Source organism: Candidatus Margulisiibacteriota bacterium, assembly GCA_041658645.1.
Classification (GTDB): Bacteria; Margulisbacteria; WOR-1; order O2-12-FULL-45-9; family XYB2-FULL-48-7; genus JBAZZV01.
Window position 1 is genome coordinate 1 of sequence record JBAZZV010000011.1, and the last position, 53,137, is coordinate 53,137.

The window sequence follows — 53,137 nt, forward strand, 5'->3', positions numbered from 1 at the left end:
ATAGCATGATTTGTCATCCCCGTCAATTTGCGATAGAATAGCCCCCTGTGAAGACGAAAATACCGCGAAACGTCGTTTGGCTCGGTTTTGTCAGCCTCTTCAATGACCTTGCCTCCGAAATGATCTATCCGCTCATCCCGCTCTTCCTGACCTCGGTCCTCGGCGCCCCGATGGCGGTCATCGGCCTGATCGAAGGGGTGGCCGAAGCGACCGCCAGTCTATTGAAAGTCTTTTCCGGCTGGTTTTCCGACCTGGTCCAGCGGCGCAAGCCGCTGACTGTTTTCGGGTATTCTTTTTCCACCATCTCCAAACTGATCCTGGCGACCGCCCATATCTGGCCGACCGTCTTCTTTGCCCGGTTCATCGACCGCTTTGGCAAGGGGATCAGGGTCGCCGCGCGCGACGCGCTGATCGCCGATTCAACGGAGGCGGGGAGCCGGGGGGCGGTCTTCGGTTTCCACCGGTCGATGGATACGCTCGGCGCGGTCGGCGGGCCGCTGATCGCGGTCGGCTTAATGGCCCTCTTTGCCAATAACTATCGTCTCATTTTCCTGATCTCTTTTATCCCGGCGCTGATTGGCGTCCTGATCCTCCAGTTCTTTGTGACCGAAGTGATCAAACCAAAACCGGTCGAGAAGATCAAGATCGCCTGGGATGGTTTTGGCCCAAAATATAATCTGTTCCTTTTGGTCAGCGTCGTCTTTTCGCTCGGCAACAGTTCCGATGTCTTCCTGATCTTGCGCTCCAAGGACCTTGGCCTGTCGGTTATGATGGTCATGCTGGCTTATGTCGTTTACAACGTTTTTTACGCCGCTTTTTCCTATCCGGCCGGGATACTGGCCGATAAGATCGGCTTCAAGAAAGTCCTTTTAATGGGCTTCCTGATCTTTGCCCTGGTCTATTACGGTTTTGCCTCGACCAATAATCCTCATATGGTCTGGCTCTTATTTGCGGTTTATGGTTTCTATATCGCTTTTACCGAAGGGGTCAGTAAGGCCTATATTGCCAACCTGGCGCCAAAAGAGAAGGTCGGGACAGCGATCGGTCTCTATTATACGGTGACCGGCGTCTCGATCCTTTTTGCCAGTCTAATTGCCGGCGGGCTCTGGTCGGTTTTCGGCCCCTCGGCGACCTTCTATTTCGGGGCGATCATGGCGCTGCTTGCTTCCGGCTTATTTGTGGTATTATCATTCAAGAAGTAGAGGAGTTAATGTAATGGATAACCGTCGCGCCCTTTTTCTGGCCCTGCTGATCACCGCGATCATTTTTGGCGTTGAGCTAGTCGGGGGGTTGCTCTCCAACAGTTTGGCCCTTCTGTCCGACGCGGGACATATGTTGACCGATACTTTGGCGCTTGGCCTAGCCCTGCTGGCGGCCTTTTTTGCTGTCCGGCCGGCGACCAAAGAACGGACCTTCGGTTTTTACCGGTTGGAGATCCTCTCGGCCCTGTTCAACGGGGTGATCCTCTCGCTGATCTCCCTTTACATATTTTATGAGGCTTACATCCGTCTGCTCTCTCCGGTGGCGATTAAGAGCGATCTAATGTTAGCGGTAGCGATGATCGGACTCCTGGCTAATATCGGCGCCGCGGTCATCCTGGCCAAGTCTTCCCGGGATAACCTGAACGTGAAAGGGGCCTTTTTACACATTGTTTCCGACGCCGTTTCGTCGGTCGGGGTCATTGTCGGCGGCGTTTTGATCCATTTTCTCGGCTGGTATTATGTCGACCCCATTCTCGGCTTTGTGATCGGCGTGATGATCCTGCGCGGGGCGATCAGGCTGGTCTTTGAGTCGGTCAATATCCTCCTGGAAGCCGCCCCGGCGGGGATAGATCTACATGAAGTAGCCGCGACGATCAAAACGGTCAAGGGGGTTGAGGCTCTCCACGATCTGCATATTTGGACGATAACTTCGGGCCTGCACGCCATCTCGGCCCACGTCGTTGTGGCCGAAGCGGAAATAAAAAGGACGGCGGCGATCATCAGTGAGATCAACGCGCTGGTCAAGGCCAAATATCAGATCACCCACGCCACTTTCCAGACTGAATGTGACTCTTGCCCGGAGGGGTTGCTCTGTTATGTTGAGCCGGTAGAGAAGGAACATGGACACCACCACTGATATTATCAAAGTCGATAAGCTGACCAAAAAATTCAATGACCTGATCGCTGTTAACGGCATCTCGTTTTCGGTCAAATCGGGTGAGGTCTTTGGCTTCCTGGGGCCGAACGGGGCAGGGAAGACGACGACGATCAGCGTTCTCTGCACGCTGTTGCGGCCAACTTCCGGCACGGCGCATGTTGCCTGTTGCGATGTGACCAAAGAGCCGAACCGGGTCCGCCGCGAGATCGGCATCATCTTTCAGGACCCGTCACTCGACGATCGGTTGACCGCCGAGGATAACCTCCGCTTTCATGGTTTTTTATATAATATGGACAGAAAACGGATCAAGGAGCGGATCCCCGAAGTACTCAACCTGGTGGAGTTATATGACCGGCGGGGTGAATTCGTCCGCAAATTCTCCGGCGGGATGAAGCGGCGGCTGGAGATCGCCCGCGGTCTTCTCCATCAGCCCAAGCTGTTGTTTTTGGATGAGCCGACCCTGGGGCTCGATCCCCAGACCCGCTTACATATCTGGGAGTACATATTAAAGATGCGGCAGGAGAGCGGCCTCTCGATCTTTATGACGACCCACTACATGCAGGAAGCCGAGGTTTGCGACCGGATCGCGGTCATCGACCACGGCCAGATCGTCGACATCGACACGCCGGTTAACCTGAAAAGCAAATACGGCGAGAGCACGCTGGAAGGGGTTTTCCTCAAGATCACCGGGCGGGAGATCAGGGCGCAGGGGGGTGAGTCGTCCTGGTCGCAATGGATGAGGCGGACATGATCGGGGACTTTTGGGCGATCTACATCCTCTGGTTGCGCGATCTCAAGCGCTACTGGTATGACAAACCGCGGATCGTCGCTTCTTTGGGACAACCGTTATTGTTCCTTTTCGTTCTGGGGACCGCCTTGTCGCCTAATTTTCAGGGCCCGGCCAACATTAATTTCTCCGAGTTCATTTTCCCCGGTATCCTGGCGATGACCGTTCTTTTCACCTCGATCTTTTCGGCTATCTCGATCGTCTGGGACAGGGAATTCGGTTTCCTCAAGGAAGTCCTGGTCGCGCCGGTCTCGCGCTGGGCGATCGTGGTGGGGAAAGCACTGGGCGGTTCCACGGTGGCGGTCATCCAGGGGAGCATCATGCTGACCCTGGCCCCGTTGGTCGGGGTGGCCCTTACGCCGATCATCGTCCTAAAAACGGTCCTGGCCATGGCCCTGATCGCTTTTGCCGTTTCATCCCTCGGGATCGTTATTGCCGCCCGGATGAAGGAGATGGAAGGGTTCCAGATGGTCGTTAATTTCCTGATCATGCCGCTCTTCTTCCTCTCCGGGGCGCTTTTCCCGCTAGACCGGTTACCGGCCTGGTTAACCTTGCTGACGAGGATCGACCCCCTGACTTATGGCGTTGATCTCCTGCGCGGCTTTATGCTCGGGATAAATACCCTGCCGCTAACGCAGGACCTGCTTGTTATCCTTGGCTTCTGCCTGGTGATGATCGCGACCGCGGTCTTTGAGTTCAATCTAGCCGATTAATTGCTTGACAGTAATTAATAAAGTCGTATAATTCCTTTGATAGTTAAAGGGGGAAAAATGAAAAAAGTTGTTAGTTTTCTGATCGCTCTTTCCTTGTGCACTGGGTTCTTGAGCTTGTATGCGGCTGACGCGCTGACCAAGGACGAGGCGAACATTGTTTATAGCCTGGCCCAGAGGAAAAGCTACCGTCTTGGCCTGCGCGCCTCGATCATTTCTCCAACCGATAATATCCAGGTCAGCAAAGACGCGGCCTATGATCTCGGCCTGGAGTTTGACGCCAAACTGAATGAGAACCTCGATACCGGCCCGCGCTTCGGCCTGATCGGGAAAAAGCTGAATAACGGGACAAGCGTTAACGCCAATTATACCGCGATCAAGTTCGGCTATGGCGGCCGTATCTACACTATGTACTGGGGAGAATACGGCAGCTCGCACGGCTTCTTCAACCTCTACATTACCGGCCAGGTCGATTATTATGTGGTCAACAAGACCTCTGACATTACTTCGGGCGGCGCCCTGACCAACCCCTCGGCTTTTGCCGGGATTGGCGGGTATGGCGGGGTAGGCGTGGAATTGGCTTTTGGCCCGAACACTGGCGGCTTTATCGAGGCCGGGATGCAGCGGATCAGTGTCAAAGCGACCGCCGGCGAAGAGTTTCCGCTGGATGGCTATGTCATTGCCACCGGGGCGCGGCTGGCTTTCTTTTAAATAAAGAAAACAGCCAAAATAACCCCTTGACAGATAACCGGCATTTACTGTAAGATTAACACCTGTCTGCCTTGTGGGGATACGGCTTTAGTTTAGTCGAAGGCGACTTCCTGCCATTTATACTGGTTGGATTTTTATCACCCCCCTCTTTTTTCCGGTCAAACGGAGAAAGGGGGGAGTTTGTGTGTTTTGGGGTATTTAGCGATGAGAGAAATAATTACTATTGTTTGCGGCGAGTGTAAGAGAAAAAATTACACGTCGACAAAGAACAAGAAAAATACAAAAGAACGGGTAGAGCTCGCGAAGTATTGTCGCTGGTGCAAGAAACACACCAAGCACAAGGAGGAGAAGTAACGTGGGCCTGTCGGTTAATGGTAAACCACCGGTCTCCAAAACCGGGACTCCCCGTTCGAGCCGGGGCAGGCCCGTTCCTTTATGAAGGAAAAGATCCAGTCGTACCTGAAAGAGACCGTGTCCGAGATGAAGAAGGTGGTCTGGCCTGATCGCCGTTACGTGACCGTGGCGACCGTGATAATCCTGACCCTGGTCATCCTGACCGCCTTGTTCCTGATGCTGGTCGATTTTGTCTTTGCCGAGCTATTTAAAGTTCTGTTGAGATGAGTATGGAAGAAAACATTACGCCGGAAAACCAGGAAGACCAAGCGCCGCCGACGGGAGAGCCCGCGGAGGCTGCTGACGTTGCCCCGGTAGAGCCTCCGGCCGAACCGGTCGCCGGTCCAATTGAAGTTGAGCCGCCAGCCGCTCCCGAGGCTGCGGCCGCGGAGGCCAAGACGCCGGCCGCCAAGCCGGTAGCTGGCGAGAGAAAATGGTACGTTATCCAGACCTTCACCGGTCAGGAAGACAAGGCAAAAAAAGCTCTGGAGCAGACGATCATCGACGAAGGGTTGAAGGACCGGGTCTTCCAGGTGCTGGTCCCGGTCGAAGATGTGGTCGAGATCAAGGGCGGGAAAAGGGTCGAGCGGGTGAACAAGATGTTCCCCGGTTACGTTTTTCTCGACATGGTCTTAGACGATACCACTTGGTACATGATCCGGCAGACGAACGGCGTGGCGCGCTTCATCGGTTCCAAGGTCCAGCCGACGCCGGTCTCGGAAAAAGAGATGCAGAGGGTACTCAAACAGCTCGGGAAGCAAGAGCGGCTTGAGGTCTCCTTCGAGCGCGGGGAAGGGGTCAGGGTCATTTCCGGTCCGTTCCGGGGTTATACCGGGACGATCGACGAGATCAATTCGGAAAAGGGCAAGATGAAAGTGCTGATCAATATTTTCGGCCGGGACACGCCGGTCGAGGTCAATTTTGAGCACGCCCAGAAGATAAATTAGTCAGATGGCAAAAGAATTACACGTAAAAGTTAAATTGCAGATACCGGCCGGGAAAGCTAACCCGGCGCCGCCGATCGGCCCCGCTCTTGGCCAGCACGGCATCAACATCATGGAATTCTGTAAGCAGTATAATGCCGCGACCAAAGACAAGGGGGACTCCATTGTCCCGGTCGAGATCTCGGTCTACAAGGACCGCACCTTCACCTTTATTCTCAAGACGCCGCCTGTCGCCGACCTCCTGCGCAAAGCCGCCGGGGTGGAAAAGGGTTCCGGCGTGCCGAACAAGAACAAAGTTGGCAAGGTCTCCCCGGCCAAAGTGCGGGAGATCGCCGCGATCAAACTTCCTGACCTTAACGCCAACGACCTCGAAGCGGCGGCCAAGATCGTCGCCGGTACGGCCCGCAGCATGGGGATAGTGATCGAATGACACACGGCAAGAATTACTTGGCCAAAGCCAAATTGGTCAACCCCGAAAAGCTCCATACTCCGGCCGAAGCGATCGCTCTCCTCCCGGAGACCAAGCGCGCCAAGTTCGACGAAACGGTCGACCTGGCGGTCAAGCTCGGTGTTGATACCGTCAAGAATCCCTCGATCCGCGGCTCCGTGGCGCTGCCGGCCGGCAGCGGCAAAGCGAAAAAAGTCGCGGTCATTTGCCGGGCCGATCGGGCGGGAGATGCCCTGGCCGCCGGGGCGGTTGAGGCTGGCGCCGATGACCTGGTCGAGAAGATCCAGAAGGGTTTCCTCGGTTTTGACGTGCTGATCGCTTCGCCCGACATGATGGGGATGGTCGGCAAGCTCGGTAAAGTGCTTGGCCCGAAGGGTTTAATGCCAAATCCAAAAGTAGGGACTGTGACCGACGATATCAAGAAAGCGGTCAGCGAGTTCCGGGGCGGCAAGGTTGAGTTCAAGATGGACAAGAGCGGCGTCGTTGCCCTGGGGATCGGCAAGATCTCCTTTACGGCCGACGCGCTGCAGCAGAATTTTCGGGCGGTGATCGCGGCCCTCATTCACGCCAAGCCAAGCGGCGTCAAGGGCGTTTACCTGCAATCGGTCTCTCTGTCGACCACCATGGGGCCGGGGCTTAAGGTCAACCCGCGGGTCGCCCAGGATGAGGTCAGTTAAATGAGCGAGAAAGCGATCGCGGCCAAACAAGTAATAGTCGATGATTTGAAGGAGAAGATCGCGCGTTCCAGCGTGATCGCCGTGTCCGATTACCACGGTTATAGCGTCAAAGATCTCACCACCCTGCGCAAGAGGCTCCGCGCCGAGGGATCGGATTTTTGCGTTGCCAAGAACACCTTGATCGAGCGGGCGGTCAAAGAGTCCGGGTTCCCGGACCTGGTCGCCGGCCTGCGCGGGTCGACCGCCATTCTTTTTGGCTACCAGGAAGCGGTGGGGCCGCTCAAGATCCTCTTTAAGTTCATAAAAGAGGCCGAAAAAGGGGACGTCCGGGTCGGGGTCGTCGACAAGAATGTCTATGACCGCGGCAGTTTGGAGGCGATCTCTAAATTACCGTCGCGGGAACAGCTTATCGGCCAGGTCGTCGGCGGGTTTAAGTCGCCGCTGTTCGGTTTGGTGAACGTGTTGCAAGGGCCGATCAGAAAGTTGGCCTATGCTTTGGTTGCGATCAGAAAACAGAAAGGAGGCGAATAAGATGGCGAAAGTGGAAGAGATCATTACAGCAGTTGAGGGGATGTCGGTCCTCGAGTTGGCGGACCTCGTCAAGAAGCTTGAAGAGAAGTTTGGCGTGACCGCGGCGGCGCCGATGATGATGGCCGGAGCGATGGCGGGCGCGGCCGGTGGGGCGGAAGTGGCCGTCAAGGAAGATTTTGATGTCGTGTTGACCGCGACGGGCGACAAGAAGATCCAGGTCTTGAAAGTCCTGCGTGAACTGACCGGCCTCGGGTTGAAAGAAGCCAAGGACCTGGTCGACAACGCGCCGAAGACCGTCAAAGACAAACTGAAGAAGGAAGAGGCCGAGGAGATGAAGAAAAAACTCGAAGCTGAAGGAGCGAAAGTGGAGATCAAGTAATGGCTGTCAGGAAAAAAGTATTTACCGACCAGAAACGGGTGATGGAAGCTCCGGATCTTCTGGAGCTGCAGCGGGACTCGTTCAAATCGTTCCTCGAGGAAGGTTTTACCGAGGAACTTAAAGCGATCTCGCCGATCAAGGGTTTCCAGGGGAAACTGGAGCTCTCATTCACCGGCAAGCTATCGTTCGGCAAACCGAAATATCTGCCGCAGGAGTGCCTGATCCGCGAATCGACCTATGCCATGCCGGTCAAGGTGGAAACCCGCCTGCTGGTCAAGGAGAGCAAAGAGGTCAAGTCGCAGGAGGTCTTCATTGGCGACCTGCCGATGATGACCGAGCGCGGCACTTTCATCATTAATGGCGCGGAGCGGGTGATCGTTTCCCAGATGGTGCGCTCGCCGGGCGTCTACTACCGCGAGTCAAAGCGGAACGAGCGGACCGGCAAGATCAGCTACTATGCCACGGTCATTCCCGACCGGGGTGCCTGGCTGGAATTCGAGACCGATGCCGCCGGCGCGATCTTTGCCCGGATCAACCGGACCCGCAAGATCCCGATCGCCATGTTCCTCTCGGCCGTTGGCGCGACGGAAAAAGAGACCCTCGACTCGCTGGCCGAAGGTGAGTTCCGCCGCCGCTCGCTTAAGGAATGCCCGATCCTGCCGCACGATGAGGCGCTGATCGAACTCTACAAACGGCTCCGCCCGGGTGACCCGGTCACCCAGGAAGGGGCCCAGGTTTACCTGAACAACCTTTTCTTCAACCAGCGCCGCTATGATCTCGGCCGGGTCGGTCGTTACAAAATGAACCGGAAGCTGGGGATCAAAGTGGTGGAAGAAAAGCAGACCCTGACCAAGGAAGATCTGCTGGCCATGGTCCGCTACCTGGTCCTGATCCACACCGGCGAGGGCCTGTCGGACGATATCGATCACCTGGGTAACCGCCGCATCCGGGCCGTCGGCGAGCTGCTGCAACGCCAGATCAGGGTCGGTTTTGCCCGTCTGGAAAAATTGGTCAAGGAACAGATGATGATCAAAGGTAACGAACCGGTCACTCCCGGCCAGTTGATCAACATCCGTCCGCTACAGGCGGTCATTAAAGAATTTTTCGGCTCCAGCCAGCTGTCGCAGTTCATGGACCAGACCAACCCGCTGGCCGAGCTGACCCACAAGCGCCGCCTCTCGGCCCTCGGCCCGGGCGGGCTCAACCGCGAGCGCGCCGGCTTCGAAGTGCGCGACATCCATCCTTCCCATTACGGCCGGGTTTGCCCGATCGAGACGCCGGAAGGCCCGAATGCCGGCTTGATCGCCTCGCTGGCGACTTACGCCCGCGTTAATAAATATGGTTTTATCGAGACCCCGTACCGCCGGGTCGATAAAGGTCATGTCACCAGCCGGATCGATTTCCTGACCGCTGATATCGAGGACCTGCATAAGCTCGCCCCGTGCGACATCAAGCTCGACAAGAGCGGAAAGATCGTCGAGGACCAGGTGCCGGTCCGTTACAAGCGAGAATTCATCTTTGCCGCCCCCTCGGAAGTCGATTATATCGGCGTGGCGCCGGAACAGATCGTCGGTATCACTTCCGCTCTTATCCCTTTCTTGGAACACAATGACGCCAACCGCGCCCTGATGGGGGCTAACATGCAACGCCAGGCCGTGCCGTTGCTCGATCCCGAAGCGCCGATCGTCGGGACCGGCTGGGAGAAGAAAGTGGCGACCGATTCGCGCAGCCTGGTCACCGCCAAGAATTCGGGCAAGGTCCTTAAATCCGATGCCAGCGAGATAGTCATCCAGCGCTCCGGGACCAAGGATGTTTACCGTCTGATGAGTTTCGGCCGGAGCAACCAGGATACGATGCTTTACCAGCGTCCGCTTGTCCAGTCGGGGGAGAAGATTACGGCCGGCGATGTCATCGCCGACAGCGCGGCGACCGACGGCGGCGAACTGGCCCTCGGCAAGAACGTTATGGTCGCCATGATGCCGATGGAAGGTTATAACTATGAAGACGCCATTATCCTGTCGGAACGCCTGGTCAAGAAAGACCTCTTTACTTCCGTCCACATCCAGCGCTTGGAGATCGAGCTTCGGGCGACCAAGTTGGGGATGGAAGAGATCACTCGCGAGATCCCTAACGTTGGAGAGGACGCGCTAGCTCATCTCGATGACCGCGGTGTCGTCGTGGCCGGTTCTGAGGTGGAAGCGGGCGATATCCTGGTCGGCAAAGTAACCCCGAAAGGTGAGACCGAGCTGCCGGCCGAAGAAAAACTCCTCCGGGCGATCTTTGGCGACAAGGCGCGCGACATGAGAGACACTTCACTCCGCGTCCCGCCGGGCGAAGGGGGCAAGGTCATTGCCGTCCGCGTTTTCTCGCGGGAAAATGGTGACGAGCTCCCGCCGGGCGTGCATGAATTGATCAGGGTTTATCTGGCCCAGTTACGCAAGGTCAGCATCGGCGATAAAATGGCCGGGCGCCACGGCAACAAAGGGGTCATTGCCCGGATCATGCCGGAAGAAGATATGCCGTATCTGCCGGATGGCTCCCCGGTCGATGTTATCCTGAACCCGCTGGGCGTCCCTTCCCGCATGAATATCGGCCAGATCTTTGAACTGCTGCTCGGCCATGCCGGTTCGATCCTCAATAAGAAATATGAACTGCCGCCGTTCGATGAAATGATCGAAGAAGACGCCTCGATCAAACTGATCGAGAGGGAGTTAGAAGCCGCTGCCGCCAGTAAAGGGCTCAAGTGGCTGGACAAGACCGGCAAGGTTGAGCTCTATGACGGGCGGACCGGCCGGCCGTTCGGCCGCAAGGTCGCTGTTGGTTATATGTACATCATGAAGCTTATCCACCTGGTCGATGACAAGATGCACGCCCGCTCGACCGGGCCTTATTCCCTGATCACCCAGCAGCCGCTCGGCGGTAAGGCCCAGTTCGGCGGCCAACGCTTCGGTGAAATGGAGGTCTGGGCGCTGGAAGCCTACGGCGCGGCGCATACCCTGCACGAATTGTTGACCATCAAGTCAGACGACGTGGTCGGCCGTTCCAAGGTTTACGAATCGATCCTCAAGGGGAAGACCATGGGCCGGCTCGGCATTCCGGAGTCGTTCAAGGTCTTGATCAAAGAATTACGCGGCTTGGGGCTCGACCTCAAGACGATGACCGAAGATGGTAAAGAGGTCAATATTGATGATGAATCCCGGGTCGCCGGCCGTGAGGCGACACCGCAGATTTTTGGCCGATCAGGGGGAGGCAGAAGTGCCGATTAAGAAAACGGAAGAAAAAGAGTTCAGTTACGTTAAGATCGGTTTGGCTTCGCCGGAACAGGTCTTGGTCTGGTCGCATGGCGAGGTTGAAAAGCCGGAGACGATCAATTACCGGACCTTCAAGCCGGAACGGCGCGGCCTGTTCTGCGAAAAGATCTTCGGGCCGGTCAAGGATTGGGAGTGCCATTGCGGCAAATACCGCCGGGTCCGTTATCGGGGGATCGTCTGCGAGCGCTGCGGCGTTGAGGTCACGACCTCACGCGTCCGCCGCGAACGGATGGGCCATATCAAACTGGTCGAACCGGTCGCCCACATCTGGTTCCTGCGCGGCGTGCCGAGTTACATGAGCCTGTTGCTTGATGTTTCCGGCCGGGCGCTGGAAGAGGTCATTTATTACGACGCCTACATCGTGACCGAGGTGGCCGCCGACGTCAAACGGTTGAAGATCGGCACCATCCTGCGCGAAGCCGAATACCAGGAAGCCCAGGAGAAACACGGCAGTAAATTCAAGGCCGAGACGGGGGCCCGGGCGGTCAAAGAGCTGCTGGGGCGGATCGATATCGGCCAGCTCGCCCAGAAACTCCGCCGCGACCTGAAAGGGGCGACGGGGCAGAAGCGCCTCCGCCTGATCAAGCGGCTGCGCATCGCCGAATCTTTCCAGAAATCGAATAACCGTCCCGACTGGATGATCATGGACAATCTGCCGGTCATCCCGCCGGACCTTCGCCCGATGGTCCAGCTCGAAGGGGGGCGTTTCGCCACCTCCGACCTGAACGACCTGTATCGCCGGGTCCTCAACCGCAATAACCGCCTCAAGAAGATGATCAACATGGGGGCCCCGGAGATGATCATCCGCAATGAAAAACGGATGCTCCAGGAAGCGGTTGACGTCCTGATCGATAACGGCCGCCGCAAGCGGGCCGTGACCGGCTCCAGCGGCCGCCCGCTCAAGTCGCTGACCGACGGGATCGAAGGGAAGCAGGGTCGTTTCCGCCAGAACCTGCTCGGTAAACGGACCGATTATTCCGGCCGCTCCGTGATCGTGGTCGGCCCGCATCTCAAGCTCCATCAGTGCGGTCTCCCCAAGGAGATGGCTCTCGAGCTTTTCAAGCCGTTCGTTATCCGCAAGCTGGTCGACCGCGGCATTTCCCAGAACGTCAAGTCGGCCAAACGGCAGATCGAACAACAGGATGTCATCGTCTGGGATATCCTCGAAGAAGTGATCAAGGGCCATCCGGTCCTGCTCAACCGCGCGCCGACCCTCCATCGCCTTGGTATCCAGGCTTTCGAACCGATCCTGGTCGAAGGGAAAGCGATCCAGATCCACCCGCTGGTCTGCCCGGCGTTCAACGCCGACTTCGACGGTGACCAGATGGCGGTCCATGTGCCGCTTCTCCCCGAGGCGCAGGTCGAGGCGCGCATCCTGATGCTCGCTTCGAACAACATCCTGTCGCCGGCTTCCGGCCGGCCGCTCATTACCCCGACCCAGGACATGGTCCTCGGCACCTATTACATGACGGTCGACGATGACAACGCGCAGCCGGGCAAGGGGATGGTCTTCGCCAACGATTGGGACGCCATGATCGCCAACGACCTTGATGAGGTCCACCTGCACGCCAAGATCCGGGTCCGCCGGCACGGCGAGATCATCGAGACGACGGTCGGGCGGATCAAGTTCAACAACACGCTCAACCGGGTCCTCGAGCGCCGGGGCGTGACCGTTGAGTACCCGTATCTTAACCAGGTCCAGGGGAAGAAAGAGCTGGAAAAACTGGTCTCTGATTGTTTTGTCCGCTACGGCAGCGCTATTACCGCCGAGATCGCCGATGAGATCAAGCGGCTCGGCTTCAAATACGCCACCCTGGCCGGCGTCTCCATCTCTATTTCCGACCTGCAGGTCCCGGCCCGCAAGAAAGAGATCGTTGACCGGGCCAGTAACCAAGTCGCCAAGTTGGAGCAGCATTTCCGCGACGGATCGCTCTCGGCCAAAGAAAAGTTCATCCGCTCGCTCGACATCTGGGGCGGCGTGACCGAAGAGGTGACAGCGGAGCTCCTCAAGGAGATCGATAAGCTGAACTCAGTCTATATGATGGCCTTTTCCGGCGCCCGCGGCAACATCCAGCAGGTCCGCCAGCTCAACGGTATCCGCGGCCTGATGGCCGATCCGTTCGGCAACATCATCAATATACCGATCAAGACGAACTTCAAGGAAGGCTTGACCGTGACCGAGTATTTCATCTCCTCGTACGGCGCCCGCAAGGGGCTCGTCGATACCGCCCTGCGCACCGCCGATTCCGGGTATTTGACCCGCCGCCTGGTCGACGTTTCCCAGGACGTGATGATCACGGAAGAAGATTGCGGCGGCAAGGACGGCATTGAGCTGGCTACCGTGCGCGAAGGTTTTGAAGAGGTCATCTCCCTGGCCCAGCGCCTGGTCAATCGGACCCCGACCAAGAATATCGTCGACCCGCTCAGCGGCAAAACGCTGGCCAAAGCGGGCGAAATGATCACGCCGGAAGTCGCCAAACTGGTGGCCGAAGCAGGGGTGGAGAAAGTTGATGTCCGATCCCCCTTGACCTGCCAGACGAAGAAGGGGATATGCCAGAAGTGCTACGGCCTCGACCTCTCCAGCCTGAACCCGGTCAATATCGGTGAAGCGGTCGGCACTATCGCCGCCCAGTCGATCGGCGAGCCGGGCACCCAGCTGACCATGCGCACTTTCCACATCGGCGGGGTCGCGCTCCATAAGGCGGCCAAGACGTCGATCAAGGCCAAGCATACCGGGACGATCCATTTTGGCGAGGGGTTCGAGATCCGCGACATGGCCGATGAGTTCGGCGGCAAGCAAAAGTGGATCTCGCGCAGTTCGACCCTCTACATTAAGATCAAAGAGAAGAAAGAAGAGTATATCCTGCCGCTGGGGACCGTCCTCAAGGTCAAAGCGGGGGACAAGATCACCTCGGGGGATGCCCTGGCCGAATTCGATCCGACCTACGAGTATATCGTTTCCAGCTCGGTCGGCAAGTGCCGTTTCGTCGGGATGGAAGTTGTGACCCAGCGTAAAGAACGGGTCGCTAAAAAAGACGGCGAGATCTTTATTTATAACCCTAAGGTGAAGAAAGAGTACGAAGTCGCAAAAGACGCCCAGATCTTCGTTAAAGCCGGCGACAAGGTCAAGATCGGGGACGAACTGGCCACCGGGGTCATTTGTAAGACAGCCGGGATGGTCCTCGAGCAGAAAAAAGAGCTGGTCGTCGTGGCGCCGGGGGAAAGTTACCTGATCATTGCCGGCTCGCGTCTTTACGTTGAGGACGGGGCCGATGTTGAGAGTTATGATTTTGTCGCCCGGGTCGAATCGATCCGCCGCGACCCGAGTAAGACCCGCGACATCATTCAAGGTTTGCCGCGCGTCGAAGAACTGTTCGAGGCGCGCCATCCGAAAGATAAAGCTACCCTGGCGGAGATCGACGGCACCATTACCGTCAGCGAGCGCGAAGGGGCTCGTCTCGTGACCCTGCGCAATGCCAAGGATGAGCTGAAAGAGTACGAGGTTCCTTATGAGGTCCGACTGCGGGTTACTACCAACGATCGAGCGCACCGCGGCATGCAGCTGACCGAAGGGACGGTTGATCCTCACGACGTTCTGCGGATCCTGGGGGTCCGGTTAGCGCAGATCTTCCTGGTCGATGAGATCCAAAAGATCTATCGGGCGCAGGGCGTGACGATCGCCGATAAGCACATTGAAGTTATTATCCGCCAGATGACCCGCAAGGTCCGCGTCGTCATCTCGGGCGACACGATCCTCCTCCCGGGAGAATTGATAGACACGCGCCATCTGGACGAAGCCAACGAAAAGGTCAAGGGCGACAAGGCCGAAGCGACCGAGGTCTTGCTTGGCATCACCAAGGCGTCGCTCTCGACCGACAGCTTCTTCTCCGCCTGCTCGTTCCAGGAGACCGCCAGGATCCTGACCGAGGCGGCGATCAGAGGGCGGATCGATCCGATGTATGGCCTTAAGGAAAACGTCATTATCGGCCGGTTGATCCCGGCCGGGACAGGTTTTGCCGACTACCGCAACATTGAACTGGTGCCGACCGTTGGTACTGTGCCCAAAATGGAAGAAGGGCGGGAGGAAGAATAAATGCCGACTATTAACCAATTGATCAGGAAAGGACGCCAGCGCTCAAAATCGCGCACCAAAGCGCCGGCGCTGAAAGGTTGCCCGCTGCGCCGCGGGATCTGCGTCCGGGTCTACACGACCACCCCGAAGAAGCCTAATTCCGCTTTGCGTAAAGTAGCCCGTGTCCGGTTGACTACCGGGATCGAGGTTTCGGCTTATATCCCGGGGGTCGGACACAATCTGCAGGAGCATTCGGTCGTACTGGTCCGCGGCGGCCGCGTCAAGGACTTGCCTGGTGTCCGTTATCACATTGTCCGCGGCGCGTTCGATACCCAGGGGGTCGAGAACCGCCGCCAGAGCCGTTCCAAATACGGGGCCAAACGACCGAAAGCGGGAGGTAGCAAAGGTGCCTAGGTACGGTAAAGTCCCCAAGAGAAAGATCGCGGCTGACGTTGTTTATAACAGCGTCCTGGTCCAGCGTTTCGTCAACAAGATGTTCTGGGACGGGAAAAAGAGCAAGGCCGAGACCGTTTTCTACGGGGCCATGGAGCATATCAAAACCAAGCTTAATCAGGAGCCGTTGCCGATCTTCGAAAAGGCGATCGGCAATCTTTCGCCGCTGCTCGAAGTTAAACCGCGGCGCGTCGGCGGCGCCACTTATCAGGTCCCGGTCGAAGTGACCAGAGAACGGGCCCAGGCTATGGCCATGCAGTGGCTGCGTGAATCAGCCCGCGAACGCTCGGGCAAGTCGATGATCGAGAACCTGGCCGGCGAGATCATTGACGCGTCCAACAGCACGGGGACCGCGATCAAGAACAGGGAGAACCTCCACAAGACGGCGGAAGCCAATAAGGCTTTTGCCCACTTCAGGTGGTAAAGCGCTAATGACCAGAGAATGTCCGATCGAAAAATATAGGAATATGGGTTTTGCCGCGCATATCGATGCCGGCAAGACCACGACGACGGAGCGGGTGCTGTTCTACAGCGGCCGTCTTCACCGCATCGGCAATGTCGATGAGGGGAACACGGCTATGGACTGGATGGTGCAGGAAAAAGAGCGCGGCATTACCATCACTTCGGCCGCGACGACCACTTTCTGGAAGGACCACCGGATCAATATTATCGACACTCCCGGGCACGTCGACTTTACCGTCGAAGTGGAGCGGTCCATGCGGGTGCTGGACGGGGTGGTCGTGATCTTTTGCGCCGTGGGCGGCTGCCAGCCCCAGTCGGAGACCGTTTGGCGGCAGGCGACCCGTTACAAGGTGCCGCGGATGGCTTTCATCAACAAGATGGACCGGCTCGGCTCTGATTTCCTGCGCGTGGTCTTGCAGATGAAAGAGCGCCTGCAGACCAAGCCGGTCGTAATGCAATTGCCGATCGGTGCCGAGGATGCCTTCAAGGGAATGATCGACCTGGTCGAGATGGAAGCGATCATTTACGAGGACGAGCTCGGGATGAAATTCGGCCGCGGCCCGATCCCGGCCGAACTGCAGGAACAGGCCAAGCTCTACCACGACCTGCTGGTCGAAGCGGCCGCCGAGGCCGACGACGTCTTGCTGGAAAAATATATGACCAACCATACTTTAAGCAAAGAGGATATCAATGCCGGCATCCGCAAGCTGACGATCGACAGCCAGATCGTCCCGGTTTTCTGCGGTTCATCTTTCAAGAACCGCGGCGTCCAGCCGCTGCTCGACGGGATCGTCGCCTACCTGCCGTCGCCGCTCGACAAGAAACCGGTGGTCGGGGTCAACCCGAACAACGGCGGCGAAGAGACGCGCACCGCCTCCGACGACCAGCCTTTCTCGTCGCTGGCCTTCAAGATCATGACCGATCCGTTCGTCGGCCGGTTGACCTTTTTCCGGGTCTATTCCGGCGTCCTGGCGACCGGTTCCTATACCTACAATTCGGTCAAGGGGCGCAAAGAGCGCGTCGGCCGGTTGCTCCAGATGCACGCCAACAAGCGCGAGGAGATCTCCGAGATCTTTGCCGGAGATATCGGGGCGATCGTGGGCTTGAAAGATACGACCACGGGTGATACACTGTGTGACGAGAACAAGCCGATCATCCTCGAGTCGATCCAGTTCCCGGAACCGGTCATCTTCGTGGCCATCGAGCCGAAGAGCAGCGCGGACCAGGAAAAGCTCGGTACGGCTCTGTCTAAGCTGGCGGAAGAAGACCCGACGTTCAGGATCAAGGGCGATCCGGAAACTGGCCAAACCATCATCTCCGGCATGGGTGAACTCCACCTTGAGATCATTGTTGACCGCTTGCTGCGGGAATTCAAGGTTGAGGCCAACGTCGGTAAGCCCCAGGTCGCTTACAAAGAGACGATCAGGGGAGCGGCGGAACAGGAAGGGAAGTTCATCCGCCAGACCGGCGGCCGCGGGCAGTACGGGCACGTCTGGATCAAGATCGAACCGCTTGAGGTCGGTAAGGGTTTTGAATTTGTTAACGATATCGTTGGCGGCACAATTCCGCGTGAATACGTTCCGGCGGTCGAAGCTGGGATCAAAGAGGCGATGACGACCGGCGTGCTGGCCGGTTATCCGGTCCTCGATATCAAGGCGACCCTGTTCGATGGTTCCTACCATGACGTCGACTCGTCCGAGATCGCTTTTAAGATCGCCGGCTCCATGGCTTTTAAGGCCGCGGTCATGAAAGCGAAACCGGTCCTGCTGGAGCCGGTGATGAAGGTCGAGGCGGTCGTCCCCGAACAGTACATGGGCGACGTGATCGGCAACTTGAGCAGCCGGCGCGGCCACATCGAAGAGATGGAGTCGCACCAGGGGATCCAGACGATCAAGGCCAAGGTGCCGCTGGCCCAGATGTTCGGTTATTCCACCGACCTGCGCTCCATGTCCCAGGGTCGGGGGACCTATACGATGGAATTCTGCGAGTACCGCGAGGTACCGAAAAATATTGCCGAAGGGCTGATCGAAAAATCCGCTCCTTCCGGCAAGCAGGGGACGTAAATGGCAAAACAGCGGATCAGGATCAAATTAAAGAGTTTCGATCACCGGATACTGGACCAGTCCGCGCTCAAGATCGTGGACACCGCCAAGCGGGCGGGGGCCTTTGTCTCCGGGCCGGTCCCTCTGCCGACCAGAAAAGAAATATTCTGCGTCCTCCGTTCGCCGCATGTTGACAAGAAATCGCGGGAACATTTTGAGATGCGCACGCACAAAAGGTTGATCGATATCCTCGACCCGCCGCCGCAGACGGTCGAAGCGCTGATGCAGCTTGACCTGCCGGCCGGGGTGGATGTCGAGATCAAGATGGATTAAGCATGATCGGCATAAAAAAAGGAATGACCCAAATATTCGATGAGAGCGGCAACGCGATCGGCGTGACGGTCGTTGAGGCTGGGCCGTGCATCGTGACCCAGGTCAAGTCGCCAGCCAAGGAAGGCTACGCGGCGGTCCAGGTCAGTTTTGCCAAAAAGAAGCGCGAGATCAGGGTGGACAAAGCGGAAGATTATCAGGTCGGCCAGGAATTAAAGGCCGATCTTTTTGCCGCCGGTGACCTGATCCATGTGACCGGGGTCTCGATCGGCAAAGGTTTTCAGGGGACCATCAAGCGGTTCCATCACCATCGCGGACCGATGTCCCATGGTTCGAAATCACACCGCCTGACCGGTTCGATCGGTTCCGGCGCCACGCCGGGCCGGGTCTGGCCCGGCCGCCCGATGCCGGGACGGATGGGGAACGTTCAGGTCACTGTCCGCAAGGTCCGGGTCATTCAAGTCATCGCGGAGAAGAACCTGATCCTGATCGCCGGTTCGGTCCCGGGCAAGATCGGTAATTTAGTTTCGTTGAGGAAGGCAAAATAATGCCGCAGTTGACTCAAAAGGTCTTTAATGAAAAGTTAAACAGCGCGGTGGTCCACGAAGCGCTCCGCTGGTATCTGGCCAGCCGGCGCCGCGGGACCCACAGCGCTTTGACCCGGACCGAGGTTTCCGGCGGCGGTAAAAAGCCGTGGGCGCAGAAGGGAACCGGTCACGCTCGCGCCGGGAGCAATCGCTCACCGCTCTGGCGCCATGGCGGCGTGATCTTCCCGCCGAAGCCGCGCGACTACGGCTATGCCTTGCCCAAGCGGGTCAGGAAGCTGGCGTTGCGGGTCGTCCTGTCAGAGCTCAACCGCGAAGGGCGGATCTTAGCCCTGCCGACAGTCGCGGTGGCCGAGGCCAAGTCCCGGGCTGGGCTTAAGTTCCTGAAAGAGCAGGGGGTGAGCGGCCGGGCGATCGTCTTGCTCGGTAGCCCGGAGGCGACGACCGAACGGGCGTTGCGCAACCTGGCCGGCGTTTCCGTCATTACCTGTGACGACCTTAATATCCATGACCTGCTGCAGACCGAGTGGCTGGTCCTCGACGCGGCCGCGCTCAAAATTCTAGAGGCGAGGTTAAGCTAATGGAATTTGACAAGATCATCGTCGCCCAGCTGGTCACCGAAAAAAGTATTACCGGCCGGGCCAATTCTCGTTACGCCTTCCGGGTCAACCTGGGGGCGACCAAGATCGATGTCAAGCGGGCTGTCGAGCAGTATTTTAAGGTTAAAGTTTTGGACGTCAATACCTGCCATGTGCGGGGTAAGGCGAGGATGGGGAAGAAGATCGGCTGGACAGCCACCTGGAAAAAAGCCTATGTCACGCTAGCTCGCGGCCAGAAGATACAGGAGTTAGAAGCCTAAAATGGGTATCAAGCAGATGAAGCCCCGCAGCCCGGGGACAAGGTTCGCGATCGTCGATGATTACTCGGATATAACCAAGAGTTATCCGGAGAAGAAACTGCTGGCCAAACAGAAGCAGCAAGCGGGGCGCGACTGGCGCGGTTTCGTCTCGATGCGCCATCGCGGCGGCGGCAACAAGAAGCATTACCGGATAATTGATTTCCGGCGCGACAAGGATAATATGGCGGCCACGGTTATCGGGATCGAGTACGACCCGAACCGCAACTGCCGGATCGCCCTGGTCGAATATGAGGACAAGGAGCGGCGCTATATTTTGGCCCCGGTCGGCCTTCAAGACGGCGAAAAGATCATGTCCGGGGTGGAAGTCGATATTAAAGTTGGCAATGCCCTGCCGCTCCGCTCGATCCCGATCGGGACCACCGTCCATAACGTAGAGATGGAGCCGGGCCGGGGAGGGCAGCTCGCCCGTTCCGCCGGGGCCGCTCTGGTCCTGCTGTCCAAGGAATCGGGTTATGGCATTATCAAGCTGCCGTCCGGCGAGCAGCGGATGATCCATCTGAACTGCCGGGCGACCGTCGGCCAGGTCGGTAACCTGGACGCGAAAAACATGGTGCTCGGCAAAGCCGGGCGCAAGCGCCATCTCGGCCGGCGGCCGGAAGTGCGCGGGGTCGTTATGAACCCGTGCGACCATCCGCACGGCGGCGGCGAAGGCAAATCAGGCATTGGTCGCGAGCATCCGGTCACCCCTTGGGGTAAACCGACGCTCGGTTATAAGACCCGCAAACCGCGCCGGCGCAGTGACCGGTTTATTCTGACGAGGAGGAAGTAATGGGACGCTCGATCAAAAAGGGCCCGTATGTCGACGAAAAACTCCTGAAGAAGGTCCAGAAGATGACGCTGGCCAAAGAGAAAAAGGTGCTCAAGACCTGGGCGCGCAACTGTACGATCATCCCGGAAATGATCGGCTTCACGTTCGCCGTCCATAACGGAATTAAGCATATCCCGATCTTTGTCTCGGAGAACATGGTCGGCCACAAGCTGGGCGAGTTCTCCCATACCAGGAATTTCCGGAGCCATAGTTCGCCGACCAATAAAGCCACGACACTGACATGACAATAGTAAGAGCCAAAGCTAAATGGGTCAAGAGTTCCGACCGGAAACTGCAGCGGGTGCTGGAGCTGGTCCGCGGCAAAATGGCCGGGGAAGCGCTGACCCTGCTTCGTTTCATGCCCCAAAAAGGGGCGCGGATCATCGAGAAAGTCCTGAAGTCGGCCCTGGCTAACGCCAAACAGAACCACAAAATGGAATCGGCTAATCTGGTCGTCTGCGAAGCTTATGCCAATAAAGGGATCATCATGAAAAGGATGCAGCCGCGGGCGCGCGGCCGTGGTTTTCCGATCAAGAAACGGACCAGCCATGTGACGGTCGGCCTCAGCGCTCTGGAGGGAGTTTAATGGGACAAAAGATACATCCAAAAGGTTTGCGGCTCGGCATTATCGAAGAGTGGGATAGTTTTTGGTATTCCGGGAAGCAGGATTTTCCCCGGCTGCTGAAAGAGGACTATGACATCCGCAAACATTTAAAGAACATTCTCTTTCGCGCGGGGATAGCCAGGATCAAGATAACCCGCAAAGCGAACCAGATCCAGATCGACATTTATTCCGCCAAGCCCGGGCTGATCATCGGCCGGGGCGGCAAAGAGATCGCGGCCGTGCGGGAAGATCTGATGAAGAAGGTCGGTAAGCAGGTGCAGCTCGATGTCCACGAGGAGAAGAATCCCGATGCCAACGCCCTTTTGCTGGCCGAGAGCATCGCCGCCCAGCTCGAAAAGCGGATCTCTTTCCGCCGGGCGATGAAACAGGGTGTCTCCCGGGCGATGCGGGCCGGGGCCAAAGGGGTTAAATTGATGGTAGCCGGACGGTTAGGCGGTTCCGAGATCGCGCGGACCGAAAAATACCGCTTGGGCCGTGTGCCGCTGCATACCCTGCGGGCGCGGATCGATTACGGTTTCACCGAAGCGATGACCATGTACGGCAAGATCGGCGTCAAGTGCTGGATCTACAAAGGCGAAGTCCTGCCGACCGTTAAGGAAAAGGAGAAAAGTGGTACTAGTACCGGGCAAAACTAAGTTCAGGAAGCACCAACGGCGGCGGCTGCGCGGCCGGGCGACGTTGGGCGCGACCATTAATTTCGGCGAATACGGCCTGCAGTCGACCGAGGTCGGTTATTTATCAACCAACCAGATCGAATCGGCCCGCAAGACCATTGCCCACCATTTCAAGCGCGGCGGCAAGATCTGGCTGCGCGTTTTTGCCGACAAGATCGTTACGGCCAAAGCGGCCGAGACCAGAATGGGTGGCGGCAAGGGGGCCCCGGTCAGGTTTGAAGCTCCGGTCAAGCGCGGCCACATCATTTTCGAAGTGGCCGGTGTGACTGAACTTGAAGCGCGGGAAGCGCTCCGCCTGGCGGCTTATAAGTTGCCGTTAGCGACGCGGGTGGTAGTTAAGCAATGAGTACGGCACTGTTGGACTCAAAACAACTCCGGGAGCTGTCGGCGGGCGAGCTGCACAAGAAGCTCGACGAGACCCGGCGCGAACTGGTCGGCCTGCGGATCCAGCGGGCTAACCAGCAGCTCAAGAATTTGTTAAAGATCCGCGAGCTCCGGCGGATGGTCGCCCGGATCCTGACCATCGTCCGTGAGAAAGGAGACAAGTAAGTTGGAGAAGGGTAAAGTCAAGATCAAGCAAGGGGTCGTGATCAGCAATAAAATGCAAAAGACCGTCGTAGTGCAGGTCGGTCGGGTTTACCGGCATCCGCTCTACGAAAAAGTGATGAAAGCCTCCAGCAATTTCAAGGCGCATGACGAGAGGAACGAGTGCCAGATCGGCGATCTGGTCGAGATCATGGAAACCAGGCGTTTATCTAAAGATAAACGCTGGCGGGTCGTGAGGAGGATCAAAATTGATTCAGCCGCGTAGTATGCTTAATGTGGCCGACAATTCCGGGGCGCGCATCGTGATGTGCATCCGGGTACTCGGTGGTTCCAACCGGAAATACGCCGGGATCGGGGGCGAGATCATCGCGGTGGTCAAGGAAGCCTCGCCGAACATGACCGTTAAACGTTCCGAGGTTGTGCGCTGCGTCATTGTCCGGCTGCGCAAGCCGCTGCGCCGCCCGGACGGCAGTTATGTCATGTTCGACGATAACGCGGTCGTGGTCATCACGCCCGACAAGAACCCCCGCGGGACGCGCGTCTTCGGGCCGGTGGCCAGGGAACTGCGCGAAAAGGAATTCATGAAAATCGTTTCGCTCGCGCCGGAGGTCGTCTGATGAACATCAAGAAGGGTGATATTGTCATGCTCCTCTCCGGCAAGGATAAGGGTAAGAAGGGGAAGGTCATCGATGTCTGGCCGGACGATGGTAAGCTAGTGGTCGAAGGGCTCAACATTGCCAAACGGCACCAAAAGCCGACCCGCAACTTCCCGGGCGGGATCATTGAGAAGCCGATGGCCCTCCAGACCTCCAAGGTCATGCTGGTCTGCCCGCGCTGCAGCGAGCCGCACCGCCTCGGGGCCAAAACGGTCGGTGAGAAAAAGGTCAGGGTCTGCCGCGGCTGTTCCGAAATAGTGGATAAGGTGTAATTATTATGCTGAACATGAAAGAAAAATATTTAAAAGAAGTTGTCCCGAAGCTGGTCAAGGAGCGCCATTATAAGAACACCATGCAGGTGCCGCGCCTGGAAAAAGTCGTCATTAACCGCGGCGTCGGCGAAGCGCGTGACAATGCCAAGGCGATCGATGTTTCCGCGGCCGAGCTGGCGGAGATCGTCGGCCAGAAGCCGCTGGTGACGCACAGCAAAAAGGCGATCTCGGCTTTCAAGCTTCGGGGGAACATCCCGATCGGGCTCAAGGTCACTTTGCGCGGCCGGCGGATGTATGATTTTGTCAACAAGCTGCTTAATCTTGCCCTGCCCAAGATCAGGGACTTTCGAGGGGTCAGCCCGAAGTCGTTCGACGGCCGGGGGAACTATTCCCTGGGGATCAAGGAACAGCTCATTTTCCCCGAGGTTGATTATGAGGCGGTCGACATGGTCCGCGGCATGGACATCACTTTTGTCACCTCATCCAACAAGGATGAGGAGGCGCGCCAGCTGCTGCAAATGCTCGGCATGCCTTTTAGGAAAGAAGGATAGCATGGCAAAAAAATGCTGGTTGGAAAGGTTGAAGCGGGAGCCGAAGTTCTCGACGCGGCACAAGAATCGCTGCCAGATCTGCGGCCGGGCGCGTTCTTACTACCGGAAGTTTGGGCTGTGCCGCATCTGCTTAAGAAATCTGGCGCATAAAGGCCAGATCCCGGGCATGCAGAAAGCTAGCTGGTAAAGGGGAGACATATGGATTCAATCGCGGATATGTTGAATAGGGTCAATAACGCCTTGGGGGTGCGCAAAGAAGGGGTCGACCTGCCGCACTCGCGGGTCAAGGAAGAGATTGCTAAGATCTTGCTGGCGGAGGGGTACATTAGTAAACTGGAACCGCTGACCCGCATGAACCGGAAATTCATCCGTTTGGGCCTTAAGTATACCGCCAAGGGGCGGAGCGTGATCGAAGGGATGAAACGGGTCAGTACCTCCGGTAAGCGGCATTATGTCGCGGCGACGAAGGTCCCGCGGGTCCGCTCCGGTTTTGGCACGGCGATCATCTCGACCTCAAAAGGATTAATGACAGACGCCGCGGCCCGCCAGGCCAAGCTTGGCGGCGAAGTGCTCTGTTTCATTTGGTAATTTTATGGGCAGAATAGGTAAAAGAGAATTAATTGTTCCCAAAGGCGTTGAGGTCAAGGTCAACGCCGGTCAGGTTACGGTTAAAGGGCCGAAAGGGACCTTGACTGAAGATATCCTGCCGACAATCGCCGTTAAGGTGGTTGACGGGTTGGTTAAAACCGAGATAGTTACCGAGAGTAAGCTCTCAGACGCTCTGCATGGTTTATATAACGCCCTGATCAAGAACATGTTGACCGGCGTCACGGATGGTTTTCAGAAAGACTTGGAAATGGTCGGCGTTGGTTATCGCGCCGTGATGCAGGGGAAGAAACTAACGCTGCAGGTCGGTTTTTCCCACCCGGTGGAGTTCGATCCGCCGGCCGGGATAGATTTTACCGTGACGGCCAATACCAAGATCAACATCAAGGGGATTGACCGCCAGCGGGTCGGCCAGATCGCGGCCGAGATCAGGGCAGTGCGGGAAGTTGAGCCGTATAAAGGCAAAGGGATCAAGTATGCCGGCGAAGTGGTCAGGCGCAAAGCCGGTAAAGCGGCCAAAGCGGCCGGCGGCGGGGGAGCTTAACAGATGAAGAAAAAACGGAAGATATTTGGCACGGCTGAGCGCCCCAGGCTGACCGTCCATCGCAGCCTTAACGGCATTTACGCCCAGCTGGTCGACGACCTGGCCGGCCGGACGCTGGCTGCCGCCTCGACGGTTGAAAAGGGCTTGGTCAAAAAGGGCGGCAACATCGCCGCCGCCAAGGTGATCGGCCACAAGATCGCGGAGCGGGGTGTGGCCAAAGGGATCAAGAAAGTTGTGTTCGATCGCGGCCGGGCGTTATACCACGGACGGGTCAAGGCTCTAGCTGACGCCGCGCGCGAAGGAGGCTTTGAATTTTAATGAGACCTGAATATCAGCGGGAACAATCGGAATATAAAGAAAAAGTTGTTAACATCAGCCGCGTGACCAAGGTGGTCAAAGGCGGCAAGAAAATGGGTTTCCGGGCGGTGGTCGTGCTGGGTGACCTGAAGTCGAAGGTCGGGCTGGGACTTGGCAAGGCGGCCGAAGTGTCGGCGGCGATCCGTAAAGGGGTAGAGGCGGCCAAAAGGGACCTCATGACGGTGCCGCTCGTTTCCGGGACGATACCGCACGACGTGATCGGGCGGTTCTCGGCCAGCACGGTCGTGCTGCGGCCAGCCCCGCGCGGGACCGGCGTTATTGCCGGCGGGTCGGTCCGCACGATCTTGGAACTGTGCGGGGTCAGGAACATCGTCGCCAAGAAGATCGGTTCTTCCAACCCGATCAATGTCGCCCGGGCGACCCTGGAAGCGCTGAAATTACTCCGCTCTGAAGAAGAAGTGTCACTAGCCAGAGGCAAGACATTGAAGGTTTCCCATGTTGAAACTTAACCAACTGTCACCCGCTAAGGGTTCAAAGCATCGCAAGAAACGGGTCGGCCGCGGCTCCAGCTCGGGGCTCGGTAAGACTTGCGGCCGCGGCCACAAAGGCCAGACCAGCCGTTCCGGCGGGACCAAAGGGAGCCGTTTTGAAGGGGGCCAAACCCCGCTTTACCGCCGTCTTCCCAAACGCGGTTTTAAGAATTATCCTTTCCGCAAGGAGTATTCGATCTTCAACCTGGGCCAACTGGACCGGGTCAAGGGGACCGTTGGCCTGATCAAGATCCTCGGTGTTGGCGAGCTGAAGGGGAACCCCGGCACGGTGGCCGCCCATAAGTTCAGCGCCTCGGCCAAGCAAAAGATCGAAGCGGCCGGAGGGAAACTAGAGATCCTCAATGCTTAACATTATCTCCGGCTTCATGAATATTGCCGATCTGCGGAAGAAAATCATCTTTACCGTAGGGATGATCGTCCTCTTCCGGCTGGGCGCCCACATCCCCGTTTCCGGCATAGATGCCGTGAAGATGCAGAGCCTGTTCGGCCAGGGTAACATCATGAATTTTCTCGACCTCTTTACCGGTGGAGCTTTGATGCGCTTTTCGATCTTTGCCATGGGGATCGTGCCGTACATCAACGCTTCCATTATTTTACAACTGTTGCAGGTCGTTATTCCCCACTTAGAAGAGCTGTCCAAGGAAGGCGATAGCGGCCGCAAACAGATCGCGGCTTATACCCGTTATCTGACGGTCGTCCTGGCAGCTTTTCAAGCCTTTGGCATGGCTTTCTGGTTGAGAGGGGTCATGCTGCCGGACTATAATTTCGTTTTCTTCCTGATTGGCACGGTCGTTTCCTTGACCGCCGGCAGTTCGCTGGTCATGTGGTTTGCCGAGCTGATCACCGATCGGGGGATCGGCAACGGGGCCTCAATGCTGATCTTTGTCGGGATAGTCTCGCGCATCCCCGCTTATGTCGGCCAGACCATTACTTTGGTCCGCGGCGGTGCCTCGCTGATCGGCGTGCTCATCCTGCTCGCGGCCTTTATCTTGATGTTGGTGGCGATCGTTATTGTCCAGGAAGGGCAGCGCCGCGTCCCGGTGCAGTATGCCAAACGGATCGTCGGCCGGAAAATGTACGGCGGGCAATCGACTTATATCCCATTGCGGATCAACCAGGGCGGGGTGATCCCGATCATTTTTGCCTCTTCAGTCCTGATGTTCCCGGCCACGCTTGCCCAGTTTGTCCCGGGCGGGGCGATGCAAAAAGTGATCGGCTGGTTATCGCCTTCCGGCGGTCTCTACCTGGTTTTCTATTTTGTCTTGATATTTTTCTTTACTTATTTCTATACGGCCATTACCTTTAATCCGACCGAGCTGGCCGAGAATATCAAAAAGTACGGCGGGTTTGTGACCGGTATCCGCCCCGGGAAACCGACCGCCCAGTACCTGGAATATACTATTACCCGGCTGACCCTGGTCGGGGCGCTTTTTCTAGCCGGCATCGCGATCGTCCCGTCTATCGTCGAAAGCTTGACCCGCATCACCTCGTTCCAGGGGTTGGGGTCAACTTCCTTGCTGATCGTCGTGGGCGTGGCGCTGGACCTGGTCCGGCAGATCCAGACCCACCTGGTCACCAGGCAGTACGAAGGGTTGCTGGCATGATCTTGATCTTTCTTGGCCCGCCCGGGTCCGGCAAAGGGACCCAGGCTAAGATCCTGGCGGAGGAAAAGGGCTTGCCCCATATTTCGCTCGGGGATATTCTGCGCGAAGAGGTGAGGGCAGAGAGCGAGATCGGAAAAAAAGCCAAGAGTTTTATGGACGGGGGGAATCTGGTCCCTGACGAGTTATCAATTGAACTGACCAGGCAGCGGATCAGCAAAGCTGATTGCCGGAACGGTTTCATCATCGATGGTTTTCCGCGCTCCATGGCCCAGGCGGAAGCGCTGACCAAGATGTTCGCGGCTGGTAAATTGTCCCTGGACCGGGTCATTTATTTTAAGGTGGACGAAGCGGAAGTGGTCAAACGCCTTTTGGCCCGTTCGTCGATCGAGGGCCGGTCTGATGATAACCTTGAGGCGATCCGCACCCGTTTTGAGGTCTACGAGAAGACCACCCGGCCGCTGATCGATTATTATCAAAAGACGGGTAAATTGATGGAAATTAACGCGGCCCGCACGATCGAAGAGATCGGCCGCGATCTGGCCAAGCTGTAGCGGCGAAGGCCTGAGGTCCTTGATGGGCGTAATTAAAATAAAAGGTCCGGACGAGATTGAACTGATGCGCGAGGCGGGCCGGGTGACGGCCCTGGCGCTCGAAGCGTTGCGGCGGGCGATCAAGCCGGGGGTCAGCACGGCCGAGCTGAACCGGGTAGGTGAGAAGACGATCCGGGCGAACGGGGGCGAACCGATTTTCCTCGGATACCGGGGTTACCGGCACGCGACCTGCGTTTCGGTCAACGAGGAAGTGGTCCACGGTATTCCGGGAGAGAAGATCCTGAAAGAAGGGGATATCGTCAGTCTCGATGTCGGGGTCCGCAAGCAGGGTTACTGCGGCGACTCTGCCGCGACTTTTCCGGTTGGCCGGATCTCCGGCAAGGCGGAAAAGTTGCTCCGGGCGGGGAAAGAGGTGCTGCGGATCGGTTTGCGCCAGGCCCGGGCGGGAAAACATCTGGGGGATATTTCGCATGCCATCCAGGTGGCCAGTGAGTCCCGCGGTTTCTCGGTCGTGCGCGACCTTTACGGTCATGGTATCGGCCGGGAGATGCATGAAGACCCGCTCATCCCGAATTACGGGCCGGCGGGGGAAGGTCCCGAACTGAAGCCGGGAATGGTCCTGGCGATCGAGCCGATGCTTAATGTCGGCACTTGGCGGGTCAGGACGCTGCCCGATGGTTGGACGGTGGTGACCGAGGACGGCGCGCTGTCGTGCCATTTCGAGCATACGATCGTGATCACGGCGGGCGACCCGGAAATTTTGACATGGCTAAAGACAAAGACGTAATTGAATTGGAAGGGGAGATCACGGAAGCGCTGCCGAGCGCCCTCTTCCGCGTGAAGCTCGAGACCGGGCAATTGATCCTGGCGCATGTTTCGGGCAAGATCAGGAAGCATTTTATCCGGATCCTGCCGGGCGATAAGGTCCGGGTCGAATTATCGCCCTACGACCTGACCCGGGGCAGAATAACTTATAGGTTGAAGTAAAAGAAGAGGTAAACAATGAAAGTTCGTTCATCGGTCAAGAAGATTTGCGTCAAGTGCATTGTGGTCCGCCGGCGCGGCCGGGTTTACATCTTGTGCGAGAACCCAAAGCACAAACAGCGACAAGGATAGCTTAGGAGGAGAAGATGGTACGATTAGTTGGTGTTGATCTGCCGGCAAATAAAAGGGTTTGGGTCGGCCTGACCTATATCTACGGCATTGGTGAAGTTTTGAGCCGCAGGATCCTGGCTAAGGCGAAGATCGATCCGGAAAAAAAGGCCAAAGACCTTAATGACAACGAAACGATCGCGATCCGCGACGTATTAAAAGATTACCGCTTGGAGGGGGACTTGAGAAAGGATATCAGCCTCAACATCAAGCGGTTGATCGAGATCGGCACTTATCGGGGGACGCGCCATCGCAAAGGTCTGCCGGCGCGCGGCCAGCGGACCAAGACGAATGCCCGCACCCTGCGCGGCAAGCGCAAGACCGTTGGCCTGGGTAAGAAGAAAGAGGAGGAGAAACAATAGATCATGGCTGAAGAAAAAGTAGTCGTTAAAAAGAAAAAGGAAAAACGCAAAATAGCGTCGACCGGGGTAGCCCATATCCAGGCGACGTTCAATAACACTATCATTTCCATCACCGATGCGCAGGGGGGCGTGGTCGCCTGGTCCTCATCGGGCAATGTTGGCTTCAAGGGGACCAAGAAAGGGACGCCGTTCGCGGCCTCCTCGGCGGCGGAAAAAGTGGCGGCCAAGGCCTTGGAAGCCGGCGTCCGCGAGATCAATGTTGTCGTTAAGGGGCCCGGTTCCGGCCGGGAGACCGCCATCCGTTCGCTCCAGGCAGCCGGCCTGGAAGTCCTCTCGATCAAGGATGTTACCCCGATCCCGCATAACGGCTGCCGGCCGCCGAAAAAGAGGAGAGTCTGATGGGGAGATATACTGAAGCGGTTTGCCGGCTCTGCCGGCGCGAAGGCAAGAAACTTTATATCAAAGGTGAGAAATGCTATTCGGAAAAATGCCCGGCCAAACGGCGCGCCTTTGCCCCGGGCCAGCACGGCAAGTTGCCGGTCAGGGCCTCGGAATACCGGATCCGCCTGCGCGAGAAACAGCAGGCGCGGCGGGTTTATGGCCTGAGCGAAAAGCAGTTCGCCAATTATTTTGAGAAAGCGGCCCGAGTCAAGGGGGCGACCGGTGAGAAACTGGTTGAATTCCTGGAGCGCCGGCTCGATAACGTTGTTTACCGGCTCGGTTTTGCCACCTCGAGGCAGGGGGCCAGGCAGATGATCCGCAACGGCGGCATCCAGATCAACGGCCGGAAGAACAATGTCGCTTCCTGTGAAACTAAGGCCGGTGACCAGATCACGGTCGCGCCGAAGATGGTCAAGATCTCCAAAGAGGCCCTGGAAAAATTCCCGGACCGGGTCATCCCGGCCTGGGTCGCCTTGACCGGCGAAGCTGAAGGTAAGGTTGTCTCGTTGCCGCGGCGGGACGAGATCGACACGCAGATCGAAGAGAACCTGATCGTCGAGTATTATTCAAGATAAGAGTTATAGGAGGTAATCGGAACATGGTAACTATTGGAGAGAATCCCTGGGTGAGGGTGGAAGAAGCGGGCGACAAGTTCGGCCGTTTTGTGGTTGAACCGCTGCCGCGCGGTTATGGCTCGACCCTGGGCAACCCGCTGCGGCGGATACTGCTCTCGTCGCTCCCCGGTGCTGCGGTCACGGCGGTCAAGATCGACGGCGTGGCGCATGAGTTCTCGACCATCACCGGTGTGATGGAAGACGTGCTGCATATCCTGCTCAACCTCAAGGAGATCGTCATCCGGTCGCACTCCGACCAGCCGAAGATCGTCACCCTCAAAGCCAAGGGGAAGGGTGAGGTCAAGGCGGGCGACATCGAGCATGATGCCGAGATCGAGATCGTCAACCCGGACCAGAAGATCGCTACCTTAGACGCCAACGGCAAGCTTCACCTGGAGCTGATCATCGAGCGGGGCCGCGGTTACACCCCGGCGGAACGCAACAAGAAAGCCAGCCTGCCGGTCGGCTTTATCCCGACCGACTCGATCTACACCCCGGTCATGAAGGTCAATATCGCGACCGAAGAGGTTCGCGTCGGCCAAGAGATCAATTATGACCGGCTGGTCCTTTCGGTCTGGACCAACGGGAGCATTAAGCCGGACGAGGCGTTGAAGGAAAGCGCCCGGATCATGGCGCGGCACGTCGATCTCTTTGTCCACCTGGGCGAAAAAGGAGAAAGTGCCGGGCCGGACACAGAGCGGCGCGACGAATCCTCCGTCTCCGCGCTGGAGATGAACATCGAGGACCTGGAATTCTCGTCCCGCTCGCTCAACTGCCTGAAGAAGGTCGGAGTTAAGAAGGTCGGGGAACTGGCCGCCTATTCCGAAGCGGAACTGATGCAGTTCAAGAACTTCGGGAGCAAATCACTGGACGAGGTCCGCAGCAAGCTGTCCGAGTACAAGCTAAAGCTTAAAGGGGAGTAAAATCAGATGAGGCATCGCACGGGTAACAGGAAATTAAGCAAGGCGACCGATCAACGGTTGGCGATGTTGCGCGCTATCGTCATTTCGCTCTTCGAGCACGGCCGCGTCACGGTAACTTTGACCCGGGCGAAAGAGGCGCGGCGGATGGCCGAGCGGGTGATCACGGCGACCAAAGGGAACGACCTTAACGCCCGCCGCAAAGTGGAGTCGGTCCTCCATGCCAGGAAGATCGTCACCCTGATATTTAAGACCTTTCCCGAGCGCTTTGAAGGGCGGCCGGGCGGCTACACTCGCATCACCAAAGTGGGGGCCCGCCTGGGCGATGCCGCTCCGATGGCGCTGCTGGAACTGGTTTAAGGTGGTTAGAAAATAATGAAAAAAACAAGAACGATTTTCGTCAACGACAAAATGGTCAAGCGGGAGTGGTACCTGGTTGATGCGACCGGCGTCGTCCTCGGCCAGTTGGCGACCAAAGTGGCCGTCTACCTGCGGGGAAAGCACAAACCGTGCTTTACGCCGCAGACCGATTGCGGTGACCATATCGTCGTGATCAATGCCGACAAGGTCCGGGTGACCGGGCGCAAGAGGAAGGACAAGACCTATTTTACCCATTCCGGTTATCCGGGCGGGGACAAGGTCCTTAGTTTCGAGCAGATGATCGAGCGCCATCCGGAAAAGGTCATCACGCTGGCGGTCCGCGGCATGCTCCCCAAGACCCGGCTGGGCGACGCGATGGTCAAGAAGCTTAAAGTGTTCAAAAGTCTACCGGCCCAGTACGGCAAAATACAGAAGCTTGAGGTGTAATAATGGCTGAAGCCAAGAAAAAAATAAACAAGGAACACATTGCGCCGAAGAAACACGCGGCGCCGAAGGATCACGCGGCCCCCAAGAAACACGCGGCACCGAAGAAAAAAGTTGAGGTGGCCGTCCCCGCCGCAGAAGCGCCGGAAGCCCCGATCTTTAAGCCATCAGCCCACGCCCCGATCGTTCACAAGCCGGCTAAGGCACCGCGCCAGCCGAAGATCAAAGGCCCGAAATTCTACGGGACCGGCCGGCGCAAGGAAGCGACCGCCAAAGTTTGGTTGACTGGCGGCAGTGGCCAGATCAAGGTCAACGGCCGCACCGTCAAAGATTTCTTTTGCGGCCGCCGGATCCTGGAATATGTCATTAACCAGCCGTTCGTTGCCACCCAGACTGCCGGTAAATATGATGTGTTTGCCGAAACGATCGGCGGGGGTGTCCCGGGGCAGGCGGGAGCCGTTAGCCTGGGGATCGCCCGGGCGCTGGTCCAGATGAACCCGGACCTCCGGACCGCTCTTAAGAAACAGGGGTTGCTGACCCGCGACCCGAGAATGAAGGAACGGAAGAAGTACGGCCTCAAACGCGCCCGCCGCGCCTTCCAGTTCACCAAGAGGTAAAGATAACATGAAAGTAGAAAGACACTTTGAAGCGTTCATGGAGCCAAAACACGAAGAAGAAGGCGGGATCATCAACATTGCCGGTAAATTTTTGCTGGACCATGAGGACGAGATCCTTAATCTGGTGAAACATGAGGGCAGGCTGGCGGCGGAAAGAAATCCCGACCACAAGATCAATAAGATCGAAAAAGTTGACGGCGGGATTAACGTGGAGCTCTCCACGCACAATTTGGCCCTGCATATCGGCAAAAGGCTGGAACACGCCTATAAAGGGCAGCATACCTATAAGTTCTTAAAAGATGAAAAGTTCGTCCAGGTTAGCTGGCGGAGGGACGATTAAGTAAGAGAGGGGTAAAACGATGGGCAGAAAACTAATTAAGTATAATCTCATGATCCCCGGTCCCACCCCGATCCCGACCAGAGTTTTAGCCGCGATGACCCACGACATGATCGGCCACCGCGGGCCTTTGTTCTCCGCGGTCATGAAAGAGGTCATGGCAGGGCTGCGCTGGGCTTATGAAACGAAGAATGATATTTTCATCTATCCGGCTTCCGGGACCGGCGGCATGGAAGTGGCGGTCGTCAATGTTCTCTCCCCGGGTGACAAAGTTATCGTCCTCAATATTGGTAATTTCGGCGCCCGCTGGGCCAAGATCTGCAAAGCTTACGGGGCCGACGTCAATGACGTTAAGTTTGAGCGCGGCAAAGCGGCCGATCCCAAGGTTCTGGAAGCGGAGCTGAAGAAGGGGCCGGTCAAAGCGGTCTTCATGCAACAGAACGAGACCTCGACCGGTGTTCTGAACGACGTGGAAACATTGGCCAAAACCGTCCGCCAGGTCCAACCCGAGGCCTTGATCCTGGTCGACGCCGTCTCCGGTATGATGGCCGCGCCGCTCAAGACCGACGAATGGGACATTGACGTGGTCGTTTCCGGTTCACAGAAAGCCTTCATGGTGCCGCCCGGGGTCTCCGCAGTTTCCATCTCCAAGCGGGCCTGGAAAGCTTATGAAACCTCTAAATGCGCCAAGCACTATTGGGATTGGGGCCTGATGAAAGAAGAAGCGCCCAAAGGGCACACTTACACCACGCCGCCCGAATCGTTGATCTTCGGGATGCGCGAAGGGCTCAAGATGTTGCAGGAAGAAGGGCGGGAAAATGTTTTTGCCCGGCATAAGTTCAACCGTGACCTGTTAAGGACGGCAGCCAAGGCGTTAGGCCTGAAGTTGTTGGCCGACGATTCGCATGCTTCTCCGGCCGTGACTGCTATCTTTCCGCCGGAAGGGGTGGACGGCGAAGCGGTCCGCGCGGCGATGCGGGACGAGTTCAATGTTGAGGTCGCTCCCGGCCAGGGCGAGCTGAAGAGTAAGATCTTCCGGATCGGCCATCTCGGTTATGTCGATTCGCTTGACCTGATCGGCGCCTGGGCGGCGGTGGAAGTTCTCTTCAAGCGGCTCGGAGCCAAAATCAACTTCGGCGCCGGCGTCAAAGCGATGATGGAGATGCTCTAAGTTCGTAATTTTTCTAGAATTTCACCTGCTATATGTGCTGTATGCAGTTCCGGGAATTTACTTGCTTTTTGTAAAACCGGGGTAAAAGGTCGAAGGAACTGAACTTGGCTTTCTGCAATAAAAGAGAAAGCTTGAGCGATGTTGATTGCGATAGTAACCTCATTTGGAATTGGATCGTCAATCTCTCTGGCTTGATTTTTATCCATTAATTCTTCTAATCTTCGTGCCAGAAGGGGAATAGCAGGCCGGACGACTTCAGGATATTCTCTTCCCAAAAATCCAAGAAAAATAATTACACTTTCTTGCAATCCTTGGTCTCTATCCGAACCCCCAAGTAAAATGATCAAATTAGGGACAGCAAATTTTGCGCTCTTAAGGATTTCCTTGGCCTCAGAAACTTCTTCGGCCGTTGGCAGCTCTTCTTTGCCATAAATGAGGCTTCGATTAACCCTGTCTAGAAAATACATATCATGTACTAATCCCCCTAATACTATTGCTACTTTGGTTCTAGGGAGTGTTGGCAGATTTCTCCAAAAGAAATCCCACCTTTCATTCACTCTTCTATTGCACAATGTTTTCAAATTATTTAAATGAACCTGCAAAGAAGCAGGAGAAGTTAATCTGGTCATAATTGTTGTCTCCTATTCAAAGTCCGTATATTTATCGGCATCGTCAATCCCGAATTTCAGTTGTTAGTGGGGAAAGCGGGTGATATAATCAGGTCGAAGAAATATGGAATTAAATGAACTGATTAAAATAATTGATGAAAAGAAGGCAAAGATTGATAAGGCCAGGCCGTTGCCCGCGATTATCCTCGATAAACTAACGGAATACCTCGATATCGAATGGACCTACAACAGCAACGCCATCGAAGGTAATACGTTGACGCGCGAGGAAACGATGTTGATCCTGAAAGAGGGGCTAACCGTTTCAGGCAAGAGCATGCGCGAACACCTGGAAGTGACCAACCACAAGAACGCCATCGATTATTTGAATGAATTGTTAAAGAAAGTTGAGCCGATCATGCAAGAAGACGTCAAAAAAATACATTATCTGGTTTTAGAAGGGATCAATAACCGGTATGCCGGGCAGTATCGGGATGTTGAGGTTTATATCTCCGGGTCTGATCAGGTCCTGCCCAAGCCCGAGGCGGTTCCCGGCCAGATGCTAGAATTTTCACAATGGCTTGTTGCGGAACAGGAAAAGCCTGACTTGCACCCGGTCAGCTTCGCGGCGCGGGCGCATTATAAATTTGTTGCCATTCACCCCTTCATCGATGGCAACGGGCGCACCGGTCGCCTGCTGATGAATTTGATCTTGATGAAATATGGCTATCCGATCGCGATCGTTGGATGTGAGACCGATGAGAGAAAGGCTTATTATGCGGCGATCAGGGGGGCAAACGCTGGCAACCTCGAAGCGTTTGAGTATTTGATCGCGCAATATGTCAGTAAGACGGCGGATAAATATCTTGGTTCGATCCCAAAGTAATATCAGGGTCACGATTCAGTACGACGGGACTAATTTCAATGGCTACGAGCTGCAGCCGGGGAAAAGGACTGTCCGCGCCGAGCTAGAAGGGGCCCTCCACAAATTATTCCAGGAAAAAACTAAGCTTATCTCCGCTTCCCGGACCGATGCCGGGGTCCATGCTTTGGGCCAGGTCGTTAATTTCTCCCTCAAAAACAATATCCAGCCTGATAAAATTGTCCCCGCGCTTAATTCGGTCCTGCCGGCAGATATCAGGGTCATAATGGCGGAAGCGGTCAGCCCCGAGTTTAACTCACGCTTTGGCGCCAAGAAGAAAGAATATGAGTACCTGATTTATAACGGACAGGCCTGTCCGCCTCATCTGCGCGGGATCGTCTGGTTGATTAAACCTAAGCTCGACTTGGGAGCAATGCGCCAAGCGGCCAAGTTGCTGGTCGGCAAGCAGGACTTCGCCTCGTTTTGCGCCGCCCATTCCGATGACACCGATTTTGTCCGGACCATACATTCATTCGTCATTAGTTCCGCCAAAGGCGGATCATTAGTCATTTGGTCCGGCGTTGGTTTTCCGGTGATCCGCTTTCGCGTGGTCGGCAATGGTTTCCTTTATAAGATGGTCCGGAACATGGTCGGGACACTGGTTGAGGCGGGGTTGGGGCAGATCAAAGCGGCTGATGTTAAGAGTATCCTGGAGGCAAAAGACCGTAAACTTGCCGGCAGAACTGCCCCGGCGCAGGGATTGTGTTTGGTGAAGATAAATTACTAATGTAGGGACAACCTTTATGGTTGTCCGATATTCGGACAGGGATAAACCCTGTCCCTACATTTAACTGCATTAGACACCCCCTTTTTTTTCTGGTAAAATCTAAGCATAGAAGGGAGAAAAACAATGAAAGTATTAGCAATGGACAAGACGGCCGAAGAAGGGTTGAAACTGATCCGGGAGGCCGGGTTCGAGGTTGATTCCAAGGTTGGCCTGTCCGAAGACGAACTGATCAAGATCATCCCCGATTACGACGCCCTGATCGTCCGCTCGGAAACAAAAGTTACCCCTAAGATCATCATCGCCGGCAAGAATCTCAAGATTATCGCCCGGGCTGGAGTAGGTGTCGATAACGTCGACCTGCCGACCGCTACCAAGAACGGGGTCATTGTCGTTAACTCGCCGGAAGGGAACACTGTGGCCGCCGCCGAACATACCTGGGCGATGCTCCTCTCCATGGCTCGCTCCATTCCGCAAGCCCATGGCAAGCTCAAGACCGGCGTCTGGGACAAGAAATCTTTCAAGGGGGTCGAGGTCCTCAACAAAACACTTGGGGTAGTCGGTCTGGGGAAGATCGGCCGGCGGGTCGCCTCCTACGCTCTTGGCATGGGGATGCGGGTGATCGCGTCTGACCCGTTCGTCACTGCCGATTATGCCAAGAGCTTGGGTGTTGAGCTGAAGAGTGTCGATGAAGTGATCAAGCAAGCCGATTTTATCACCTTCCATATCCCGAAGACCAAAGAAACGGCCGGGATGATCAACGCCGAAACTATCGCCAAGATGAAGAAAGGGGTCCGCTTGGTCAACGTCGCCCGCGGCGGGATCATCGACGAAAAAGCGCTGTACGACGCCCTCAAATCCAAACAGGTCGCGGCGGCCGCGCTTGATGTCTTTGAGAAAGAGCCGACCGAGAGCAGTCCGCTCTTTGAATTGGATAATATTGTCGTCACTCCTCACCTTGGGGCTTCCACGGTCGAGGCGCAGGTCAACGTGGCGGTCGATGTCGCCGAGCAGATCATCGAGGTCTTAAGGGGCGGGGCGGCCCGTTCCGCCGTCAATATCCCGTCGATGAAGCCGGAGCTGATCGCGCCGGTCCGGCCGTATCTCGGCATTGCCGAAAAACTTGGCGCGCTGGCCGCCCAGATCGTCAAAGGTGCGATCACCCGGGTGGAAGTGGAATATGCCGGTGAGATCGCCGAGCGCGACACTTCGCCGCTGACCACGATCGTCCTGAAAGGACTGCTGACGCCGATCCTCGACGTTAAGGTCAACTTCGTTAACGCGCCGCTGGTCGCCAAGGAGCGCGGCATAGAGATCGTCGAAAGCAAAACGCTGGAGTCAAAGGATTTTGCCAGCCTGATCACCCTCAAGATCAAGACCGAGCAGGAAGCGCGCACCGTCGGCGGGACGATCTTTGCCGGGGTGGGCGACCGCCTGGTGATGATCGACGGCTTCCGGGTTGACGCGGTACCGGACGGTTACCTGCTTGTCTTGCAGAATATCGACCGGCCGGGGATGATCGGCAAGGTTGGCACTTTCCTCGGTGAGAATAACATTAACATTGCCGCCATGGATGTCGGCCGGCAGAAGGTTGGCGAGAAAGCGGTCATGGTCTTGAACATCGATAACCAGCTCTCGGACGCCGTCCTGGCCAAGCTGACCAAGCTTGACGGGATATTTGGCGCGACCCTGGTTAAGATTTAGTCTTTGGTTATGTTTGACTGGCTTTTCCCGAAGAAAAAAGTTGGCCTGGTCTTGGGGGGCGGAGTAGCGCGCGGGATCGCCCACATTGGCGTGCTCAAAGTGCTTCTGGAAAACCAGGTCCCGATCGCCTGTGTTGTTGGCACCTCTTCCGGCAGCCTGGTCGCGGCGGCTTTTGCCGCCGGCTTGAACATTGAGCAGATCGAACAGATCGCCCTGCGCATCCGCTGGAACGAATTCTTCAAGTTCACTTTCTTCCGCCCCGGCTTCCTGGCCGGCGAGGTTTTGGAGGACCTGGTCACTAAATACATGGGCGATCTCAAGATCGCCGACCTCAAGCTACCTTACGCCGCGGTCGCGACCGATCTGCGCACGGGGAAGAGGGTGGTGATCGATTCCGGCCGCCTAGCCAAGGCGGTGGCGGCCAGTTCGACCTTTCCCGGGTTCTTTGCCCCGGAAGAATTGCGCGGCCAGCCGCTGATCGACGGGGGGATCGCCGGTAACGTTCCGGTCGATGTGGCGCGGGAGATGGGGGCGGAGTATATCATTGCTTCGGACGTGGTCCCGGCCCATTCCGTTAAATCGATCCCGGCCGATCCGCTCCAGGTCCTCGGCCGCTCGCTCGACCTGATGCTCAAGAGCTTGAGCCGGGAAGAGGCGCACCGGGCGGAGGTCCTGATCGAACTGGAGATGGAAGAAGATATCTGGCACTTAGATTTTCATAAAGCGCAAAAACTGATCACCGCCGGCGAAGTGGCCGCCCACCGGGCGATCAACAAGATCAAGAAAGACCTAAGGTTGAAATCCGTGAGTTGAGGGTGGAGCGGGGGATGCCGAGGATCTTGGCCGCTTTGGTCCGGTTGTTATCCGCTAATTTCAGCGCGTCAACGATGACCTGCCGTTCATGGCTCATGACATTCTGTTTGAGGACGCTTTCGGCCGGTTGGGTGGAGGTGGTGATGATCGGGATCTCCTCCGGAGTGATAACCGGTCCGCCGGCCAGGACGACCAGCCGCTCTATCATATTCTGCAGTTCGCGGACATTCCCTGGCCAGGGATAGTCGAGTAACTTCTGGAGCGCTTCCGGGGCGAGTGATCTGACCTCTTTATTCAGCTGTTTATTATATTTCTCCAGGAAGTAAGCGACAAAGAGCGGGATATCTTCTTTCCGTTCGCGGAGCGGGGTCAAGTTGATCGGGATGACGTTGAGCCGATAGTAGAGGTCGTGGCGGAAACTACCGCCGGCGATCTCTTTTTGGAAATTGATGTTGGTGGCGGAGATGATCCGGACATCGACCGGGATCGATTTCTCGCCGCCGATCCGCTCGATCATCTTACTTTCGAGCACCCGGAGAAACTTGGCCTGCAGGGCCGGCGACATACAGCCGACCTCGTCGAGGAATAGGGAGCCCCCATCCGCCAGCTCAAATTTACCCAATTTTCGCTCCTGCGCCCCGGTGAACGAGCCCCGTTCGTGGCCGAAGAGTTCCGATTCCATCAGGGTTTCCGGTATGGCCGCGCAGTTGAGGGTGATGAGCGGTTTGGCCGCCCGCCGGCTTTTCTGGTGGATCGCCCGGGCGACCAGCTCTTTGCCGGTCCCCGATTCGCCATGAATGAGGATCGTGCTGTCGGTCGGGGCGACTTTATCGATCAGGCTGTAGAGTTGGCGCATGGCCGGGGTTTGGCCGATCAGGTCGCAGTATGAAGAAAGCTCTTTGACGGTCTCTTTAAGCAAGAGGTTTTCTCGCCGCAATGCTCTCTGCGCCAGCGCTGACTCGACGGTCAGGCGTAGCGCGTCCTTGTCGAATGGTTTGGTCAGGTAATCGAGCGCGCCCAGCTTCATCGCTTCGACCGCGGTCGCTACCTCTTGCAGAGCGGTGATGATGATGACCGCGACATCGTTCTCGGCCTGGCGGACCTGGCGGAGAAGTTCCAAGCCGCTCATCCCGGGCATTTTCATATCGAGCAGGACGAGCGCGACAGCCTTGGCCTTTAAGATCTCTAGAGCTTGTTTGCCGGAAGGGGCGGTCAGGACTTCGTATTGTTTACCGAGGATAGAGCGATAGGTTTCCAGCAGGTCAACTTCATCGTCGACCGCGAGAATTATCGGTTTTGGGCTTGTCACAAGGAAATATTAGCATTTTTGAGGCGATCCGTCAAAAGAAGCCTTTTATCCATGCTACAATAATATGTAATGAGTCCGAACAACTTGGTCTTACTGATCAGTGCCCTGGTTTCTTTCTGTTTAGGTGGGTTCGTCTATGCCCAGGGGAGGGGGAAGATCCTAAATGTAACCTTAGCACTCCTTTCCCTGGCCACTTTTGGTTGGTGCTTTGGCCAGTTCATGGGGGAAGTGGTCAGCACGAAAGGGGCGGTCCTTTTTTGGACCAGGTTCAACCTGGCTGCGGCGGTTTTTATCCCGCTTTTCTACTTTCATTTTGTCTTGGCTTTGGTCGGGCGGCTGTCACGGGCCAAGCTCTTCCTGGCCCTGGCTTATCTCGCGGCCGGCGCTTTGCTGGTGCTCGTCCTGACCCCGTTATTTGTCGCCGATGTCGCCCCGTACCCCGGCTACCGCTTTTATCCTGTTCCTGGTCCGGCCTATTCTCTCTTTGCCCTCTACCTGGGCGTTCTTTTTCTGGCCGGCTTTGCCCAGCTTGTTGGCCAAGCCTGGCGCGGCGTCGGCGCGGAGCAGAACCAGGCATTTTACGTTCTACTCGCTTCGATCGTCGGTTTCCTTGGCGGGATGACCGCTTTTTTCCCGGTCTTTAACTTTGATTGGCCGGTCGTCAGCCATTACGCCATGCCGCTCTACCTGGGGCTGACCGTCTACGCGATCGTTAAACACCGCTTGCTGGCGATCGACGTAGTTTTCCGGACCGGCTTGGTCTATACCGTGCTGACGGTCTTTTTTGCCGGTTTCTACGCCCTCGGCATCTTGCTGGCCGGCCGGGCCTTCCAGGAGATAATCCATTTTAGCGGGCCGGTCGCGACGCTGGTCGTCGTCTTTATCTCCGTCATTGTTTTCCAGCCGCTCAAGGACCGGGTGCAGGCCTGGGTCGACCGGCTTTTTGCCCGCGGCAGTTATTATTACCAGCAACTGGTCAACGACCTCTCGGCCGAGAACATCAAGCTCTACCGCGGCCTGATCCAGGCGGACAAACTGGGGGCGATCGGGGTGATCGCCGCCGGAATGGCCCACGAGATAAAAAATCCTCTCGCCTCGATCAAGGGGCTGACCCAGGTCTTGCCGGAAAATCTAGATGATAAAGAGTTCATCGTTAAATATATCGAGATCGTCCCGCGCCAGCTTGACCGGATCAACCGGATCGTTGAGGACCTGCTTGCTTTCAGCCAGCCGAAGGAACTGGTGGTCCGGCCGGTCGATCCGGAAAAAGTCCTGACCGACGTCCTCCGGCTGGTTGAGGGGCAATGCCGCAAAGCGGGCATTACGGTCGTGACCGACTGCCGGCCGGTCCCGGCGCTCCAGGCCGACCCGGAGCGCCTGGACCAGGTCTTTATGAACATTATCCTGAACGCGATCCAGGCGATGCCGAACGGTGGGACCGTAAATGTCAAATGTCAAATGACAAATGACAAATGTTTGATCGAAATATCGGATTCCGGCCAGGGGATACCGGCGGAGAAGTTGCCAAACATCTTCGACCCGTTCTATACTACTAAAGAGCGGGGGAGCGGGTTGGGGTTGGCCGTCACTTACCGGATCGTCAAGGAACATGGCGGCGAGATCACGGCCGAAAGCCAGGCCGGAAAGGGAACAACCTTCAAGATATGGCTTCCTACAGCACCAAAGCGATCAGTTTAAAAACGGCGCCATTCGCGGAAGCGGACAAGATGGTGACGCTCTTTACTCGCGACTACGGCAAGCTCCGCGTCCTGGCCAAGAGCGCCCGGCGGGTCCCGTCGCGGCTGGGCGGCCGGGTGGAGCCGTTCACCTACGGCAGTTTTTTCCTTGCCAAGTGCCGCTCGCTTGACATCATCTCCGAGTGCGAGGTGCTGGACAGTTTTCAGTCGCTCCGGGAAAACTCGGAGGCCCTGCAGATCGGGCTCTACATTCTTAAGCTCATTGACCTCGGGACGGCGGAAGGACAGCATTATCCCGAGCTCTTCGATCTCCTGCTCAAAGCGCTGATCGTGCTCAAAGAGAAAAAGGACCCGCGCAAGATCAAGCTCCGTTTTGAAAAGGCGTTTCTTCGGCTGGAGGGGATCTACCGTGAGGGGACAGAACCGAAATATTGCTTGAGCGAGCATGTCGGAGTAGACTTAAGGCGATGGTAGAAATTAAAATTAAAAGGATCGGTTTCGGGGCGGTCTTCTCGAACTTCGGCTTTATGCTCCTCTGGCTGGGACAGCTGACCTCCCAGCTGGCCGACCGGATCTTTGTTTACGTCCTGATGATCCTGATCTACCAATCGACCCACTCCAACCTGGGCGTTGCTCTGCCACTGCTCGCCTTCGGTATCCCGTCGGTACTGATCTCTCCTTGGGCGGGGATAATCGTTGACCGGATTGATCGGAAGGGGATACTGGTCATTAGTGATATCGTTCGCGGCCTGCTTATTTTATTATTGATCCCGCTGATCGCCAAGTCGCTTCTCTGGATATTCCTGGTCAGCTTGCTGATCTACACGGCGGCGCAGTTCTTCGCCCCGGCGGAAAGTTCCTCTATCCCGGAACTGGTCGAGAAGCATAACCTGATCGTCGCTAATTCTCTTTTTATGATCACCTGGATGGCCTCTTCGGTCGTCGGTTTCGGTCTGGGGGCGCCGATCGTCAACCTCTTCTCCGAAAAGACCACCTTTGTTATTGCCGCGGTCCTCTACTTCTTCTCGGCGGCGGCGATCCTCCTGATCCCGCTCAAGCCGGTGACCCAGCCCAAGACCCGCCGCGAGATCTGGAACGACATCCTGATCGGCTTCAAGTTTATCCAGCGCAACGACGTCGTCAAATACTCTCTTTTAAAACTTTTCGTCGCCGCCTCGGCGATCGCTACCCTTTCGCTCCTGGCGATCTCTTACGCCAGCGATATCTTGAAGATCGGCGAGCGGAACTTCGGTTACCTGATCATTGCCGCCGGGGTGGGGATGGTTATTGGCATGTTCACCCTGGAACGGCTCCGCCATTATTTCAAGATGGGGACGATAGTCGTGGCGAGCTTTCTCGGTTCCGGGCTCCTCTTGATCTGGCTGGCCAATATCCGCAACATTCACCTGGCCATGTTCCTGATCATGCTCCTCGGGCTGGGCAATATTTACATCACCTCGAGCATCCAGACTATTTTGCAACACGCCATCCCGCGCCAGATCCGCGGGCGGGTCTTTGGGGTCCAGAACATGGTCGTCAATTCGGCTTTCACTCTGCCCGTTGTCCTCTTCGGCTTTATTGCCGATCTCTTTGGTATCCTGGCCGCGATCTCACTGCTTGGCGTGATCGTCCTGTTGATGGGCGTGGCCGGATTGTTCCTGCCGAAATTCAAGACCGTTTAATGGCAAAAACCGCTAACTATTACGTCACTTTCCGCAGTAACGATACCTGCGAGTTCCACACGATTTGGCAGGACGAAGAATTCCAAAAGATCGGGGAATCAGGTTATCAGGATGTTCTGAAGCAGTTAAAGCAGCAAGGGGTCAAGCGGCTCAACATTACCGGTGGCGAACCTCTCCTCCGGGACGGACTGCCCGACCTGTTAAAACAAGCCAAAGCTTCTGGTTTTGAAACCCAACTGTCAACCAACGGTATCCTCTACGCCGACCTGGCTGGGCACTTAACTGGTTTGGTCGACAGGCTGTACTTTGCGCTCGATTATCCCTTTGCTTCCGAACATGACCGGAGCCGCGGGGTGGAGTGTTTTAAGACAGCGCTCGCGGCGATCGAACAGGCGCGAACGCTTAATCAGCGACCGATCATCAAGTTTACTATGACTCGGGAGAGCGTCCGCTTCCTGCCGGAGATGGTCGATCTCGCGGCCAGGCTCCGCGTGCCGGTCTATCTTAGCCCGGTTTACGACCACTTTGGCTTGCAAGGTTTTGAGCCGAGCACCATCGACCACATACTTTATTATTCCCGCCGGCGCCACGTTCTGGTCAACCGGGCGGCGCTCGAATTCGTGAAAAGAGGAGGGAATAATCTGGTCTTGTCCCGCTGCCGGGCGCAAGAGACGACCGTGACTATTCTCCCCGACGGCCGCCAGGTCTTGCCCTGTTTCTTCAACCAGGCGGGGAGGCAGGGGCAGGCGGCGGCCTGCGCTTCTTGCCTGCGCTGGCCGTATATATTACCTTCGTTTACCAGAGGGATCGATAAATATTACTGGCTGAATCTTTATTCGGAAATGATCAACAGAAGGAAATTGGCCTGAAGGCCGTTCTGGCTCAACGTTCGATCTTTAAATGAGGCTTTAAAATTAAGCAATAAAGGCCAATTTATATAATTGGAATTAAGTAACGCATGACTTTTAGCCAGACCCTAAACGCGTCAATCTTGCCGTAAAAATACAGTTGCCAGGTCAAGGTATCCGCGCGCGGGATCAAACCGTAATACCATTGAACATAAAAAAGCAGATTAAAAATAATCAGAAGCCCAAATACGCCAAGGCTAATGAAAAATATTTTTTTGTACTTAAAAATTGTTTGGAGTAAATTTCCAAGCCCCCAGGCAAAGATAATAGAACAACTTAAAAACCGCCTCGCGCCGAAAGACCAGCCCGCGTTCCAGTCGCTCACGACACTATTGATATACAGTTCCGCCAAAAAGATCGCAATGAACGACCAGAATAAAAAGCGCGTTCTTTTGTTTTCCCGGTTAAAAAGAAACAAGCCGAGCAGCGAAAAAAACACAATTGGCGTGTAAGTTATTAAGCCATGATTGGTTGAAAACAAAAGAGGGAAAATTTGAGGTTTTCCCCATTGCATGAATCCGCTGCCCTGGGGTATAGTTAAAAAAGAACCATAGAGTATCTTCCAAGCGAGCATTTGCGGGATGAAGCAAATCGCCATTGTTAGGGACAAAAGTAAAGAGCCGGAAAAGAAAGAGAAGGCAAGCTTTTTATTCTGCCAGGCAAGAGAGAACGCTTCAGCCGCGATCGGGAAAAGAATAAAGAAAATATCCTGCGGGCGTATCAAAATAACCAGCCCGCCCCATAAGCCGAGAAAGAGCCAATCTTTATAATTTTTTATCTGCCAGGTTTTATACCAATAGTAAGTGAAGCCCGAAACCGCGAACACGGTCAAAATGTGAGACATGGTGGGCTCATTAAATTCATAAAAAATTAAAGCAGAGGCATAAAAGAGGATAAAAAATGCCATAAAACTTATCAGGGGAGTAAAGAAAAATCGCAGAAAACGGTAAATGAAAAGCAAACCAAACAGCCCGTAGCCCATGGAAGCAAACACTATGAAAAAATCGTAAACAAACGAAATTCCATCTGTCGGAACGGAAAATCCGAGCGTGTTTAACAATAGGGAAAGACCATGCCCGACCATAAAAGCCGGCGCCCAAAGAATTGCCGGGCCTACCGACCATAGGTTGCCGGTGAGTCCCTGGCTGGTTTTCGCGTTGGCCAGATCCGGCAGGTTGAAACGGCGGAAGTCATTTTCAAAATCAAGATTATGGTCAATAATGGCGCAACGGAGATAAGCGAAATAGCCGACGCAATCAGTCTCTGACATCATGAAATTCTGATAGCGCAAACGATACAGAACGTTGCCGGCTTCACTGAAGTAAACGCCGATGGGAGAAGGAACATTGGCAAGAGCTTTGAAGACGGGCGTCAATGATCCCAAAAAAATAAGTCCTATAATGACGGCAACCGCCAGACGATCATTAAACACAAATTTGAATTTAGATGCCTGAACGGTAGGATTTCGGCTGGATTTTTTATGAGGCTTATTCACTTTCACTTGGTTTAATTGTAACGGATTTCTTCTCTAACGACAAGCCGCTTTCCGGCAACTAGGCTATAATTCGAGCTCAAGCCAGAATACAATCAGTTTGACAATAAAAAATAGAAAGCGGATAATTGGCAAAGTAGTTTGGAAACCAGCGAATGAACTTCGCGGTTTCCGTAGGAGGAAATTGACATGAAGATCGTGATGTTGTCCCCGTATTTTTTTCCGCACACGGGTGGAACCGAAAAATATGTCCGTGACCTGTCGACGGCCCTGATCCAGGAAGGGCATGAGGTGACGGTCATCACCAATAACCTGCCGAAGAGCAAAAATGCCCCGGCCCACGAGACCCTGCCGGAAGGGATCAAAGTTATCCGTCTCGATGCGACCGATATGTTCAGTTATCTGCCGGTCAGCTTCGGCCAATTCAACCTCAAGATGCTGGATGGTTTTGACATCGTCCACGTCCACGTGCCGGCCTTCAGCTTCCTGCGGGCTGTGGCGGGGAAGATCAAACAGCCGCTGATCGTGACCTACCATTGCGACGTGACCGTCTCGGAGAAATATTTTGGCGTGCCGGTCCCGCAATGGCTTGTCCCGGTCTTCGAGGGGAGCAATAACGCTTACGCCCGGATGCTGCTGGGTAAAGCGGATGTTGTCTATAACACGACCAATACCTACGCCGAGACCTCGCCGGTCATGAAGCATGTCCCGCACCGGGTCTTCCCGATCGGCATCTTCTCGAAGAGCATCGATGACATTCAAAAGAAACTTAACTTGACCCCGGATAAGAAGAACCCGAAACAGATCCTCTTCCTTGGCCGCCTGGCGGGGAACAAGGGTTGCGATTATCTGGTCAAGGCGATGCCCCGGGTCCTCGAGAAGTTCCCCGAGACCAAGCTGGTCATCTGCGGCGACGGCGAGGAGAAGGCGCATATCCTCGACCTGGTGACCCAGTTCAACATCGGCCACGCCATCACTTTCCTCGGCACGGCGACCTTTGATAAACTGGTCGAGCTTTATTACACTTCGATCGCCTATATCTTCCCGTCGATCAACCGGCTGGAAGCCTTCGGGATCGTCCAGCTGGAAGCGATGGCCAACTACACGGCGGTCGTCGCCTCTGATATCCCCGGGCCGAACGCGGTCATGGAGGTTGGTAAGTCCGGTTTGTTAGTGCCGAAACAAGATCCGGAAGCGCTCGCCCAGGCGATCATCCAGGTCCTCTCCGACCCGGAAAAGGCCAAAGCGATGGGACGGCGGGGCCGCGAACTGGTCGAGACCAAGTATAATTGGCAGACGATCGTCAAACAGGTTGAAGGAGTTTATCAGGAAGTCCTGGCCAAGAAAAAATAACTCATCCCCCGGCCCCTTCTCTAGAGAAGGGGAGAAAAGGCTACGCTTCTGATACCCCTTTCTTATTAAGAGAGGGGTGCTTGGTTTAAGCTGAGCGGGGTGAGTTTTTTTCTTGATTTTCCCTTCATGAATGAGTTATGATTGATACATTGTGTTGAAAAGAAACTTCAATTATTGGATCGTTTTATCCCTTCTTGGTTTAAGCATTTTTTTTGTATTTCTGCACGGGAATAGTTTTAACGCCCCTTTTGAGCGTGATGAAGGGCATTACGCTTACGGGGCCTGGCTGATGACCAAGGGTATGACGCCCTACGTAGACACTTTTGAACAAAAACCCCCAATGATCTTTTATCCTTATCTTCTGTCAATAATGATCAGCCCTGACGACTTTTGGCCTCCACGATTGGTGGCGGCCATATCTTTGATCTTAACGCTTATTTTACTCGGACTTACTATTGGCCGCGAGTATGGCGGGAGAGCGGGGTGGATCACGGTTTGGTTGGCGCTGCCCATGATCATGTTCCCCATCCTCCGGCCATTTGCCGCCAATACCGAGAAATTTTTGATCCTTCCGCTGGTTGGTACTCTGGCGATCTATGTTTTTTTTAGGGATAAAAACACCGGACAACCGTGGTTCTGGGCCGGATTTTGCGGGATGATAGCTATTCTTTATAAGCAGATCGCTATTGTGCCGGTCCTTTTTATCTTCAGTGCCTGGTTTTTTGAAAACAGGAAAAGATCGACCGTCGGACTTCTTTTTGCTCTGGGCGGCTCGGCGGCCGCGTTCCTCCTGTTTACCGGTTATTTCCTTTGGCGCGGCGCGCTCCCGATGTTCTGGGAGCAACTTATCGTCTTCAATAGATATTACGCCTTGTCTTTTGGCGGGTGGAATCTTCCCCGGGCGGGCGAGTATTTCCATCAATATCTATCTTCCTGGCCGCTGGTCTTTTATCTGCTGGTCTGGTTTTTAGTGGACCGGCCCGGCCGCTGGTGGTTTTATCTTGGGTTGATGATCGTTACCTGGTTAACAATATTCAACGCGCCATACGACCATTACTTCATCATGCTGATGCCATTCTGGGCGATCGTGATCGCGGTCGCTCTGGACTCTCTGGCGGCAAAAACAACGGAAATGGCTAAAAAACCGGAGTGGGTTGGGGCGACGGCATTTGCCTTGGGTTTTTTGTTGATATTTTCGATGATCTGGCCGGTGCGGAACTATTATCGGCTGCCGGCGAACGACCTGGTTACGCAGTTGTACCATCCGCTCAATCCGTTCGTTGAAGCGCCAATTGTCGCGCGGCGCGTAGCCCAGCTTTCGCGGCCGGATGACCGGGTCTTTATTGCCGGCAGCGAGCCAGAGATCATGTATTACGCCAAGCGGTTTTCGTCCAGCAGGTTTGGCGGGATGTACGGCCTGATGATGGCGCATCCAAAAGCGTTGGCCTATCAAAAGGAACTGATCGGCTCTCTGGAAAAATATCCGCCCAAATTGATCGTCTTTGTCCGTTCGAATTTCAGCTGGCTTAGGGAAGAGAAGAGCCCTACTTTGATCTTAGACTATACTACAAAATTGTTAAGAGAGCATTATGAAGTGATCGGCGGCTATGTCCAACGTGATGAAGCCGCTTACTGGGAAGAACCGCTAAAGATCGAAAACGGAACTTCTTGCAGCTTGCTACTTTTCAGGAGGAAGGATAAATGAACTGATCCCGCCGCTTGCGGTGGGGAATCAGATCATTTCCGGTAGGGCTGCACTGCGCTCAAAATTTTGGGGCTAACCTGACCGCCTCTTTTAATAGCTTCGTCATAGTAATAAATGGCCTGTTTGTAGTTTTTTCTATCATAATAAATATTGCCAAGATTAATATAGGCAAAATTAGAAGCAGGATTGATTTTTATTTCTATTTCGAATTCCGCTTTGGCCTCTTTTAACCGGTTTTGTTCTTTATAAATACAGCCTAAATTATTATGAGCCAATCTCAGCCAATAGTTTAGTTCAATGGCTCTTTTGTATTCGATCTCGGCCTTGTCCGCCAGTCCGGCTCGCGCATAATGATTAGCCAGTTTCCAATGAGCGATCGTCATGTGCGGGGAGTTTCTGACGACATTTTCCCAAAAACCGGTCCCGTTCTTGAAAATAACGCTGTGGTTGAAAGCGATAAGGGAAAAAAACAAAATAAATTGAAGGCCTGCCAGGAAAGACCTCATATTTGTCAGGTCCAGGCGTTTTAGCAGGTCGGTCTCTAATAACACAATGCATAATCCGATCAGCGACAAATAGATCCTGTGTTCAATGAGAATTATGATCTCCCCGGACGGTCCTTTACAAATAAAGCTGGGCAGCAAAAACAACAAGAACCATAATATCCCAAAAGCAACGAAGTTGTTCCGCCTTTCTTTAGTAAAGATCAGGGCATTGAGGATGAAAAGGAAGGCCGCTATACCGCAATCAAAGGTCATGTCCCTTAAAAGCGGTATGGCAGACAGATTGAACGGGAAGAATATCTTGCCAAGGTAGGGGAGAACAGCGGGCAGGCTTAAGTATGATGACCTCACCACATCGGCCAGAGGTATGGCCGTTTTGACTGCCGCCAGTCTCAGGGAGAACCAAAAAGCAAAAACGACCAGCCAGCCGGATATCAAGCCAAGGTTATTGGCGGAGAAAAGTTTTCCTTTCATAATTAGATAGATATAAGCCAGGCATAACAGGGGCAACATCATGGCAGTTTCCTTGGTGAACAAGGCCAGAACAAAAAATAAGAAGTGGAGAAGGCAGGCGGACCACTTTTTGGTTTCCTTAAAATCCAGGAAGGAGATGAAAGCCAAAAGAGCAAAAACAGCCAGCAGAGAATCGTTCCTGCCCGGGACCCAGGCCACGGCCTGGGTGAGGGCCGGATGAACGGTAAAGATCAGGGAGAGGAATAATGAAAGAGCCCTTTTATACTTAAGCTTTTTCAAGAACACGAATAGGAGACAGGCGGCCAATAAATGCAGCAGGATGTTCGTCAGGTGAAACCTGAAAGGAGAAATGCCACCCAGCTGTGCGTCAAGCATAAAAGACAGGATTAGCATCGGCCGGTAATAATAATGCGGGGAATCAGGATCATTATGAAAAACATCTTCCCTGAAAACCTGGGTAATTTTCGAAAAACTGTGCAGCGTGGAATAGTTGTTCTGGATCAGCGCGTCATCATCAAAATTAGTAAAACCAAATAATAAGGTTTGAGCGTAAAGCAGGAAACCAATTCCGATGATCCACAGATAGGGGCGGGACCCTTTCAAAAATATGTCGTTTGACATGGATTTTAGCATTTTAATAGCAATTCTTGAATTTGTCAATTCTTCGTGCGTGGATTTTCCCTCTTGCATACTAATGTAACAACGAGCTATAATTCCCTCATGATTTAGAGCTGGAAAGGGGGGAAGTCCTTTGAGGATTTTTAGCAGGGTTTTGTCCGCTTTTTTTATTCTTCTCCTCGCCGGTATTGTCTGGAGCGCTGTCCCGACCAAAATTTCTTACGAAGGCCGCTTGACCGACGCGTCCGGCAACCCCGTCACAACCGAAAAAACGGTCAGTTTTAAGATCTATGACGCCGAAACAGCCGGTAATTTGATCTGGGGGGCGGAGAGTCAAACTGTTACGCCCGACAGCCAGGGAGTTTTCAGCGTTTTACTCGGCGCGACAGAGCCGATCACCGCCGCTGTTTTCAACGCTGCTACAAGATACCTTGAGATATCGGTCGGGGGAGAGACCATCAGTCCCCGCACGCCGATCGTTTCCGTCGGCTATGCTTTCAGGGCCGCGACCGCCGATAATATTGAGGACAGCGCGATCACCGACAGCAAGATAGCGGCCGGGACGATCACCAACGCTAAAGTCGCCTCCGGCCAATTTGTTAAAAGGATCATTGCCGGGTCGGGGATCGGGGTTTCAGGGGATGAGGGGAATGGGACAGGGCAGGTGACCTTGACGGCGGCCGGTACCGGCGGCGGCACGATTACGCAGGTTAATTCCGGCACAGGGCTGACCGGCGGCCCGATCACCACCACGGGGACACTCGCGATAGATACTTCTACGGTCATAACAACTTCGAATGCGCAAACTTTGTCCAATAAAACATTCACAGGAACAGCAACCATGGCGGCGGTGACAGCTACGGCGCTGGACATGGGAAATAATAAGATAACATCTCTGGCGACGCCGACCGCCGCGACCGACGCGGCCAATAAGGCCTATGTTGACTCATCAGCGCCGGGAACCGGAGCCAACGCCGCCCTCTCCAATCTTTCGTCGGTGGCGGTAAACACCTCCCTTCTGCCCGGAACCACCAACAGTATAGATTTGGGCAGTGCCGACAAGACCTGGCAAAGCGGTTATATTGGCACGAGCCTAGTATTTAAAGGGTTAACCAATAATACGACCATAACCCTGGATGAACCGTCGCAAGCGAGAAGCATCACGATCCCGAATAAAAACGGCAGGTTTGTTGTTGCCGCTGGCGGTCAGGTTAATGAAGAAGATATAAGCAACGGCGCAGTTTCCGCCGCCAAGACCAACATTACGGCGCTCGACTCCACGACCGGCAAGATCAAAGCTCTCGATGCAACGAACGTGGCGAATCTTGATGGGAGTAATATCACCAATATCGTGGCCACGATGGCGGCTTACGCGATCAACAGCGGCACGTTAAATAACCAGGACGCGAACTATTACACGAACGCGGACAACATCACTGCCGGGACGATCAACATCGCCCGGGTGCCGACCATTACCGCCGACAAATTGAACGTCGCGGCGATCGACTCAACGAGCGGTAAGATCAAAGCGCTCGATGCAACGAACGTGGCGAATCTTGACGGGAGTAATATCACCAATATCACCGCAACAACGGCAGCTTATGCGACCAACAGCGGCCAGCTCAACAGTCAGTCGGCGACTTATTACACGAACGCGGACAACATCACTGCCGGGACGATCAACATCGCCCGGGTGCCGACCATTACCGCCGACAAATTGAACGTCGCGGCGATCGACTCAACGAGCGGTAAGATCAAAGCGATCACTTTGGACAACGTGGCGAATCTTGACGGCAGTGCTTTGACCAATGTGCCTGCCACAGTGCAGGATGGTTCGATCACCGAGGCCAAAATTGCAAATTCAGCGATTACTTCTGCGAAGATCGCCGCTAATGCGGTTACATCAGGCATCCTGGCAGCTGGTGCAGTGACCTCGGCAGCTTTGGCGGATGGGGTAGTGACTTCGGCTAAGATCGTAGATGGAGCAATAACTTCAGCGAAGGCCGGGTTCAATTATGCGGCAGCAAGTGCGCCGGCGGGTGCCGCCAGTT

Annotated in this window: 66 protein-coding genes and 1 tRNA gene; 63 read left to right on the forward strand and 4 right to left on the reverse strand. The window is 55.5% G+C overall.

Going from position 1 to position 53,137, the window contains the following annotated elements; translation table 11 throughout:
* The first annotated feature begins 47 nt into the window (after positions 1 to 47).
* The 52 genes from WC903_08145 (at position 48) to WC903_08400 (ending at position 34,577) form a co-directional block, all read left to right on the forward strand.
* Positions 48 to 1,202, forward strand: coding sequence for an MFS transporter (locus tag WC903_08145; protein MFA5893912.1), 1,155 nt, complete (start codon positions 48 to 50; stop codon positions 1,200 to 1,202).
* 13 nt (positions 1,203 to 1,215) lie between these two features.
* Complete coding sequence (locus WC903_08150) at positions 1,216 to 2,118, forward strand: cation diffusion facilitator family transporter (GenBank protein ID MFA5893913.1); 903 nt, start codon at positions 1,216 to 1,218, stop codon at positions 2,116 to 2,118.
* Positions 2,102 to 2,890: an ATP-binding cassette domain-containing protein gene (locus WC903_08155; GenBank protein MFA5893914.1), complete on the forward strand. Its 789-nt coding sequence runs from the start codon at positions 2,102 to 2,104 to the stop codon at positions 2,888 to 2,890. Before WC903_08150 ends, WC903_08155 begins: the two co-directional genes overlap by 17 nt.
* Positions 2,872 to 3,639, forward strand: a complete 768-nt coding sequence (locus tag WC903_08160) for an ABC transporter permease (GenBank protein ID MFA5893915.1) — start codon at positions 2,872 to 2,874, stop codon at positions 3,637 to 3,639. The genes WC903_08155 and WC903_08160 overlap by 19 nt, the downstream gene beginning before the upstream one ends.
* A gap of 57 nt (positions 3,640 to 3,696) precedes the next feature.
* Positions 3,697 to 4,347: a hypothetical protein gene (locus WC903_08165; protein ID MFA5893916.1), complete on the forward strand. Its 651-nt coding sequence runs from the start codon at positions 3,697 to 3,699 to the stop codon at positions 4,345 to 4,347.
* A gap of 204 nt (positions 4,348 to 4,551) precedes the next feature.
* On the forward strand, positions 4,552 to 4,701 hold the full coding sequence (gene rpmG / locus WC903_08170; GenBank protein ID MFA5893917.1) for a 50S ribosomal protein L33: 150 nt from the start codon (positions 4,552 to 4,554) through the stop codon (positions 4,699 to 4,701).
* 3 nt (positions 4,702 to 4,704) lie between these two features.
* Positions 4,705 to 4,775, forward strand: a tRNA-Trp gene (locus WC903_08175).
* A gap of 7 nt (positions 4,776 to 4,782) precedes the next feature.
* Positions 4,783 to 4,968, forward strand: coding sequence for a preprotein translocase subunit SecE (gene secE, locus WC903_08180; protein MFA5893918.1), 186 nt, complete (start codon positions 4,783 to 4,785; stop codon positions 4,966 to 4,968).
* A gap of 2 nt (positions 4,969 to 4,970) precedes the next feature.
* Positions 4,971 to 5,687, forward strand: coding sequence for a transcription termination/antitermination protein NusG (gene nusG, locus WC903_08185; GenBank protein ID MFA5893919.1), 717 nt, complete (start codon positions 4,971 to 4,973; stop codon positions 5,685 to 5,687).
* A gap of 4 nt (positions 5,688 to 5,691) precedes the next feature.
* Positions 5,692 to 6,114: a 50S ribosomal protein L11 gene (gene rplK / locus WC903_08190; GenBank protein ID MFA5893920.1), complete on the forward strand. Its 423-nt coding sequence runs from the start codon at positions 5,692 to 5,694 to the stop codon at positions 6,112 to 6,114.
* On the forward strand, positions 6,111 to 6,809 hold the full coding sequence (gene rplA / locus WC903_08195) for a 50S ribosomal protein L1 (GenBank protein MFA5893921.1): 699 nt from the start codon (positions 6,111 to 6,113) through the stop codon (positions 6,807 to 6,809). The genes rplK and rplA overlap by 4 nt, the downstream gene beginning before the upstream one ends.
* Positions 6,810 to 7,340 (forward strand): 50S ribosomal protein L10, encoded by a 531-nt coding sequence (gene rplJ, locus WC903_08200; protein ID MFA5893922.1) that lies wholly within the window; start codon positions 6,810 to 6,812, stop codon positions 7,338 to 7,340. It abuts the gene before it with no gap.
* Position 7,341: 1 nt separating this feature from the next.
* Positions 7,342 to 7,719: a 50S ribosomal protein L7/L12 gene (rplL, locus tag WC903_08205; GenBank protein MFA5893923.1), complete on the forward strand. Its 378-nt coding sequence runs from the start codon at positions 7,342 to 7,344 to the stop codon at positions 7,717 to 7,719.
* On the forward strand, positions 7,719 to 10,985 hold the full coding sequence (gene rpoB / locus WC903_08210) for a DNA-directed RNA polymerase subunit beta (protein ID MFA5893924.1): 3,267 nt from the start codon (positions 7,719 to 7,721) through the stop codon (positions 10,983 to 10,985). Before rplL ends, rpoB begins: the two co-directional genes overlap by 1 nt.
* The gene (gene rpoC, locus WC903_08215) at positions 10,975 to 15,123 is read left to right on the forward strand and encodes a DNA-directed RNA polymerase subunit beta' (GenBank protein MFA5893925.1); all 4,149 of its coding nucleotides are present in this window, start codon (positions 10,975 to 10,977) and stop codon (positions 15,121 to 15,123) included. Before rpoB ends, rpoC begins: the two co-directional genes overlap by 11 nt.
* On the forward strand, positions 15,124 to 15,516 hold the full coding sequence (gene rpsL, locus WC903_08220; GenBank protein MFA5893926.1) for a 30S ribosomal protein S12: 393 nt from the start codon (positions 15,124 to 15,126) through the stop codon (positions 15,514 to 15,516).
* The gene (gene rpsG / locus WC903_08225) at positions 15,509 to 15,979 is read left to right on the forward strand and encodes a 30S ribosomal protein S7 (protein ID MFA5893927.1); all 471 of its coding nucleotides are present in this window, start codon (positions 15,509 to 15,511) and stop codon (positions 15,977 to 15,979) included. The genes rpsL and rpsG overlap by 8 nt, the downstream gene beginning before the upstream one ends.
* Before the next feature lie 7 nt (positions 15,980 to 15,986).
* The gene (gene fusA, locus WC903_08230; protein ID MFA5893928.1) at positions 15,987 to 18,080 is read left to right on the forward strand and encodes an elongation factor G; all 2,094 of its coding nucleotides are present in this window, start codon (positions 15,987 to 15,989) and stop codon (positions 18,078 to 18,080) included.
* Positions 18,081 to 18,392, forward strand: coding sequence for a 30S ribosomal protein S10 (gene rpsJ, locus WC903_08235; protein MFA5893929.1), 312 nt, complete (start codon positions 18,081 to 18,083; stop codon positions 18,390 to 18,392). It abuts the gene before it with no gap.
* Positions 18,393 to 18,394: 2 nt separating this feature from the next.
* A complete protein-coding gene (rplC, locus tag WC903_08240; GenBank protein MFA5893930.1) occupies positions 18,395 to 18,937 on the forward strand; it encodes a 50S ribosomal protein L3 in 543 nt (180 codons plus the stop codon).
* On the forward strand, positions 18,937 to 19,515 hold the full coding sequence (gene rplD / locus WC903_08245; GenBank protein ID MFA5893931.1) for a 50S ribosomal protein L4: 579 nt from the start codon (positions 18,937 to 18,939) through the stop codon (positions 19,513 to 19,515). Before rplC ends, rplD begins: the two co-directional genes overlap by 1 nt.
* On the forward strand, positions 19,515 to 19,793 hold the full coding sequence (gene rplW / locus WC903_08250; protein MFA5893932.1) for a 50S ribosomal protein L23: 279 nt from the start codon (positions 19,515 to 19,517) through the stop codon (positions 19,791 to 19,793). Before rplD ends, rplW begins: the two co-directional genes overlap by 1 nt.
* Before the next feature lies 1 nt (position 19,794).
* Positions 19,795 to 20,622 (forward strand): 50S ribosomal protein L2, encoded by an 828-nt coding sequence (gene rplB, locus WC903_08255; GenBank protein MFA5893933.1) that lies wholly within the window; start codon positions 19,795 to 19,797, stop codon positions 20,620 to 20,622.
* On the forward strand, positions 20,622 to 20,906 hold the full coding sequence (gene rpsS / locus WC903_08260) for a 30S ribosomal protein S19 (protein MFA5893934.1): 285 nt from the start codon (positions 20,622 to 20,624) through the stop codon (positions 20,904 to 20,906). Before rplB ends, rpsS begins: the two co-directional genes overlap by 1 nt.
* Complete coding sequence (rplV, locus tag WC903_08265) at positions 20,903 to 21,247, forward strand: 50S ribosomal protein L22 (protein ID MFA5893935.1); 345 nt, start codon at positions 20,903 to 20,905, stop codon at positions 21,245 to 21,247. Before rpsS ends, rplV begins: the two co-directional genes overlap by 4 nt.
* Positions 21,247 to 21,921: a 30S ribosomal protein S3 gene (rpsC, locus tag WC903_08270; GenBank protein ID MFA5893936.1), complete on the forward strand. Its 675-nt coding sequence runs from the start codon at positions 21,247 to 21,249 to the stop codon at positions 21,919 to 21,921. Before rplV ends, rpsC begins: the two co-directional genes overlap by 1 nt.
* A complete protein-coding gene (rplP, locus tag WC903_08275; protein ID MFA5893937.1) occupies positions 21,896 to 22,306 on the forward strand; it encodes a 50S ribosomal protein L16 in 411 nt (136 codons plus the stop codon). The genes rpsC and rplP overlap by 26 nt, the downstream gene beginning before the upstream one ends.
* Positions 22,303 to 22,509, forward strand: coding sequence for a 50S ribosomal protein L29 (gene rpmC / locus WC903_08280; protein ID MFA5893938.1), 207 nt, complete (start codon positions 22,303 to 22,305; stop codon positions 22,507 to 22,509). The genes rplP and rpmC overlap by 4 nt, the downstream gene beginning before the upstream one ends.
* Position 22,510: 1 nt before the next feature.
* Positions 22,511 to 22,771: a 30S ribosomal protein S17 gene (gene rpsQ / locus WC903_08285; GenBank protein ID MFA5893939.1), complete on the forward strand. Its 261-nt coding sequence runs from the start codon at positions 22,511 to 22,513 to the stop codon at positions 22,769 to 22,771.
* Entirely contained in the window at positions 22,755 to 23,123 is a 369-nt protein-coding gene (gene rplN, locus WC903_08290; protein ID MFA5893940.1) for a 50S ribosomal protein L14, read from the forward strand. Before rpsQ ends, rplN begins: the two co-directional genes overlap by 17 nt.
* Positions 23,123 to 23,434 carry a 50S ribosomal protein L24 gene (gene rplX / locus WC903_08295; GenBank protein ID MFA5893941.1) on the forward strand — a complete coding sequence of 104 codons (312 nt, stop codon included), beginning with the start codon at positions 23,123 to 23,125 and terminating at the stop codon, positions 23,432 to 23,434. Before rplN ends, rplX begins: the two co-directional genes overlap by 1 nt.
* Before the next feature lie 5 nt (positions 23,435 to 23,439).
* On the forward strand, positions 23,440 to 23,985 hold the full coding sequence (gene rplE, locus WC903_08300; protein ID MFA5893942.1) for a 50S ribosomal protein L5: 546 nt from the start codon (positions 23,440 to 23,442) through the stop codon (positions 23,983 to 23,985).
* A 1-nt stretch (position 23,986) separates the two neighbouring features.
* A complete protein-coding gene (locus WC903_08305; protein MFA5893943.1) occupies positions 23,987 to 24,172 on the forward strand; it encodes a type Z 30S ribosomal protein S14 in 186 nt (61 codons plus the stop codon).
* 11 nt (positions 24,173 to 24,183) lie between these two features.
* Positions 24,184 to 24,573, forward strand: coding sequence for a 30S ribosomal protein S8 (rpsH, locus tag WC903_08310; GenBank protein MFA5893944.1), 390 nt, complete (start codon positions 24,184 to 24,186; stop codon positions 24,571 to 24,573).
* Positions 24,574 to 24,577: 4 nt separating this feature from the next.
* A complete protein-coding gene (gene rplF, locus WC903_08315) occupies positions 24,578 to 25,135 on the forward strand; it encodes a 50S ribosomal protein L6 (protein MFA5893945.1) in 558 nt (185 codons plus the stop codon).
* Between the two features lie 3 nt (positions 25,136 to 25,138).
* Positions 25,139 to 25,453 (forward strand): 50S ribosomal protein L18, encoded by a 315-nt coding sequence (rplR, locus tag WC903_08320; protein MFA5893946.1) that lies wholly within the window; start codon positions 25,139 to 25,141, stop codon positions 25,451 to 25,453.
* A complete protein-coding gene (rpsE, locus tag WC903_08325) occupies positions 25,453 to 25,962 on the forward strand; it encodes a 30S ribosomal protein S5 (GenBank protein MFA5893947.1) in 510 nt (169 codons plus the stop codon). The genes rplR and rpsE overlap by 1 nt, the downstream gene beginning before the upstream one ends.
* Entirely contained in the window at positions 25,952 to 26,353 is a 402-nt protein-coding gene (gene rplO / locus WC903_08330; GenBank protein MFA5893948.1) for a 50S ribosomal protein L15, read from the forward strand. Before rpsE ends, rplO begins: the two co-directional genes overlap by 11 nt.
* The gene (gene secY / locus WC903_08335; protein ID MFA5893949.1) at positions 26,346 to 27,608 is read left to right on the forward strand and encodes a preprotein translocase subunit SecY; all 1,263 of its coding nucleotides are present in this window, start codon (positions 26,346 to 26,348) and stop codon (positions 27,606 to 27,608) included. The genes rplO and secY overlap by 8 nt, the downstream gene beginning before the upstream one ends.
* Complete coding sequence (locus WC903_08340; GenBank protein ID MFA5893950.1) at positions 27,605 to 28,159, forward strand: adenylate kinase; 555 nt, start codon at positions 27,605 to 27,607, stop codon at positions 28,157 to 28,159. The genes secY and WC903_08340 overlap by 4 nt, the downstream gene beginning before the upstream one ends.
* Positions 28,160 to 28,181: 22 nt before the next feature.
* Positions 28,182 to 28,946, forward strand: a complete 765-nt coding sequence (map, locus tag WC903_08345) for a type I methionyl aminopeptidase (protein ID MFA5893951.1) — start codon at positions 28,182 to 28,184, stop codon at positions 28,944 to 28,946.
* Entirely contained in the window at positions 28,925 to 29,146 is a 222-nt protein-coding gene (gene infA / locus WC903_08350; GenBank protein MFA5893952.1) for a translation initiation factor IF-1, read from the forward strand. Before map ends, infA begins: the two co-directional genes overlap by 22 nt.
* Before the next feature lie 15 nt (positions 29,147 to 29,161).
* Positions 29,162 to 29,275 (forward strand): 50S ribosomal protein L36, encoded by a 114-nt coding sequence (gene rpmJ, locus WC903_08355; GenBank protein MFA5893953.1) that lies wholly within the window; start codon positions 29,162 to 29,164, stop codon positions 29,273 to 29,275.
* A gap of 14 nt (positions 29,276 to 29,289) precedes the next feature.
* A complete protein-coding gene (gene rpsM / locus WC903_08360) occupies positions 29,290 to 29,673 on the forward strand; it encodes a 30S ribosomal protein S13 (GenBank protein MFA5893954.1) in 384 nt (127 codons plus the stop codon).
* 3 nt (positions 29,674 to 29,676) lie between these two features.
* Positions 29,677 to 30,072, forward strand: a complete 396-nt coding sequence (gene rpsK / locus WC903_08365) for a 30S ribosomal protein S11 (protein MFA5893955.1) — start codon at positions 29,677 to 29,679, stop codon at positions 30,070 to 30,072.
* Positions 30,072 to 30,689, forward strand: coding sequence for a 30S ribosomal protein S4 (gene rpsD, locus WC903_08370; protein ID MFA5893956.1), 618 nt, complete (start codon positions 30,072 to 30,074; stop codon positions 30,687 to 30,689). Before rpsK ends, rpsD begins: the two co-directional genes overlap by 1 nt.
* Positions 30,690 to 30,712: 23 nt before the next feature.
* On the forward strand, positions 30,713 to 31,651 hold the full coding sequence (locus tag WC903_08375; protein MFA5893957.1) for a DNA-directed RNA polymerase subunit alpha: 939 nt from the start codon (positions 30,713 to 30,715) through the stop codon (positions 31,649 to 31,651).
* Positions 31,652 to 31,657: 6 nt separating this feature from the next.
* On the forward strand, positions 31,658 to 32,008 hold the full coding sequence (gene rplQ / locus WC903_08380; protein ID MFA5893958.1) for a 50S ribosomal protein L17: 351 nt from the start codon (positions 31,658 to 31,660) through the stop codon (positions 32,006 to 32,008).
* Between the two features lie 15 nt (positions 32,009 to 32,023).
* Entirely contained in the window at positions 32,024 to 32,455 is a 432-nt protein-coding gene (gene rplM / locus WC903_08385; GenBank protein ID MFA5893959.1) for a 50S ribosomal protein L13, read from the forward strand.
* A gap of 218 nt (positions 32,456 to 32,673) precedes the next feature.
* Positions 32,674 to 33,069 (forward strand): 30S ribosomal protein S9, encoded by a 396-nt coding sequence (gene rpsI / locus WC903_08390; GenBank protein ID MFA5893960.1) that lies wholly within the window; start codon positions 32,674 to 32,676, stop codon positions 33,067 to 33,069.
* Between the two features lie 7 nt (positions 33,070 to 33,076).
* Entirely contained in the window at positions 33,077 to 33,409 is a 333-nt protein-coding gene (locus WC903_08395) for a hypothetical protein (protein ID MFA5893961.1), read from the forward strand.
* A 49-nt stretch (positions 33,410 to 33,458) separates the two neighbouring features.
* Positions 33,459 to 34,577, forward strand: a complete 1,119-nt coding sequence (locus WC903_08400; GenBank protein MFA5893962.1) for an alanine--glyoxylate aminotransferase family protein — start codon at positions 33,459 to 33,461, stop codon at positions 34,575 to 34,577.
* On the opposite strand, the gene WC903_08405 is transcribed toward WC903_08400, so the two are convergent.
* On the reverse strand, positions 34,574 to 35,206 hold the full coding sequence (locus WC903_08405) for a hypothetical protein (protein MFA5893963.1): 633 nt from the start codon (positions 35,204 to 35,206) through the stop codon (positions 34,574 to 34,576). The genes WC903_08400 and WC903_08405 overlap by 4 nt on opposite strands.
* Positions 35,207 to 35,309: 103 nt before the next feature.
* Here WC903_08405 and WC903_08410 point away from each other — a divergent pair, with 103 nt between their 5' ends.
* The 4 genes from WC903_08410 (at position 35,310) to WC903_08425 (ending at position 39,345) form a co-directional block, all read left to right on the forward strand.
* Complete coding sequence (locus WC903_08410; protein MFA5893964.1) at positions 35,310 to 36,068, forward strand: Fic family protein; 759 nt, start codon at positions 35,310 to 35,312, stop codon at positions 36,066 to 36,068.
* Complete coding sequence (truA, locus tag WC903_08415; protein ID MFA5893965.1) at positions 36,022 to 36,831, forward strand: tRNA pseudouridine(38-40) synthase TruA; 810 nt, start codon at positions 36,022 to 36,024, stop codon at positions 36,829 to 36,831. Before WC903_08410 ends, truA begins: the two co-directional genes overlap by 47 nt.
* Positions 36,832 to 36,954: 123 nt before the next feature.
* Positions 36,955 to 38,532 carry a phosphoglycerate dehydrogenase gene (serA, locus tag WC903_08420; GenBank protein MFA5893966.1) on the forward strand — a complete coding sequence of 526 codons (1,578 nt, stop codon included), beginning with the start codon at positions 36,955 to 36,957 and terminating at the stop codon, positions 38,530 to 38,532.
* Between the two features lie 9 nt (positions 38,533 to 38,541).
* Entirely contained in the window at positions 38,542 to 39,345 is an 804-nt protein-coding gene (locus tag WC903_08425) for a patatin-like phospholipase family protein (GenBank protein ID MFA5893967.1), read from the forward strand.
* Here WC903_08425 and WC903_08430 read toward each other — a convergent pair.
* Entirely contained in the window at positions 39,311 to 40,654 is a 1,344-nt protein-coding gene (locus WC903_08430; GenBank protein MFA5893968.1) for a sigma-54 dependent transcriptional regulator, read from the reverse strand. The two genes, WC903_08425 and WC903_08430, sit on opposite strands and share 35 nt — an antisense overlap.
* A 69-nt stretch (positions 40,655 to 40,723) precedes the next feature.
* Between WC903_08430 and WC903_08435 the strand changes: the two genes are divergently transcribed.
* The 4 genes from WC903_08435 to WC903_08450 are packed head-to-tail and all read left to right on the forward strand — an operon-like array spanning position 40,724 to position 44,902.
* Positions 40,724 to 42,352, forward strand: coding sequence for an ATP-binding protein (locus tag WC903_08435; GenBank protein MFA5893969.1), 1,629 nt, complete (start codon positions 40,724 to 40,726; stop codon positions 42,350 to 42,352).
* Positions 42,319 to 42,825, forward strand: coding sequence for a DNA repair protein RecO (gene recO, locus WC903_08440; GenBank protein ID MFA5893970.1), 507 nt, complete (start codon positions 42,319 to 42,321; stop codon positions 42,823 to 42,825). The genes WC903_08435 and recO overlap by 34 nt, the downstream gene beginning before the upstream one ends.
* Positions 42,819 to 44,033 (forward strand): MFS transporter, encoded by a 1,215-nt coding sequence (locus WC903_08445; protein MFA5893971.1) that lies wholly within the window; start codon positions 42,819 to 42,821, stop codon positions 44,031 to 44,033. The genes recO and WC903_08445 overlap by 7 nt, the downstream gene beginning before the upstream one ends.
* A complete protein-coding gene (locus WC903_08450; protein ID MFA5893972.1) occupies positions 44,033 to 44,902 on the forward strand; it encodes a radical SAM protein in 870 nt (289 codons plus the stop codon). Before WC903_08445 ends, WC903_08450 begins: the two co-directional genes overlap by 1 nt.
* A gap of 64 nt (positions 44,903 to 44,966) precedes the next feature.
* Here WC903_08450 and WC903_08455 read toward each other — a convergent pair whose 3' ends face one another.
* The gene (locus WC903_08455) at positions 44,967 to 46,442 is read right to left on the reverse strand and encodes a glycosyltransferase family 39 protein (protein MFA5893973.1); all 1,476 of its coding nucleotides are present in this window, start codon (positions 46,440 to 46,442) and stop codon (positions 44,967 to 44,969) included.
* A gap of 180 nt (positions 46,443 to 46,622) precedes the next feature.
* On the opposite strand from WC903_08455, the gene WC903_08460 reads away from it, so the two are divergent.
* Positions 46,623 to 47,786, forward strand: coding sequence for a glycosyltransferase family 4 protein (locus WC903_08460; GenBank protein MFA5893974.1), 1,164 nt, complete (start codon positions 46,623 to 46,625; stop codon positions 47,784 to 47,786).
* A 151-nt stretch (positions 47,787 to 47,937) separates the two neighbouring features.
* A complete protein-coding gene (locus WC903_08465) occupies positions 47,938 to 49,491 on the forward strand; it encodes a glycosyltransferase family 39 protein (GenBank protein ID MFA5893975.1) in 1,554 nt (517 codons plus the stop codon).
* 32 nt (positions 49,492 to 49,523) lie between these two features.
* Here WC903_08465 and WC903_08470 read toward each other — a convergent pair whose 3' ends face one another.
* A complete protein-coding gene (locus WC903_08470; protein ID MFA5893976.1) occupies positions 49,524 to 51,089 on the reverse strand; it encodes a tetratricopeptide repeat protein in 1,566 nt (521 codons plus the stop codon).
* Between the two features lie 130 nt (positions 51,090 to 51,219).
* Between WC903_08470 and WC903_08475 the strand changes: the two genes are divergently transcribed.
* A partial coding sequence (locus WC903_08475; GenBank protein MFA5893977.1) for a hypothetical protein occupies positions 51,220 to 53,137 on the forward strand: 1,918 nt, incomplete at its 3' end.

Coding starts and splice junctions, on each gene's coding strand:
- WC903_08150 (MFA5893913.1), top strand. CDS start 1,216: ATGGATAACCGTCGCGCCCTTTTTCTGGCCCTGCTGATCACCGCGATC.
- WC903_08155 (MFA5893914.1), top strand. CDS start 2,102: ATGGACACCACCACTGATATTATCAAAGTCGATAAGCTGACCAAAAAA.
- WC903_08160 (MFA5893915.1), top strand. CDS start 2,872: ATGGATGAGGCGGACATGATCGGGGACTTTTGGGCGATCTACATCCTC.
- WC903_08165 (MFA5893916.1), top strand. CDS start 3,697: ATGAAAAAAGTTGTTAGTTTTCTGATCGCTCTTTCCTTGTGCACTGGG.
- rpmG (MFA5893917.1), top strand. CDS start 4,552: ATGAGAGAAATAATTACTATTGTTTGCGGCGAGTGTAAGAGAAAAAAT.
- secE (MFA5893918.1), top strand. CDS start 4,783: ATGAAGGAAAAGATCCAGTCGTACCTGAAAGAGACCGTGTCCGAGATG.
- nusG (MFA5893919.1), top strand. CDS start 4,971: ATGGAAGAAAACATTACGCCGGAAAACCAGGAAGACCAAGCGCCGCCG.
- rplK (MFA5893920.1), top strand. CDS start 5,692: ATGGCAAAAGAATTACACGTAAAAGTTAAATTGCAGATACCGGCCGGG.
- rplA (MFA5893921.1), top strand. CDS start 6,111: ATGACACACGGCAAGAATTACTTGGCCAAAGCCAAATTGGTCAACCCC.
- rplJ (MFA5893922.1), top strand. CDS start 6,810: ATGAGCGAGAAAGCGATCGCGGCCAAACAAGTAATAGTCGATGATTTG.
- rplL (MFA5893923.1), top strand. CDS start 7,342: ATGGCGAAAGTGGAAGAGATCATTACAGCAGTTGAGGGGATGTCGGTC.
- rpoB (MFA5893924.1), top strand. CDS start 7,719: ATGGCTGTCAGGAAAAAAGTATTTACCGACCAGAAACGGGTGATGGAA.
- rpsL (MFA5893926.1), top strand. CDS start 15,124: ATGCCGACTATTAACCAATTGATCAGGAAAGGACGCCAGCGCTCAAAA.
- fusA (MFA5893928.1), top strand. CDS start 15,987: ATGACCAGAGAATGTCCGATCGAAAAATATAGGAATATGGGTTTTGCC.
- rpsJ (MFA5893929.1), top strand. CDS start 18,081: ATGGCAAAACAGCGGATCAGGATCAAATTAAAGAGTTTCGATCACCGG.
- rplC (MFA5893930.1), top strand. CDS start 18,395: ATGATCGGCATAAAAAAAGGAATGACCCAAATATTCGATGAGAGCGGC.
- rplD (MFA5893931.1), top strand. CDS start 18,937: ATGCCGCAGTTGACTCAAAAGGTCTTTAATGAAAAGTTAAACAGCGCG.
- rplW (MFA5893932.1), top strand. CDS start 19,515: ATGGAATTTGACAAGATCATCGTCGCCCAGCTGGTCACCGAAAAAAGT.
- rplB (MFA5893933.1), top strand. CDS start 19,795: ATGGGTATCAAGCAGATGAAGCCCCGCAGCCCGGGGACAAGGTTCGCG.
- rpsS (MFA5893934.1), top strand. CDS start 20,622: ATGGGACGCTCGATCAAAAAGGGCCCGTATGTCGACGAAAAACTCCTG.
- rplV (MFA5893935.1), top strand. CDS start 20,903: ATGACAATAGTAAGAGCCAAAGCTAAATGGGTCAAGAGTTCCGACCGG.
- rpsC (MFA5893936.1), top strand. CDS start 21,247: ATGGGACAAAAGATACATCCAAAAGGTTTGCGGCTCGGCATTATCGAA.
- rpmC (MFA5893938.1), top strand. CDS start 22,303: ATGAGTACGGCACTGTTGGACTCAAAACAACTCCGGGAGCTGTCGGCG.
- rplX (MFA5893941.1), top strand. CDS start 23,123: ATGAACATCAAGAAGGGTGATATTGTCATGCTCCTCTCCGGCAAGGAT.
- rplE (MFA5893942.1), top strand. CDS start 23,440: ATGCTGAACATGAAAGAAAAATATTTAAAAGAAGTTGTCCCGAAGCTG.
- WC903_08305 (MFA5893943.1), top strand. CDS start 23,987: ATGGCAAAAAAATGCTGGTTGGAAAGGTTGAAGCGGGAGCCGAAGTTC.
- rpsH (MFA5893944.1), top strand. CDS start 24,184: ATGGATTCAATCGCGGATATGTTGAATAGGGTCAATAACGCCTTGGGG.
- rplF (MFA5893945.1), top strand. CDS start 24,578: ATGGGCAGAATAGGTAAAAGAGAATTAATTGTTCCCAAAGGCGTTGAG.
- rplR (MFA5893946.1), top strand. CDS start 25,139: ATGAAGAAAAAACGGAAGATATTTGGCACGGCTGAGCGCCCCAGGCTG.
- rpsE (MFA5893947.1), top strand. CDS start 25,453: ATGAGACCTGAATATCAGCGGGAACAATCGGAATATAAAGAAAAAGTT.
- secY (MFA5893949.1), top strand. CDS start 26,346: ATGCTTAACATTATCTCCGGCTTCATGAATATTGCCGATCTGCGGAAG.
- WC903_08340 (MFA5893950.1), top strand. CDS start 27,605: ATGATCTTGATCTTTCTTGGCCCGCCCGGGTCCGGCAAAGGGACCCAG.
- map (MFA5893951.1), top strand. CDS start 28,182: ATGGGCGTAATTAAAATAAAAGGTCCGGACGAGATTGAACTGATGCGC.
- infA (MFA5893952.1), top strand. CDS start 28,925: ATGGCTAAAGACAAAGACGTAATTGAATTGGAAGGGGAGATCACGGAA.
- rpmJ (MFA5893953.1), top strand. CDS start 29,162: ATGAAAGTTCGTTCATCGGTCAAGAAGATTTGCGTCAAGTGCATTGTG.
- rpsM (MFA5893954.1), top strand. CDS start 29,290: ATGGTACGATTAGTTGGTGTTGATCTGCCGGCAAATAAAAGGGTTTGG.
- rpsK (MFA5893955.1), top strand. CDS start 29,677: ATGGCTGAAGAAAAAGTAGTCGTTAAAAAGAAAAAGGAAAAACGCAAA.
- rpsD (MFA5893956.1), top strand. CDS start 30,072: ATGGGGAGATATACTGAAGCGGTTTGCCGGCTCTGCCGGCGCGAAGGC.
- WC903_08375 (MFA5893957.1), top strand. CDS start 30,713: ATGGTAACTATTGGAGAGAATCCCTGGGTGAGGGTGGAAGAAGCGGGC.
- rplQ (MFA5893958.1), top strand. CDS start 31,658: ATGAGGCATCGCACGGGTAACAGGAAATTAAGCAAGGCGACCGATCAA.
- rplM (MFA5893959.1), top strand. CDS start 32,024: ATGAAAAAAACAAGAACGATTTTCGTCAACGACAAAATGGTCAAGCGG.
- WC903_08395 (MFA5893961.1), top strand. CDS start 33,077: ATGAAAGTAGAAAGACACTTTGAAGCGTTCATGGAGCCAAAACACGAA.
- WC903_08400 (MFA5893962.1), top strand. CDS start 33,459: ATGATCCCCGGTCCCACCCCGATCCCGACCAGAGTTTTAGCCGCGATG.
- WC903_08405 (MFA5893963.1), bottom strand. CDS start 35,206: ATGACCAGATTAACTTCTCCTGCTTCTTTGCAGGTTCATTTAAATAAT.
- WC903_08410 (MFA5893964.1), top strand. CDS start 35,310: ATGGAATTAAATGAACTGATTAAAATAATTGATGAAAAGAAGGCAAAG.
- truA (MFA5893965.1), top strand. CDS start 36,022: ATGTCAGTAAGACGGCGGATAAATATCTTGGTTCGATCCCAAAGTAAT.
- serA (MFA5893966.1), top strand. CDS start 36,955: ATGAAAGTATTAGCAATGGACAAGACGGCCGAAGAAGGGTTGAAACTG.
- WC903_08425 (MFA5893967.1), top strand. CDS start 38,542: ATGTTTGACTGGCTTTTCCCGAAGAAAAAAGTTGGCCTGGTCTTGGGG.
- WC903_08435 (MFA5893969.1), top strand. CDS start 40,724: ATGAGTCCGAACAACTTGGTCTTACTGATCAGTGCCCTGGTTTCTTTC.
- recO (MFA5893970.1), top strand. CDS start 42,319: ATGGCTTCCTACAGCACCAAAGCGATCAGTTTAAAAACGGCGCCATTC.
- WC903_08445 (MFA5893971.1), top strand. CDS start 42,819: ATGGTAGAAATTAAAATTAAAAGGATCGGTTTCGGGGCGGTCTTCTCG.
- WC903_08450 (MFA5893972.1), top strand. CDS start 44,033: ATGGCAAAAACCGCTAACTATTACGTCACTTTCCGCAGTAACGATACC.
- WC903_08460 (MFA5893974.1), top strand. CDS start 46,623: ATGAAGATCGTGATGTTGTCCCCGTATTTTTTTCCGCACACGGGTGGA.
- WC903_08470 (MFA5893976.1), bottom strand. CDS start 51,089: ATGTCAAACGACATATTTTTGAAAGGGTCCCGCCCCTATCTGTGGATC.